Source organism: Exiguobacterium artemiae (assembly GCF_033342815.1).
Taxonomy (GTDB): domain Bacteria; phylum Bacillota; class Bacilli; order Exiguobacteriales; family Exiguobacteriaceae; genus Exiguobacterium_A; species Exiguobacterium_A artemiae_A.
This window is the reverse complement of the sequence record NZ_JAWPEN010000017.1, coordinates 1-54808: the sequence shown is the minus strand read 5'-3', so window position 1 is coordinate 54808 and position 54808 is coordinate 1. Positions and strand designations below refer to the sequence as shown.

The window sequence follows — 54808 nt, the reverse complement described above, 5'->3', positions numbered from 1 at the left end:
GTATCGATCGTTTTCGGTTTTCGTTTGCCGCGTTCGCGTGGATGTATCGTCTCGACTGTTGCGACATGAACATGGATGTTGTCCGTGTTGTAATGAATGGCAGCAGTCCATATCGCGTGCAGCATCTGTTCTTTTTCGATCATTAAAGTGATGGCATTGCGAGTTGCTTGCATCAAACGTTGCTCATCGATGTAACGATTTTCTTTGACACCGACTTCCTGTAACCACGCTTCATCGAATGAGATGACATCTTGCCAGAGGATGCTACCGTTTTCCTGTGCTCGTCGGAAGATCTCACGTAATTGTTCTCGTTCAGTCGCACTCAATCGGTCTTGTGTCGCCGTGAACAGACCGCTCGATTTCAGTTCATCCTCCATATAATCGTGATAGTTCTCAAATTGTTGCGACCGTGCTTTCGTCTCCGGTCGATCGATGTAACTGAGGTACGTCGTATAGCGACGCGCACGTCGGGTTGCTTGAGGCAACTTGAACTTCGACTTAATAATGACGCCTGGAATGTTACTCATCGTGCATCACCTCACGGAAGAGTTTAGTCAGTTGTTCAAGTTCTGCTGCGCTCCGCTTCAGGTGTAAGGTGTTCGCTTCGAGCTGTCGTTCGAGTCGCTCAATTTGTTTCGACTGGACGCCATCCGCGCACCAGGTAGTCAGCAATCCTTTCAACAATTCTTGACGGGAACACCTCTGCTTCTCCGCTTGTTCATCAAGTTGCTTGACGAGGATGGGATCGATGTCGCGAATCAAGAGATCCATCTGTCTTCCTCCTTCCATTAGGAAAGTAAGTCGCTTCGTTCTAAAGAAATGAAAAAATTTCCGAACAATTCATTCGTTCCTCCTGTCATTAGAAGTGAGAAAGGTGATACCACTCAGACAAGCAATGGAGGGATCAACATGCAGTCAATGATCGAACAAAGTTATGCACTTGGAGAAGCCGTGAGCGTCTCCTTGATCGTTGAACTTCTGAAACATATCTGGTCGAAGATACAGCATCATGAGATGAAAAGGTTCGAAAAAAGTGACGGAACTAAATCGAGTTAAGCGTTGATGAAGGCCGATAGAATTACTAAATGTACATCGCATTTTTTAGAACGGAAAAACCAAGGATGGTTCAAAACCGTGAAAAAGAGCATAAGGGGAAACTGCTATCACTCAGCGTGCTAGCCTAGGCGGAGCCTAGTGTTTCCCTGATATCATCAAAATCACGAAAAGGTCACACCCTGTGCCACTAAAAACGACATTCTGGCACGGTGTGTGCCACCTTACCATTTCAGTTCACGTGCCTTAATGCGCATCTGATCTTGTCGTTTTTCTTCTTGGCTGAGTTGTTTTTTCAGTTCGGTTTGTCGTAGAAGTGCCTCTTCTTTGTCCTGTTTCAGATTGAAGATTTCATCCTCGCGCTCGACTTGTTCATCGAGTGTCAGGTCGGGTAACGTAGCTTGTTTCGACTCGATGTCCTGTTCGATCTGTTGGATGAGAAAAGCTTGTTCTATCTGTTCACGTTTGATTTTTTCAATCTGTTTTTGACTTTGTGCGTGTTCGTCAGTGAGAAAAAGTTGTGCATAATCGTCCGCTTTTTGAAGAGGAAGTGACTTGATTGAGACACGACGCTGATCCATATAGAGTGATTCGACCAGCATATCTTCTCGCTTTACAGCATCTAGTTTCTCGAGCGACTGTTGTGGTTCAATCACATACAAACGGAGTGCTAGCTGATCAAAGTCGCGCGGTACATCTTCAATTTCGAAGACGTAGTGCTCGTCCTTGTGATAGACGACTCGGACGCGCTGCTCATCCGTCGGTCGTTCCTTGTAAGCGATGAGAGCGACAAGTTTCGTCGCGTAGTCTTGGGGTTGGTCGAACTGCAGGCGGACACGCATCTGTTTCCGTTGCGCATCATAAGACCAGTCGAGAAGCGTAACGGTCTGTCCATTCGTCAACCGTTTTTCTTCACCGATCGGCGTCGCATTGATCGGTTGCTCCTCGGCAAAGAAGAGGGAAGAGAAACCGAAAAACAGAAAGCCGGTCAAGAAGAATAGGCCCGTCCCGAGATACAACTGCGACCAGTCACGGGTCAACGTCTTTCGTTTTCCTGTCTGCATTTAAACACCTCCTGACGACTTGAGACTCTTCATCTGATCGACGATGAAGCGACCGTCTTGATGTGTAAACGTCAGTTCGACCAGCTCATCGGATGTCTCTTCATAGCCGTTTGAATCGATCGTCAACGTCCGTTTGAAGCGGACGAGGCAATGCTCTGGATCGTCACGGTTCGGAAAGACTTCGATGTCAGCGACGGAGGCAGTAAACTTGCTATTACTTCCGCTACTCGCGAATAACATCTGTTTGATGGACTCCGACATATATTGGGCGGCTTGTCGTTTGCGCGTAGGATAGGTCCCATCTTCCCATGTGAAAGCGAACGTGATGAAGCGTTCCGCGCTCTTAGAGATGGTCGGATCGTACTCTTTCTCCTGTCCGTCAGTGGAAACAGGAGAGTCCATCGTGGTCGTCTCTGGTTGCGAATCCTTTCTGTTTTTCTCTGTTGTCATGGGCGGTCTCTCTGATGCCGACGAACGGTATTGATAGACGTTGGCACTGACAGACAGTAACAGACAGAACAGCACGAGTCCTAAAAGATGACGACTCGTCAATGCCATGTTGCATCCCTCCTTATAGAGAAAAGAGTGGTGCCGGATCAATGTGTCCGGACCAATCACTCGTCTTGAATTCGATGTGCAGATGGCTCCCGGTCGAACGTCCAGTCGAACCGCACATCCCGATTGCTTGCCCGGCTTCGATCTTCTGACCCGTCTTAACCTGGCGTGCGGAAAGATGCGCATAGGCGGTAATCCATTCCCCTTGTTTGATTTGAATCAACTGCCCATACGGTCCACGTAAGCCGCTATACGTGACGGTACCGGAGCGGACGGCGTGGACGGTATCGGTATCGTTGCAACTGAAGTCGATGCCCGTGTGCGCATCCGTCTTTCCGAAAACGATTCGTGATCCGAACTCGGACGTCATCTGAAGCGGGATGTCGAGGGGGGCATGGAGTTTCCCTTTGATCGGTCCCGTCTTGTCTTCTGCCAATACCGTCGGCGTCAAATAACGGAGGACGGCATCAACATATTCGATGTCACCATAACAGGCTTGATGCTCGAGCGCGCTCGGACGATGGCACTGATAGATGCCACTCTTCTTTACGCGTTGGTACATCATCTGTGAAAAGGAGATCGCGAGTTGTTTCGTATAGCGTCCACCTTTTTCTTGGACGTAATCGATGAATCCACCACCGAAGTTGTAACTCTGGAGCGTCAACTTGACGTCTTGGTTCGCTTGTCGGAAGACCGACGCGAAGTGTTTCACCCCATAACGAATGCTCTCATCGGGAGAAGTGATACAACCAATCCGTCCGCATTTGGATTCACTCGCTTGCATCGGATCGTTCCCACGTCCGCCGCTCTCCTGCATCATCAACGCAAGGACGACGTTCGTCTGCCCCTCTAGTTGTTCCTTCTTTAATTCACGCGCAATCGCTTCCCGGTATTGCAGAACATCATCACTGACTTGCAAACTCGCGTCCGAGTAAGCAATCGGTGTCTCGGTCGCCTGATCGTTTTCTATTCCAGTCAACGTATCGAGAATACCTGCGACGATGATGATCAGAAGCAACAATAGTAGCGCGATACCAATGGCAATCAGACGATACTTTAAGGTCAGGAGTCGCCACTTCATCCGGACGGCGACACGTGCCGATTGCCGGACCGTACTCCACATCAGGCACCACCTCCGAACAAGGTCAGCTCCTCGGGTGAGACATCGACATCGAAAATCAACGTCTTCACACCGGAGACGCTGAGGACAATGCGACCAGTTTCGAGTGATGGAATCAACCGCGTCTCACTCTCCGTCAACTGACCATCGAAGACGGTCTGGACTGTCGGGATACTCTCGGCATCCTGCTCGCCAATGAACTTATACTGCGTCAGCTGGAACAGTGTCTTGACGTTCTCCGCGTTCTCGGACTTCGAACCGGTCGGAACAAAGTCCGTGATTAAGTGCGAGGCGAAGAAGATACCACCGAAGTATTTCCGCGCTTCGCGCATGAACTGTTGCAGGTATAGAATAGCCGGTTGTGCGATGTCACGCGTGTTGATCAGGTGGTGGGCCTCATCGATGACGATCAGATACTTGAAAGCATCTTCAATCAGTAGCTCACCTTGGTTGTAGCTGCGCAGTTGTCCGGCACCGTTGAGGATCATCCCATCCCAGAGCATGTTCATCAGGTTGAAGACCTGTGCCTGGAAGATTTCGTCCTTCAGGTTCGTCAGGTTGCGTAAGGGGAATGAGACGATCGCTTCCTCATCGAACCGCTCAATCGAAGAATGCCCATCGAAGATATTGGCGTAGTTGTAAACGAGATTCGTAATGGCGAGTTCGATGTTCTCGAGTCGACGGACACGATTCGTACTGATCGTCTCGCGGATCGTCGTCCGCGCGGCGTCCGCATATAATTCAGATCGGACGAGCGCCAAGAAGTCTGAGAAGACGGGATAGGCATTCGTTGGATGTGTCGTGATTGGCGCGTCGCCGTCCTCATTCCAGAGTCCCTTCTCGAGATAGAGCTGACGAAGCAAAATCTCGAACTCGTTCGCTTCTTCCTGTGAGGCGGCCGGATTGATGTAGTGATAGAAGACAGCGATCTTCGACAGGTGTTGCATGAACGAGAGTGCTTCGTCCGCAGAACCGTCCGCATGCGTGACCGTCTTATAGACATGGAGCGGATTGATCCGTCCGGCGGAACCGTCGAGTGCGATCTCTTTCCCACCAAGTTGCCGCACGAGGTCAGAGAATTCCCCCGTCACGTCCAAGATGCGGACATGATTGCCTTTGATGGCTTGATCGAGGACCGTTTTCTTGAGTAATGTCGACTTGCCCGATCCCATCTTGCCGATCATCAAGGCATTATAGAACTTCCGTTGTTTATCCTTATGGAATAGATCAAAGATGACGCTCCCGTTCGTGTCGGTCGTCCCGTAATAGGTACCGGTCGGATCCTGTAGCGATGTGAAGTGGAACGGATAACCACCTGCGATCGACAGTGATGGAATCTCTTTCCCGCGACGACGGTTCGGTAATTTTTGTTGTTGCTCGTAGCTCAGGAACAGGCTCTGCCATTCCCATTCCTGTTCGTTCAGGAAGACGGCAACGCGGAAATTCCGTGCTTCGAGTTCCTCCATCACGTCCTGAACTTGTCGTTCAAGTGCCTCAAGCGTCTTCGCTTTGACGTAGAGTCGGAGATGCAAGTACTTCATTGTCTCGCCTTGCGTGATCTGTTCGTAGAGTTCGTTCAGTTCCTTATACGTCTCGCGCGCATCAATCCGGTCGACATTATCTTTCGCATTCTCGAAGCGCGTATTCTGCTCGGCCATCGACTTATTGATCGTCCGGATCATCTCTCGCTTGTCCGCTGTCCCGATGTCGAGCGTCGTCAGGACACCGGGCAGGTTAAGGATTGGCTCGAGCCAGAAATCATAGACGGTCGACTGATACTTATAGACATGGAGGCAGGCGAGATAACCGTCACCGGTCCGGACATAGTTCGGTTCGAAGCGGAGTCCGCCTTGCGGCTGGATCGCTTGGACGAATGTCGGATTGTAGCCGTCCTGTTGTTTAATTGTCTCAGGATCTTGCTTTCGTAGAAAACGTGTACTCCACATGACGTCATCACTCCTTTCCGTCCTGGGTTGGTTTCGTATTCGGGTTGTGCAGTTGGAACAATACATGGATTTTCTGCTCGATCGTCAGTTCGACCATCGGGTTGCTACGTCGAAGGAGTTTCGTCAATTGATGCTTCCGTTCCCGGAGCATTGCCTCGTCCGGAGCATAAAAAAAGAGGAGATAATCGCGATTCGTGCGATGCTCCTCAAGGTAGATCAGTTCTTGTTTCTTCTTTTGAAGAAACGGATGATAGGCGGCAATCTGATTCTGTCGCAGCTGTCGTTCGATCCGTTGTTTCTGTTTTTCTAGATTAAGCGGTGTATTGAGCGGAATCACCTTCAATGGATGGACATACGCCTGTAAGAGATAGGCGAGGGAGAAGATATCATGGTCCTTCTCCGTCTCAGATAGTCCGTAAATATCCTTTGAGGTCAGTTGAATGATGTCGCAAAACGTCCCGTCCTGCATCTCGAAAACATCGAGCGCTGTCGCATCAACGATTGGTAAAAGGGAGGCAACTGACGGCGGGATGCGGACACGTTTTTCCTTGCGTGCTGTCGGTGTCGTCAACTCAACCTCGTCGAGCCAGGTGATATCGGTCATGGGACTTGTTTTCAATCGTGTATCTTCCGATAAACTCATCTGATCACGCTCCTTTCGAAGATTCATTCCGGTCGGCCAACGCGATATAGGTGTCTTTCTTCTTAATGAGTGCGTAATAGAGCACGTGGACCATCCGCTTTTCCGGATTCGTTGTCGGTCGGATGACGAGAAAGAGTCCGAAGCCAACGAGGAAGCACGTGAACGGGAGATGCAAGACGTCCGGGATGAACGTAAGGGCAATCAACCGGACGATGATTAAGGCGACGAGAAACAGTAAATCATAGAGGTAGAGCATCTTATTGATTTTCAGTTCGGTCGTGACTTCGTTCGGAATCCGGTATTGGCGCTGTTGCATATTCTCACTCCTTTTTCGGGTCTAGACGTGGAACATCGGTCGAGTACATCCGAGACGATTCCTGGGTCACGCGCGTCTGGGCTTGTTCGACATGCTTGAGTTCTTTTTGTGTCGTGGTCTCGAGTGTCTGATAGATTGATTTTCGCTGACGTTGCGTTCCGGATGATGTCTCCTGCGATGATTCACTGATGGATGGTGATCCACTGGAAGAGTTAGATGATATGACGCTCGGTAACACATTCTCTGTTGTTTCCACAGAATGAGCGGACGCACTAGTAGTCGTTTTGTCGAATGGTGTCGAATTCGCTGAAGAAGTAACAGGATTGCGATTTACTTCGGAAGTCTGTGGAGACTGTGTGACCTGATGAGATGTCGTAGGCGTTTCAGGCGCTTCGAACTCATTAGGTAAAGTAACCTGTTGTTCATTCGACGACATATTGGACATCTTCGGTTGCGTAGCAGGTATTGTCGATTGCGAAGTGGATGGCACAGGTTTTGTTTGTGCGACAGAGCCTGGACGATGTGGAACGGATTCTGGTGATGCTGCGGTCCCGCTCTTAAGCTCCGTATCGTACATTGCCTCGTCAGTCGACTCGACTCGCTGGTTTTCTTGCCCCACTGGGCGAGATGTCCGTTCTTGTGCTTGTGATGGAGTCGTAACACTTTCAGGCGAACGATCTGGACGACTCGCGGGTGTACCGCCATTCGGTGGTGGATTCGGTGGCAATTTCGTACTTGCTGCTTCCGAGACAGAAGGCGTGGCAGGGCGTGATGCCATCTTCATCGTCTGACCGGCGACACGAGCGCCCACTTTCGCTGTTCCTTTTCCGACAGCATACGCACCGAGTGCGACACCCCAACCGCGCTTCAGACCGGCATCAATTCCAAAGAGACGTTCGACCATGTTTGGTCCATCAATCAAAGCGGCAGAGAAGGCAATCAACGCAATCAAATAGACGAGTCCGTCCAGTGTATCAGCCAAATATGCCGTTCCAATCGTATAGAGTTTGATCGAAACGAAGATCAGAATGATGACGAGAAAGGTGTTCAAGATGCTTTGAATGACCTTCTTCGTCTTTTGTCCGCTGTGTAGATCAGCGGGTGCCACTAAAATCGCCAAGACATAATTAAAAGCCAACTCGAACGAGAGTCGAGCCAGCTTGTAGGCAATCGAGAAGAGGGTGAAGCCCATCACCCCGAGCGTGACGAGGATTGTCAGCCAGTTCGGGTGATACCGGTAGTAATATTGGTTGTTCCATTCAACGCCACTTTGATCTAATTCAATGTCAGTCATTTCTTTCCCATTCCAAGCTAGCTTATTTTGTGAAATGTCTTCACCTTCTTTACTCAATCGGTACTCATTGCTATCAAATACATCATTGATGTCTATATTCTTGATTTGACTTGCTGGAACGGAGTTCGGGGTTTTAATTTTCGTATCTTCGAAAGCGGTTTTATCGTACTCGACTAAATCATGTACATTTTTTTGAAGTACTGATTGCGATAAAGTATGATCCTGATTTTCATACATGCCATCTTGATTGAAGCTTGTAATGGCAGTGTCCGTAAATTCACTTGTTTTTATCATCGTAGGAGATAGTAACCCTAAAACTAACAGCGTGATGAACAGATTGATTAAAAAGCCTTCTCTATCAAATTTTTTCTGAAAAATCATCAAGTAACCGGTAAATAAAAAGCTACCAGCTAAAATAACATATAAAAATGGTTGAATCGTCTGAACGAATTCAACCACTTGAGGATTATTAAAGAATGTTTTTAAGAGAAGAATATCGTTCGTAATTTGTTCAAGACCATCGATGATGAAGGAGAGACCTCTAACGAAAAGCCAACCGACAGAACGAATTGCATCGCTTACCAAATCACTGATGCTCAATAGGTCTTGAAATTCTTCAAGTTTGGATGATACGTCTCCATTAGCCATGATGGTCCTCCCTTCTCTATCTACTTTCAATCAATGAAAGAGGTTACTTCATCTTCGAGCGTTTTGCCACTTAAAGTAGTGAGATCGAGAGAACTCACTACTTTACCATCCTGTAGTTTGTACAGACGACCACCCTTTAATTCTCCATGTTCATCTGTTGCACGATCTTCTAAGTCTTTCCCGTTAGGTTGAAAAGGATTAAACAATTTTACTTGTACTTCCTCCTTTTCGGCGACTTCTTTCACTTTATCTACATAAGACTCAAATTCTGCTTTGCTGTCGCTATCAACAAGTATGAACTCATTTTTATTACTGTCTTTCAACTGATCTATTTCTTTTACAGAGACTTGTTTGAAAGACTGCGCTTCACTCTGTTCACTACAACCGACTAAAAGTAACGCAGAGGAAATCAATAGTCCGGAGAGTACTCGTTTCGCTTGCATGCCTCCACCCCTTTTCCTATGATGACATCTGTTCCGGACCTGTCAGGTCATCATTGCTGACATGGACCCGGAAATCGAATGTGTCTATAAGCGTAACAGTTTTTCGGTCGCCTGAGTCTGGGTCTTCTTCCTCAAATACGACGAGGAAGCCGTCCTGTGTCTGGATGTTCAAGACTTCGCCGCGACGGAGACGCGTCTTGTTCTCCTTGATGATGGTCGCGATGACCCGGAGTTCGCGCTGGACGCGTTCGGTGCGTGTCAGTTCTTTCATATGATGCCCTCCTTAGACGCCATGACGAAGTTTCTCGAGTCGTTTGCTGATAATCGTCTTCAAAAAATGACGCTGGTTGTCGGTCACAGGAATCGTCTTATCCATGATGCCTTGCTCGAACGCCGTGATGGATAGGGTGTCGTATTCCGTCGTCTCAAAGATCGAGCGGAGAATTTTCGGCTGCAGGACATCACAGACACGCCATTCTGTTGCATCAGATGTCTCCTCATCCGTCTCAATGTTCTTCGACGCAACTGAGGGACCGAATTGGAACGGGATGCGGAGCGTATTCAGGTCGAGATACGCATGTGCGCATGGAATTACGAGATCGTTAATGGAACGTTCTGTATTAAAATCATCCGCTAAGTATTCATAGCGGTATTTCATCGCCGTCCGTCCGGTCAAGAAGAGCGGGTAGGACTGAATGCGTTTCTGTTGTTTATCTTGTCGTTTGATGACACGGATGATCAGCATCTCGCCTTCTTTCAATCCCATCACTTCTGTTGCCGTCAGCAAGCGCCGGCCATCGACACTCTCGGTCTTCGACTTCGAGAGTGAGAAGGTCTGTCCGGAACGCGACTTCGTGACGATTGTCTGTTCTCCGAGCTTCTTCGAGATCAATTCCGCCGTCGATTCGTCTGCTGTCAGTAGGTAATGCGTATTCCCACAGTTCCCGTCGATTGTTTTCCAATCCTCCCCGTAGAGGTTCTCGAGTTGGGCATAGGACTGGATGACTAGATTGAAGCGGATGTTCCGACCGAGACAGACGGTGATGATGTTAGCCATCCCCTCAATTGCCGGCATATTCCCGAACTCATCGAGGAGAAAAATGACCTGTCGTTCACACCGTCCACTCGTCGCTTGAGAGGCGACGCGAGCGAGAGAGGTATAAACTTGTTTGACGTACAGCGAGGCAATAACGTTTAGCGTCGGATCGTAATCCGGAACGATCAGGAAGACGGCAACCGGACGCGGGTGTTGGCGGATCTCACGGATGTCGATCGGAGCATCAGTCGTCCAGTCGAAGATCCCATCTGCCTCGTCCTTCCAACCCGAGAGCGTCACGGTGTACTTTTGTCCTTCACTTTCCACTGTGATGATAGATCCGACATCGAGTGTTTCTTCGTGATGCAGCACGAAACTCCCATCGTCGTCCGTCGTCAAGGCAAGCTGTTTCCCGCTCGGAAAGCAGAAGGTCAGTCGTGACAAGGGGAGGGCACGGCCACGAATCCAGCGGTTGAAGCCGATCAGCTTCATGTCGAGTGAGTTCTGTGCTGTCAATCGTGCCGTCGCATCGAGGGTGAAGATGCCGAGCTTGGCGTTCGTGTTCGCGAGTATGCTGGCACGCGTCTGACCACCTGAGAAGTGGAGCGTTGCGTACTGCATGCGCGCCGGATGATTTTCCGGGAATGCGGCGAAGAAGGCGTCAAGTGCCGATTGTTCTTGTCCCATGTCATCCGTAACTGTCCGAGATCCGAGATCGGACAGCATCAGGGCGACGTTATACATCGTGATTTTTTCCGGTTCGTGTTTCGCCTGTTCACAAAGTCCAAGAATCAAGGCGGTACAGAGGTCTGTCGAGGAGTTGCTCCAGAACGGATCCTTTGCTTTTGGATCATGGTAGAGCATGTAGGCGACCGACCGGGCATATTGTTGGGCGAGGGAGTAGTTCTCGTCCAGATAAGCGTCGATCGTCAGCTGCAACAGGTTATAGGACATCGATTGGGACGGGTTCATGAGGTTTAGCACCTCGACCTGATATCCGCGCGCTTCGAGCGTTTCTTTGGAGGCGGCGAATAGTTCTCCCTTCGGATCATTGATGATCAGGCTCGCTTGATGTTCGGCACGACTGTAGAGATCGATTGTCGAGAAGACGAACGTCTCGCCTTTCCCGGACCGGGTCGTCCCGATGACGAGATTGTTGACGGCACTGTCATCGATATACAGGCGATCGCGATAACGACCGACCGGGACGCCGCCGGATCCGGTGTACGTTTCTTTGCGGTCTGGAACGTCCCGATACTGTTGCTTCAGCTCTTGGAACGTTGTAAATCGGGCACTTCCTTTCTGTGCTTCCTTGAGATCACGGAAATTGAGCCAATACTTCAATAAGAGAAACCCTCCTAGGAGGAAGCAGACACCGAACAAAGCGAAAGCGAGGGAGGTCGACCAGGCAAGCGTCGTCCACCAACTAGATTCGTATTGAAGCGGGGAACCGGTCGTCAACTTCCCGTCTTGGAAGAGATTTTGGATCGTCTGCTGCAGGAACTGAAACGCAACATTGAGTACTAAGAACAATACAATTGGTAAAGCGATCAAAAAGGCAAGGCATCGCCACAGCCAAGCGGAGGTAGCGAGGGAACGAAGTGAGAAGTTTATCATTATTTCATTCACCACACTTTCATTAAAGAAGAGAGGAAGCTTGTCTTTGCTTCGCTTCGAGCGACGCATTGAGCTTCTCGAGCTCTTTTTTGTCCGTCTTCTCGGATAACTGTCGTTTTTCATCTTCGAGTGCTTGAATCTCTTCATCCAGTTGGACAAGTGTTACCACTTGCTGTTTCAGTTGTTCGTCTTGGACTAGCTTGACGCTTTCTTGTGCCTTCGTCACATCGTTCAAAGCGATGTAGGCACGCGTTTTCGCCTCCTTGCGCGCGGTCGTCATCTCAACGTCCGGGATGGAGACGGCATGTTTATAGTCTTTCTGCAGGATCGCGAGATCGAAGGCGCCTTCATCCGTCGGATGGACCGCTTGGAAGGCTTGCAGTGTCTCTTGACGGTCTGTTGCGAATGGCTTCGACTGCATGATGATCGTCTCGACATCGATCGGATCGTTCGTCACAGCAACTGCCTGATCGTAGTCTTGTCTTTCGACGTACTGGGTAATCAGGAACTGTTGTTGTTCGTTACTCCATGACTTTTGTTTTTCCAGACGCTGCATGAGCGGCTCCGTCTCTCCGGTCAACGCTGCTTCATAAAGCGGTTGCCAATCTGATGTTGCCACTTGGACACCACTTGGTGGATCCGGCTGTACAAGTTGGACAACAGATAGCGTACCGAGGAGCAACAGACTGACACCACTGACGCCATAGACGAGGCGCCGTTGTCCGCGACGTAAACGGGAGACGTGTGTTGCGTCCGGATGTTGCTGAATCGCTGACGTCGTCATCGTCTTATAGGATTCCGGCGTCAAACGTTCCAGATTCTCGAGTAATAAAATCTTTTTCGTCGCATCCTCTTTTCGGATCCGGATGCGTGGGATTCTTTCTTTCAGCTGCAAATAAAGATTCGGATAGGCCGGATCACCAAACTGGAACGTGCCTTTGTAGACGAGCTGGTCGGCATCATCAAAGATTCGGAACTCGCTCGCAAACCGTTCGTTCGCTTGTTGGGCTTCTTGATGGACTTGAGTCGATAATAAAAGCGCCTCCTCATACGGGAGACGCTCATAATTCGGAAATTCGTTTTTTGGTACATCCGTGAAACGGACAAAGAGCATGTATTCTCCTCCTTTGAAGCGAGACATGATAACGAAGTCAATAAAAAAAGCCATCCAGTTCGGAATGACGTTCTGTGCGATCACTATACGATACGATTAGAATTTGATGTTGTCGTTGACCATCTCAGCCAGCGTGAAGGCACCCATGACGATGATCAGGCCGACGGCACCGCCGACGAGCCAACCCACTGCTTTGGAACGTCCGCGATCCCCACCAAAGATAAAATAGAATCCACCGACCGCGAAAGCAATCGCTGCCGCGATGACGGCCAGTCCCTGGAAGAATTGGAGTAAACTAAGCCCTGTCTCATTCAAACCCATCTGTCTTCCTCCTCTCAATCCCGCGACGTAACTACAGGCGATGTGAAGTTTAGTTTCGAGTCGAGCGCTTCTAAAATCAGTTCCTGGTTCTCTTGGATGACGAGTTGATGTTGGACGTCGAGCCACTCCTCATAGTCTTTCCCTTGGATCCGGAGCAACTTCTCGGCAAAAGTCTTATTCTGCTTCTGTTCACGTGTCGGCATAGCGTACACTCCTTCCTTGAGGTCGATGCGCAGTAGCACATCCTTAAGGACAGTCGGAGTCAAGCAAGGCGGTGGGTTTCGAGCACGTTCCCCCACGAACTCTGACATCCGATATTGGACGTCTGTTTAGGGTTTTTCGATGACCCTCAACGAATACGTGACCTGTGGGCGAGTTTTAGGCGACTCTCGCCAAACCATTTCTGCGTATATCCCGCTCATCCGGTCACACATGAGGGACACGCCGATATGTGATTGGAGTGACTGTCCTTAGCGATATGCTGCTACGGTCATCAATTCCTCTTGTCATTGATTAATGTTATTTCATAAGCAAATGCCTATACATAGATGGCTTACTGATGAACTAGTCTTTTACGTGAGACGTGAATCAGTTCATCAGTCGGATGCTTTCGTTTCGCGATAACTTGATTCTCACCGACAACGGTCCGAATTCGGTAATAGAGTTGCGAGATTTCTTGTGTCTCCTGACTATCGCGCTCGATGGCAATCCTGCCATGGAGCTGATACGTCTTGCCGTCAAATGTGCGGACGGAATCTGCTAACGGTAGTTCCGCTAGATCAAAGCGTTCTTGCTTGAGGTTCGACCAGTTCCGTTTCTTCTCCGTCCGGAAGTCGAATTCATCCCAAGGAATGGATCCCAACGTCTGATCACAGGCTGTCGCCAGAATCTGGACATCTAGTATAGAAGGAAGTGAACGATTCCGCTCATAGGCGCTGATCGATGCCTGCGAAATCTCGCCATATGTCTTTTCTGCTAACTCTACCTGACTCCAACCATGTTCTAAACGTTCACGTCGTAACCACTCTCCGAATCGGTACATACATATGCTCCTTTCCTTCGAGAACTACTGTGTGACAATGTTTTCCTGTTGATAGTTAGAATATAGCAGATTGTTCTGTTAATTCAATTCTTATTTTAATATGTCAAATACTTTACAATTGTCGATTGATGTCGAAACAACTAATGACAGGGGAGCAAGAACTAATAAATTTAAAAATTGCTGAATGTGTAGCAGAATTGTAAAAAAACAAATCCAAAAATCCATATCGAATTTAAAAAGACAAATGAGGTAAATAAATTATAAAGATAGAAATATTTACTACTTTACTTTTATTCACGTAAATCTTTTTTTGAATTTCCTTCTCTTTATGAGTAAAAATATACATGCTTAAGTAAATAAACAGATATCTGAGTACTTAAGAACTATTTAGTTAATTTGAATATTATGTAAAATTAAGTTATTAATTTCTTTATAATTCAAATAACTTATTTGGGAGCAAATCCATGCGAAAAACTGTACTTGCACTATCAGTAGTAGCATCTACACTTATTCTTTCTTCAAATGTCGATGCTCATTTCTTAGGACATTCCTCTGTAGATGGGAAAGAAATCAGATGGGGCACCGCAAAAGGTACAACTGGATGGACTACAGCACGAAATCACTCAATTAGTGTATGGAATACGATGGGGACTATTAAAATCGCAGGAGACACTACTTCAACTGTTGAAGATTTATCTTTTAAAGATGTTGATCGGAGCGATGTGACTTGGAGTGGCAGTCATTCCCCTCAAACTGGAGCAGACGTCATCTCCTACAATGATTATTATTTTTATGACTTCACGAGTTCTCAAAGAAAGCACACAGCACTTCATGAAATGGGACATGCTCTTGGATTAGATCATCACGGACTTGCTGGAAACGTGTTGAGATCTGGCTTTTACAATTATGAAGTTTTAGGTTCGCACGATAAGTCAGATTATCGAACTCTTTGGGGCTATTAATCCAATATAAGGAGCGTTAACTATGAAAAATTCTTAATAGGTTCAGTAGCAGCAGTTATTGGCCTGACTGTTTATGGATTTGATCATTACCAATCAGAAAAGAAGCCAGTCAAAATTGTTGATGCATATTTAAATGAAGTGGCTGATTTTTCTGATGATCGAATTTTAGTTGGTGTTGCTCAAAATGTGTTTGTAGGAGAAGTCATTGTTAATCAGTTTGGTGGATATGATAAAGATTCGGAAGGAAATAGCGTCTTGATTTTATATAATGAAGATGAGATGTTAAAAAAAGGTCATCAATACATGTTCGCTACACGTTATTTAGAATCTGAGGACTGGCATACTGCAATTACTAACCAAGGCACGGTAGAACTTAAGAATACTGAAGAAGAAAGCACTTCAGTTGGAAAGATCGTGAGTGCTTTAAAATCACCTATTGTTCCGGAAGCCATGAAAAATAAAGAAAAGTACAATAATCGGAATAGAGACGATAAATCAAAATTAGATCAGGAATGATTAAAAAAGTAGAGACTTCTTAATTGAAAGAAGTCCCTCAGATTATAGACAAACCCTCATTTCAATTACGAAATGAGGGTTTGTTGTATGTATCGGTCATTAAAACGTTCAAGGTGCTTTTATTAAACTATCCAAACTCAATGGCTCAGTTTATATTAAGAATATCTTTCATGTTTTTTAGAACAGATTCATCATATGTTATACAGACACAAAAGTCGAAAATGATTGATGTATTGAACCACACAAGCCTGCATTCCTTTTTTGCATTACACAAGTGTCCGCACTATTCCGATCAATCAGTTTTATAAGATACCTTCATTCGATTTAATATATTTTGAAGTAGAATCAAGCTTAGGATCTATACATACATTTAAAGTAATCGATTGTACCCGTCATCTTTTTTTTTATTTTTTCAAGTATTTGGTATGATGAGTAAAAAACAGAGGTGTCTTATTTGGAAGTAAATAAAAATTTTAACACTCCTTCGAACGTTACCATCATCGTCTTCGGTATAATAATCATCCTTTCGACAGCTTCGTTACTGTATGTGTTCCCTGATAAATTTGAAATCATCTTCGGTATCGGAACGGTGTTGTTTGTTTCGCTTGGTATTTTCGTTAACTTGAAATCACTCGCGACAGCTCAATCAGCACGAGAGGATTCAAAAAGCTCCGCTGCCTCGGCAAAAGATTCTGTCAGGGTGGCGGAAAATGCTTTGGAGATTGCGAAAAGTGAAGCTGATGCAAATGCCATGCGATATCGTATTGAAAAAGGATCGTTCTTAGCTTTGAAGAAGAAAGAATTCTTTGTTCCGCTATTCGCTCCTCATTCATATAAAGCGAGGTTTCACACAACAGAAAGTTTGGACGCGTTACACAATCCGGGTGCGATGCTCTTAGAGAATAAAGGAATGGGGACAGCAACGAATATCAGTTATAGCTTCCATCTTTTAAATGCGGACGACTATCGAAATTTAAAATTCGAATCAGATAATGTTGCGGATGATAGTGCGATAAACGAAAGCTTTTATCATTCCTACCACAGAGGATTTCCTAAGTACACTCTATACTCCAAGTTGTACACGGACCGCAAAAATGAACGTACTGGATTACTATTGACGTGTACAGAGGATCAGGGCAATTTTTCAGAACAGACTAGTCCGAGAAACAAAAAAGCTTTTCAAAGGTATATTGAGTCACCTGAAGCAATCCAAATCGGATATTTGGATAACAAAGAAGGAAAATGGATTCACCTACCACTATCATTTCGTGTTTTGAGTCATCAATACTTTTTAGAACAAAGAATCTTGAAAGAAGAATTTCGAAAAACTGCGAGTCCTCAATTGCTACTACGGGTCTATTACACGGAAGAAATCTCGGAACATATGAATCAGTTTGAAGAGGCGAGACGTGTGAAAGAATTTTTGATTACTTCTTCGAATAACATAAAAGTCGTGCCCGAACCTGCCGACACCACACACGATCGGACCGGGAAAATGCTTTTATGCCAATATGTAATTAAAGCATTAGTAAACGAACCGCTTTCAAGTTATGAATCAGAACAAACGGAGGTGTCGACAGATGGAAGCACTGGACCGACTGAAGGATGATTTGGCGAACAGCGCCGACTGGAACGTGACGATCACGGTCAGCAAGAAAGATCTAGAGAAGCTCGTCGCAGCCTATGAAGCCTTGAAACAGGAACGAGACGAAAAAAAGAGATAAGATGAAACGCCCTCCAAGCCGGAGAGCGTTTTGTTTAGCGATGGGTGACGGCTTGGTAGAGCCGGTAGATCTCGTCCTTGCAATGCAACATATAAATCTCGTCGCCCTAGTTACGACTGACGAGCAACGAGACGTAGCAATCGCCACGTCCGAACGTCTTGAAGAAGGTACCACCCGTGAACACGCCGCTGAACGTGTCACTGTCGGTAAACACGATATCGTTTTTGAGTGCAGATAACTGTTCGACCGAGAAATGTTGGCTGTCGCGGAATCCGAGCGGTCTCAAGCGGTTGATGACGAACAAGTCACAGTTAAATCAGGCATAAAAAAAGAAGGGACGATACGTCCCTTCTTTCAGATTGTAGACAAACCCTCATTTCGTGATCGAAATGAGGGTTTGTTGTATGTATTGATCACTAAAATGTTAAAGAAACGTGGATTCCCAAAGGAATCCCAGGACCAATTCGCGAGCTTTTTGAGATTCAGGGCAATGAAAGTAAGCATCGCTTGAAGCTTCGTTTTTTTTCACTCCCCGGTAGCGGGTCCAACGCATGCCATGCTTCTCTTTCGCGTCTGCGAAGACACGTTCAATTGTTTCCTAACGTTTTCGATACAACGCTCGATTCACATCTGTATGTCTGAGATGCTCGACTTCGTCCATCGCTTCTTGCCAGAGATGACGGAGGATGACTTTTTTGTGATCACGACTCTTCGTACACTGTGAAAGGAGTGGACATGTCTCGCAAATACGAGGATCGGATACATACTCCCGATATCCATCCCGTGTAGTCGTCCGGTAACGGAGGATCTGATTGTTCTCACAAAGATAACAGTCATAGTATTCGTCATAAAAGAAGTCTTTCTTCTTTAACATCCCTTTCACCCCTCCGGGGCGTGTATAAGGGAAGACTGCTAAAATATCTTGTTCGCTAAGATGGTGGGCGATTGGAATCGTCTTATAGGCAGCGTCGGCAACGACGGCGAATGGTTTCCCGAAGTGTGCCGTGACGATTTGAAGAAGTGAAGGGAAGACGACACTATCGTGGACATTGCCGGGTGTTACAATCATTCCGAGGACAAAACCATGTCGATCACAGGCGGTATGACACGAATAAGCGAATTGCTTCTCACGTTCCCCCTTCACGTAATAGCCACTCTCGGGATCTGTCGTACTCTCCTTTATCTGACGTTCTTCAACACTCTTCGTCTTGGGGGTGAAGGGCTTTTTTCCGTGTAAGATCCGATCCTCGTTGACTTCTTGATCTAATTTATCCTTGTACTGTTGGGCAGCGCGTCGAACGAGCTTCTTCTTGAACTTCCGTTTGTTTGCGTTCGCCTTGATGTGGGTGGAGTCGATAAACAGGACCGAAGGGTCCACGAATACAGCTTCGACCCCTTGGTGAGGACACGATAGAAAATGCTCTCAAAGACGTCCGTACCCTGAAAGCGACGGACGTAGTTCTTCCCGAATGTAGAGAAATGGGGTACCTTTTCATCCAGCCCAAGACCTAAAAACCAACGGTACGCCACGTTAGTCTCGATCTCTTTGATGGTACGTCGCATGGAAGGAATACCGAATACATATTGAAGAAGCGCCATCTTGATTAACAGGACAGGATCGATGCTTGGTCTGCCGGTGTTTTCGCTATACAATTTCTCGACGGCACGATAGATGAAGTCGACATCGATAACCGCATCAATTTTACGTACCAGATGGTCCTGCGGGACCAGTTGTTCCAATGTGATGGTGAGATCGATGATGGTGATCTCTCTTGCCCATCATAGGAAGTCCTCCTCCTTCTTCGGTTTACTTTTTTATACCCGGAAGAAAGAGGAGAGAAGCGTTTTGTCTTCAGTCTGAATTAGCTGTTATCACAGCTAATATCTTCAAAATAATTAATAAACTCATTTCAAATTTTAATTTGTTTCTTCGTAATGAGTCGGTATCTTGAACACAAGGAAATGTAATTTATAATCACTGTAATTAATCTAGTGGATCTAAATATTTTTTCTACACTCGGATCTAAACTACCGATTGCTCTGGTACATACGTACAGAGTCCAAACCGCTTATACGCAACTCTCAGCGTATTGTTCGCGAGGGACTTCTTTTTTGTTGAAAATATTTATTATTTTTACTGTAACTCTTTGTTGACCATCTAATACAAGAGTGATATATTATAAAGTAGGTACTTATGTATTGACTTTTATGAATAATGGTGTAATATAGATATTGTAAGGTGACGGGCTAACGTCCATTTCATTGAATGATACATAACAGAACGCAATGACGGAGTACGGTGAGTACAGAATAGGTAAGTTCACTCGGGTCAAGCAATGCAAAGGGGATGCGTATAACTCTTTTCGACTAAATTTTCGGAATGTTGAAATTTAGAAGGAGGAGAATCGATGAAGTTTATTGATCGTATTAAGAAAGGGTACGGCGTGAAGAAAGAGGTAAAGGATTTGACGAATGCTCAAACGATTTATCGTTTGTTGTTTGGGTTGTTTAAACTTTTGATTGTGATGACAGGAATGAACTCTACGGTAAATTATGTGGAGGGAATCATCGGTCGCTTGATCATGCAGGTGGCTTTAGAAACCGGCAACATGTTTTATGTGTATGTCGTGATGGTTCCGAGTCTCATCGTTTTAACCGGTATTGGATTGTATTTCGTTCTGAGGGACGATGTAGGGGAAATCATTCACCACACCTACAAACAACGCTTTAATAAGTAATTAAGGAAGTGTAACGTGAACCGAATAAAGCAACGAAAAGATGATGACGAGCCCGTCGTCTTTTTTTGTTTTGTCCGCATGTTTGGTATGATTGGAAAAAAACAGAGGTGAAACATGTTCAGGTTTAATAAAGGATTTAATACCACAATCATTGTGCTGTCCATACTCATTGTCACAGCAACCGCCGTTTTAATCGCCGTGTTCCCGAACAAGTTTGAGCTCATTTTTGGTACCGGGACTTTTATATTCGTCTCACTAGGGATGTTCGTCAGTTTACAATCCCTTGATACCGCAACAGGCGCGAGAATGGATTCAGAAAAATCAGCAGATGCGACGGTCGCGTCCGCTGAATCGGCTCGTCAGGCGTTAAAACTAGCGATGGAAGAAGCAGCACGAACAAAAGAACGTTACCGTGTCGAAAACTCATCCATATTAAAACTACATAAAGGCAAAATGCAAATCCCGCTACTATTCCCCTTTATTCAGCCTAACCCTTTTTTTAATGATGATATCTACTCGAAGCAAAACTTCGACACAATTTTTTTGAGAAATGGTGGATTTGGAACAGCAACGACGATTGATGTTGATGTTGAATTCGTTAATGCTCATGAATTTGATGGATTCAAGTTCGATACGCATGTAGATAAGGATGGTAATGATAGGATTAAACTAGCTAAAAAATTACCCTGGAAGTACCCTCAATACAGGATAGAAACTCATCATGTCGTTACAGAAGACTCGAGGGGTAGAATTTTTGTGGAGTATGTATATTTTTCAGAAGAACACGAGAAAATGATGGGAAAGAAGCATACTTATACGTCAAATTGGATCAAGTCTAAACGTATTGGAACTCAAGAAAAGGGGGATGAATTCCCTATTCGTTTACCTATAATCTACCGCATGTTTGCACACCATTTCTTTATGGAACGAAATATGATACGTGATGATGAGGAATGGATTACTCCTAACCCTCGGTTACGCGTCCGCGTGATCTACACGGAAGATATATTGGAACATATGAATGACCATGAAGAAGCTAGACGCGTCAAAGAATTTGAAATCAGTTGCAATGACGACGTTCGGATAGCTGGTATGAAAGAGGAGACAGAATATGGACGCTTCTTTTTGTCGTGTGACTTCAATATCCAAACGATATTCGATCGACCACTGTCCGTAGTCTCGGCCGAGGAATCAACGGAGGAGGAGACGGTAGGTGGAAGCACTGGACCGACTGAAGGATGACTTGGCGAACAGCGCCGATTGGAACGTGACGATCACGGTCAGCAAGAAAGACCTGGAGAAGCTCGTCGCCGCCTATGAAGCCTTGAAAAAGGAACGCGACGAAAAAAAAAAATAAGAGAAACGCCCTCCAGTGTGAACTGCCCCATAAAAGTTGGACATGAAAATCCAACTTTTATGGGGTGTTTTTTAGCGATGCGTGACGGCTTGGTAGAGCCGGTAGATCTCATCCTTGCAATAGTTCATGTCGGTGATGACTTCGAGAATGTCGTGTGGCACGCCATTCTTGCCATGTCCGCTCTCATCGAGCCATGCATAGGCTTCGGTCGATGGATCGAACGCCTCGTACGCTACATAGATGGATGCAGCAAGGTCCGCGTCCGTATCACCACGCATGACGATCGAGAAGTCCTGACCAGCAGGTGAGAAATTACCAACACGTGGTACTCGTTTTCTTTTTCTTTTTCTTGTTCAATCGACCAGCCTTCTGATTCGATGACTTTCATAGCATGGGTCATATGCATGGGATCAACCGCCTTTCTGAGGGGAAGGTTCTCGACGATGTTGACGAGGTTGTGGGATTCATTGACGATGAATTGATCAGAAATCGGTAAGACGAGCTGAATCATGAAGATTTCGCCTTCCTCGTTGCGACTGACGAGCAAGGACGCGTGTCCGAACGTCTTGAAGAGGGTGCCGCCCGTGAACACGCCACTGAACGTACCGTTGTAAATGAAATTGATGTCGTTTTCGAGGGCATGCATCATCTCGAGCGAGAAATGATGGCTGTCGCGGAAACCGAGCGGTTGACTTTGATCGATGACGAACGAGTCGCTGTCTTTGACTTAGTAGGTCTCCTTGTCCTGCATGGCTCTCTCGAACGAGTACGCATCGTGGACAAGTGTGATGCAGTGGCAGAACCGTTCGTTCATCTCGGACTTGATGAAGGTGTAGGTCGTGTTCCATAGACCCGGCTTCGTGTCCTCGATTTCCGCGTAAGGGAGTCGATTGAGGGCAACGAGACGGATCAGGTTCGACCGCGCGAAGAATTAACAAGTCTTGATGTTCTCTAACGTGTACGGGGTGATTTGGTAGATTTGCATGAGTAGCCCTCCTATTGGGTGTGAAAGTTGGCTTCAATGTACGAAAACAATTTCCAGCTGGCACGTCGGGAAATATATTTTAAGGAGTGACGAAGCAAGAAAACCCGGCGCGTAACGACTGGGTTGTTTCAAGTGAGCGTCGTTTTACTTCTCATAAGATACGAGACATGCGCTGGTATTCAAAACGACTGCTCGGTGAATTGAAATCGAGCCTGTGTATGACGGCATGTTCCCGCAACGAGTATTCTCTGGATCCGTTGACGATAAAGTGGTCCAGTAACGGAATCCTCATCAAGTACCCGATGTCGATCATACGGCTCGTCACCTCGACGTCTTCCTTGCTGGGTTCGGCTTTGCCGGAAGGATAGTTATGCGCCAAAGCATAGGCTCCAGCATTGCACATGATGAGAATCTTGAAAATTTCACGGAGGTGCATCAGGGACGAATTGAGCTGTCCGACATGGGCGATGTGAGTACCGATGACCTCGTGTTTCGTGTTGAAGGCGATAACGAGGAAGTGTTCCCGATCCTTGTCGCCAATCAATTTCTCAGCGATCGTCGCGAGCGTCTCCGGGTTTCGGACGGGATCATAGGACAGTTTTTCGTCAAGGACCTGTTCGACATCGTAAATACGGACGGAACGATACGATTTTTTCAGGGATACGGATTGTTCGATGATTTTTGGTTTTTTCATGATTATTCTCCTTTCGAGGCAAAAGAAAAAGACGCCGATAGGGGCGCCTTACAATGAGCGGAAATAGGATTCGATTTCGTTTCGCGGGATGTTCGTGTTCATGAAGTTCAAGAGCGCGAAGCGGAGTTTGTCGAGTATCAGGTAGGCCGGCACGGCGACGGTCAATTGGACGATTTCTTGTAAGTCGGACGTTGACTTGTTGGCGTTTCTCTTCTTCGAGTTCGAATGGTTACATGGGAGTGCTCCTCTCATTGGCGTCTCTCTCAATTATAAGACATCCGGAATGAAGGACCGTCTCCACATTCACAGCAAGACGTCACGAATCCCTTCCTCGATCGAATTATAGAGGTCCGATTTGTCGAAGTGTCTTAGGCTACCTGCGATCGTTTCGAGGTCATCTTTCGAGTAATTGATCGTGATCCCTTTTTCTTGCTCGAGGTCGCTGATGATGTCTTCGATTTGGATTTCGATGATTGACTGGGCATTTTCTTCGGCGAACATTCCTTTGAGGCGGAGATCTTGTGCTTTGGCATCGAGTGACGGGATGTTTTCGAGGTGACCGATGATGATTTGTAGGAAATTCATTTGATTGTCGTCCAGATAGAATAAAGCCATATTCTTATTCCCCTTTCGTGTTCACGGACCTAACCAGCGATTGACAATGACAGTGATACAGAGCCGGCACAGACATCCGGCTAATACGATTTCGATCACCTCCATCATAATACTCTCCTCCTTCGAAAAAAATGTAGGCAGGTCGGATTCGAACCGACTTATTTCGCATAGATGCGAGTGCTCTAAACGAGTAAGCTACTGTCCTTCACCCTACTAATCACAGTTATAAGTGAACAAAAAAATAGTAATGCCAACGTTTCAATAGTGTACAACCATACATCAGTACATGAGTACAATCATACATGTACAGATATACAAGTGTGCAGATGTGTATATCTGTACAGCAGGTTCAGGCTTCTTGATCGAGCTTGAAACAAGCGCTCTGGTGGACGAACAGGTTGTAGAACCGCTCGTGCAGGACGTGGACCATCGCTTGTGTGAACTCTGGTTCAAGACCATGCACTTCGACATCGTTGTGTGCTTCGGAGATCAGCAACGTCTCGATCTCTGTCAGGGCGTATGAGAGATAGTTCGCATAGATCAATCGCTGTTCGAGGTGTGACTTCGGGCAGTTGACGAGACTGCCGTACTTGCTGAAGGTATGGATGATGGTATCATCGAAGATTCGCGGAAGTTCGAGTGTGACGAGACCTGAGATGAAAGATTGGTAGTATTCTTCAAGTTGCATGATGGGTTCCTCCTATCGGATGACTAGGCAGCAAGACGATGTCAACATTCTAGGTTGTGATTGAAGGTTGCGATTTCGTTGACGAGACTGCCATATTTGCTGATCGTCCGGACGATGGCGTTGTCGATGATGACGGGAAGCTCGGCGACGATGAAACCTCGAAGAAAAGCAGGATAATGAAATGCGTCATACATGATGTTCCCTCCTATTCGTTGGCATGAGATTTTTCATGGCGTGTACAACCATACATCAGTACATGTACTCACGATTTTGGACAAAGAAAAAAGCGCTCAAGGCGCTAGTGTGATGTTCTCTCGTCGCTCGATGGATTCGAGATTCTGTAGAATCTTCCGGAGATGCGGGAGACGATGCTGATACCTGTTGATCGTGTTCTCCGACTTCTCGATTGATTTCTCCAGTTCCGCGATCTGCTTGTCGATCGCCTTCATGCGACGTGCCCGCTCCAAGTCGTCGACCGGTACGAGCGGATGTATTCCTTGTTGGCTAGCAACTGGTCGAGCGCTCGTTTCTTGGCCGGTAAGGTAAGGATGGTATGGGGACCGTTTGTCTCAAGAAGTTGGATGGAAATACGGATGACGTCGATTTGCTTCATGATGTGTGTCCCCTTTCGAAAAAAGTAAGGCGTAGGCCTTACTTTTTTAAGATTAATACTGTGCTTTTATTTGAGCGAGCATCTGGTTGAATTCGTAATCAAATTCTTACTGATAGACGTTGAAGTTCGTGATGACGACGATCATTTGATCAGTCGATTTGACGTGTTTCAATGCGACTTCTTTCATGTCAGCGATGTAATCAGATAGTTCTGTATAGACGGCTGTTTCGAAGATGATATGAGCTTCGAGAGTGAGTTGTCCGTTTTCGTCGATTGCTGCGAGATAGGCAATGTTCTTTATGAGCGGTTGTACGGCAATGAATGATTCTGAGATGGATTTCAATAATGCGAAATCTTTTTCGATGCGCGGGTTGGTGAGTGATGTTGTGTCGCTCTACTAATAACACCCTAAGTGCTTTATAATAACCTAAATATTTACAATTAAATCCCCGGTTATAACGGTCATTCCCCTCCTTTACCACGTTGAATCATCAAAACTTTTTCATCATCGAAAACGTATCGATTGCCTTGATTTCGTTCGTATTCTCTTATGCATCGAATCATAGGATGTCTTCCAGGAATAGCTACTGCATCTGATCGTCGAATGTGGCAATTCTTTTTATTTCAGTTACTATATTCACAATAAATAACATATGTAACCCCTATAACTAGGTGAAAATACGTTCACCTCTGGGGAACTACACGATGAAAAAACGAAATGGCTCAACACCAACAATAAAATGACGTGAAATTATCATTTCACGCAAAGATGTGAAAAAAGTCTAAAAACTAAAAGTCAAAGAAGAATCTATCTGTCATCGATATTTACAATGAAAACAGGAAAAAAGTCGGATTCCCGTTCATTTGCACTGAGTCGGGTGGTTAGTCGTTAGAAAGGATCTCGATGCAACTGAGAGCGAACTCACAAAATGAGTTCGGAAAGGGGCTTGTTTTCTACATAAACGAAGCCGATGGGTCTGAAGCATGGTGCAAACGCCATGATGTTCGCATCATATATGGCACAAAAAGCGGAACATTTCCCGCAATACATCAAAATTATCCTGAACGGTTTGCAAGCGGAGTAGGGGTGATCGTTTATGCCGGAAAAACTCATCTGTCGCCGATAAAAATGCGTGAGGCACTCTTGTGGGCTAGCGCTCTCGTTGTTTTACATGGGCTTGAGTACGCTGTGCGTAAATTCTAATTTTTCCACTGCAACAAGAACGGCATCAAGATCGTTCACCATAATCCACGCAGAGATTCAAGTACGGACAATGTGGCTGCGATTCGGAAAGAGATACACCTGGTTACCATTGTCTTTATTAAAAAATACTAACGGTATATGAAATAAAAATATTCCTCGATTTCAATGGACTTCACGGGAGGGGGGCAAGTCCTCGGAAAGATTTTCCCACGTCGAACCGAGATAGACCCACAACCGGTCGGCCGGACTTTCTTCTCCGAATGCCACCTGCGCATTTTCGAATCGTTTGAAGCATTCAACTTGGAGATGTTTTCATCATCTATTTCCTAAACTTCGAATTGTGGTTTCCCTATCGAGACGTCCTTCGTATGATAGAGTATTTCCTCTTCGATTACGAGTGTTGCGATCGCCTTTTCGAGACTTGCATCGTGATTCCTCCCGCTCTTCTTCATGTGTATATGTACTCACGTATGATCGTACTCATGTGCACAAGTATATTTGTATGGTATCACACATGTACTCACGTATATATGTATGGTTGTACTCGTCCTAAATGTTTAATTGAAGCGGATATACTTTGGTTTCTCTTCAATCATGGCGATAAAGATGTCGTCCATACATGCGTCCGTCAGGGAAACCGGTCACCGGATCGAAAAATCTTGGCCGTCAATTCCTCGCTCACCGTCCAAAAGAATTGGTTACGGAACTTTACCCGCGCACCTGCTCGACGGGCAATGTGTTTACGGTTATGCGTTTCCCTCGCGTGTTCTCATCTCTTCCTTGTTTCTCGAATTAATTATCAGGTAGTAAGCAAAAGCATAAGATACATTGTTATCCACGTCAGGCTCATGATAGTCAATCCCATTGAAAGTTCGATATGATACGCCGACGCCTCATAGTAGATGATGAAGAACGTTTTTCCAGTTTGATTCGCCGGAATTCCATGTTCTTTTTCGATGGCATTTGTTTTGTAGAGTAGTAGCTTGCTTCGTTTATAATATTTCAATCGACGAAATTATTTCATGAAGACGCCTCATTAATATCATGATCATGGAGTTCCGAATTGTCGTGAATGTTGCCGATCCGTTTAAAGCCGTAAAGAATAGAGCGTGTTCGATGAACGACTGGACGTATCCGCCAGCTTCCTCTCGTTTGAATTTCATGAATCCGAAATACATACGATTCGCGTTATAGGTGAGGAACACGTCAAAATGATATTTCTGACGCGACTCGTTTTTGATGCGGAAAATGTCACCGGTGTAATATGGCGTATAGATCTCAAAAATCATTTCGTATCGTCCTTCTAGTGGTGTATCTCTGACGATGCTCGCTCTTGTGGACAATTGAGATCGGGATGTTGTAATTGATGGCGCGGAGTTTTGTAACTTTCCGGTGGACACCAGCCGAATGGATGAATACCTTGTTCGAATCGAATCGGATTTCCTCCTTGTCCTCTTCATGTATAACGTAGCCAAAGCTACCTTCTTGTTCTTTGTAGGCTTCACGCCTTGCGTCGGTACCATCGTCGCAAGGTAGATGATCCGCTTTTCAAAGATCAACTTATATCTTCACTCACAGTGGCGATACTTCAATTTACTTTTTTAAGAGTTGTAAATGTGTGAATTGTTTGCCGGTCATGTCTTTTCTTTTACATGGATTCGAGTTGTTTGCTTTCCTTGCGGGTAATGAGATTTCTGAGTGTAATGGCTCCCAAACGTTTTAGTTCTTGTTTTGTTGAATGTTTCATGATGATTTCCTCCTTTAGTGTGGTTGGTTTTGTTCACCATACTAATCACAGTTAACCGCCATAAAAAAAGAAAGAGACCGCAGTCCCTTCCTGTTCAATCTGCCTGCTCTCGGTCATCGATGAAACCATGGAGCTGAATCTCATATTCTATTCCATCCTCATGATAACTCCGCATGGCCAACTCAAATCCATTCCGGGTCAGCCGTTGAAGAAACGACAACGGAACGGATCCGCGGTAAGCGACGAAACCACAGGTCGTCAGGACTTGCGTCAATGCGCCGCGTTCATCCGTGTGTAAAAATGCATTTCGTTTCTTGACCACACTGTACGGTGTGTCATAGATGAACGTCCGATACGTCGGTTGCGGCATTCGGATTTCGCGTCCCCCTCGTGTCCCGTCCGGCAACAATACCCGATCGTCGATGAAATGCGGCAAACTGATTTCGATTTCCGGATTCGGATGCCCATCATCAAACCCGAACGATTTCAGTTGATACTCGATGCCATTCGCTTCAAGCGCCTTGAGCAAAACAAACTGAGGCGCGGATATCTTCCCTTCCACGTAGATGAATCCTCGCTGTTGCAACAAGCGGAGCACATCGTCTCCTGGATGCAGCTTTTCGACGAGACCTTTTCGTTCCAACTCAGTGTAGCGGATGATTGGTTCTTTGACTGCTTGTCTTTTCACTACGATCCCTCCCACCACCTAGTTATTCTCCCTTTTTTCCCGTTCTCCCGCTATCTACACATGAAAAAGACGCGGAAGTCGATCCCGCGTCGATGATTTATTTATCCCGGTCGTCGATGAAGTGAGGCAGGCTGAACTCATAGTCTTCCCCACCACCAAATGGCGTATGGAAGACCCGGAGATTGTATTCCGTTCCAACTTCTCGCAAAGACTTCACCATTTTCGTGATTGCATTGATATTCTTGCTCGACAGCTTCGCAAATCCGTACGTCAAAAGCGTCTTCATTCCGTCTTCTGCTGTTTGGGAGTTATGGACGCCGCTTCCACCGTTCACCAGTGCTTTGATCTCCGTCAATGTAATCGGTCGCGCGGTCTGTTTTTGTTGCCGTGTCTTATGCTGCATCGTCATTCCCATCCGCTCCATTTCCAATGATGATCACCGCGTTCGTTGGTGTCTCCTCTATTATACGAGGCAAGCGAGCGGAAATTGGACGCGTTTTGATAAATGGCTTGACCGCGGGACATGAAGTGTTTATCCTGGCTTATAGCTTTTTTTCCACGTCACCGTTTTTCGTGTCAGATCGAGCGGAACGGGCTATTTCAAATCCTGTTAATCGGAAACAACAGAGTTTCTTTCGCAAAATTTTATCGTCTCGACGCGACGGAAATCGGATCCGGTTTCCCGACTGCCTGCTCGTATTAAAAGAATATTAGCAATTTTCGGCAAAAGGGTTGACTTCTGAATTTCAAATGGTTGAGATGTAGGGGCATCAAGGAGACAAGCAGGTTTGATCACGCGGTGGCCTTTACGTTCTGGAGCCTCAGCCCAGCCTTCGCCTTCGTACCAGAACACGAATGGCAACAGGTTGCATGATGAATGAGCAATGGACACCCTCTCAGGGTCCGTTAATGTCGCGGATCACTCCTGCCACGATCGGGATTCATCGATCACGTCCCAACCATGCAACATTACCTGCTGTGATATCGGTTTCGATCTGATTGGTGTCACAGCGATGAGATATACTCTAAATACTTTCGGAGAAGCACCGGTTCAGCTCTGGCCGGTCGCGGATCCACTAGACGTCCCGTCATCCCTGATGGATCAGAGCGGATGACGCGGTGTCCACCGCAAAATACTTATCCAAAGTAGCGGACGTTTTACTTTTATACCCTACAATGAAACGGAAGAGCACGATGGAATCGGCGGTCTACCGTGTCAACTCATAAATTGTCAACGTCGTGTCTCCCTTTTCGCCTTCTTCCTGCTATTAATAGTAGGGGGGCAAAAGGCGATATATCGGTTTCACACTCAAAAAGGCGCATTGTTTCGCACATATTTTAACCCTTGTGGTTCCGTAGTACAATGGGGAACACGTTCCGAGCGGAGTAACTTTTTAAAATGCCAAAATGGCTTGATATCGCCATCGTATCAGCAAATTAAAGTTTTGCTTCTGAAAGAGGCAACCGTTCGGAAATTTCTGTAGTAGAATACGATATCGGGCAAATCCTTTCTGTGTCTGAAACGGAGTTTTCATACTTTATATCGGTGCAAAGCCGGGATCGGCCGTCCGGCGCGGAGCCACCCTATATTTTACCGTCGAATGACCTTCTATTTTCGAAGTTCAAGAAATCAGAATGGACCACGTTTTTGCACACAAAAAAACTTTTAGCGGAAGGAGCGCTTCCCTCCCCGCTTTTCGATTTTTTTTCGTGGCTTATGGAAACCACCGTCGTATCGCTAAATGTTCTTTACTCTGAAAACCCAAGTGATACGCTATACCTACGTTAACGAAGCCTTTTATTCAAGCTATCCGATTGACTAAATGGTCGGAAGCCATACAAAAAACGCAGTATTCACGCAGAAAAGCGCAAAAATCGACATAAACAATGCACCTACGTTGCAAAAACAGGGGCAGACGCCGGCTGACGGCCTCTCACCGTCTCTGACCGAAATGGTTTTCATAATGTTGGTCGATCATAATAAAGGTACAAGGAAACGCGGCGGCGACGCGGCTATTCAGGCTGTTTCTCAACCGGTACCGTTGAGGAAGAGCGGGATTGCGGATCATGATTCCGGGGTATGCAATAAGAACGTATATTCTCTATTTTTCGAAACCCAGAGGAGTGATTCACAATGGCACGATACGTCGATCGCGGAAACTTGAAATGGATACCGTTCTTAATGCCGGAACACAAGGCCATGCTGCAAAAGTATTATCGGGAAGTACATCAACTGGATGTCCCGAATTACGATCAACGCCTTGATCCACTTATTGAAAATGTACTGAATGATGCCATCTTTGACGGAGGACTCCTCCGTATCGTCGCGCATCGCAACGGAATCGAATATAAGTTCGACGCATACGTTGAGAAACTCAACTATGAAAAGGACACTGTTTTACTACGAAAAAGTAATTTCCAAGAAGAAATCGTACGCTTCGATCAGCTGATTGGTGCCTCGAAAATCTTCTAAGTATGTGCCTGGTACGCGACCATTTCCCTCGAAACGAGCGGAGTCGTCCGATGCCAATACGCCACGAAAATGTCCGATTTCGACATAAATCTGTCGAAAATGGACAATAAATGAGCGAATTCGCTTGTTTTAGTTGTCGTATTAAGGGTAATATACTTATGAAGGATACGTGGTACTATCCGGACCCGCCTGGGGGCACACTTGTCTTTGGACAAGCTGAGAAATAATACACAGGAGCATCTCACTGGAGAATGTCCAGTCGTACCGTACGATTAATTTTCGGGAGTGACCCTTTTTCAAGGGTCACTCTTTTTTGTAGATTTCACTCTAAGGAGATTAATCGTGATGAACCAACATAAAAATCGTCCTGACTTCTTTGATCAGGTTACTTTGTTTGGTCTACTCGAAATGTACGAACAGCATTTCGCAAACAAGACCTATATTTACGAGACTGACAACAAAGTCTCACCGCTTCAGATCCATTTCAAGTATGCACAGTTCCCTCACTTGATCGGATTGCATTATTTCAAATTGGGAACAAACCTTGAGATCAACGCCATGATCAAGTCAGGTGAGTTGACGATCTCTACGCTTAAAGAGAAGAACCCGCAAACTTATGAAGAAATGGAATACCGCATCATGTTCTTCAGTTTGATGGTGGAATTGATGGCCAAGCCAAAAATCGGTGAAAAAACAAGAGGACCGGCCAAGGTCATGTTCTATTGTTACGACATCCGGTACAACTGGGTGTATTATCTTGGCGTCAGCAATAAAGATTCCAAGGACCCCGCTATTTTCTACCCGATGACGTTCATCGAGGACAAGGGGCCGAAAGCGAATAAAGCGGATCGTATTCAAGCACCTTACAAATCGATGCGGATTCTTGATGCGAACGGACAAGAAATTCACAGCGTATCGTTTAAAAAATAAAACGAGACAGGACGATCTTTGGATCGTCCTTTTTTTGTTCTCTTTCACTCGACCACGGTACGAATTGCGAAACAAGGAGTATCCTCATGAGCCGACCCAAAGCATATGATCCTGTCGAGGGATACCGTTATCAGCTGTTCTATAAACATTCTGAAGTACGAGAACTGGATCATCTCGATTATGCGAAAGATCAAACCGAACTGTTTTACCTGTTGGAAGAATATCATCTATGTATGACACCGGGCACACTGCGTTACTTGCAGCTGCCCAAGCAGTATTGGCCAAAGGAAGGAGAACCCACATGAAACGCATCATCCGCATGATCAACCTGTTTGAATACGATGAATTACCGTCTCACGTCCGTCCTGTCGCCCTCCAGCATCTTTACGAACAAAATGCGTCCAGTTCGACAGCGACGACATGAAAAAGAGCGTAGAGGCCTTCCTCGATCGTTACCTTATGAAAGCCCCGCTCCCCGTGATCGATGTCGAGAAAGAAACCTTCGAGGTACGGTTCGATGATGCCGGATTCTCGTTTCTATCCGAAGAAGAACGGTAAGAACGCGCGAATCGACTCAACGCATCGTACGCCGATGAATCAGCGGGTCAGTGTTCCTTGACCGGCGTCTACACCGATTGTTATTTCTTTGACTATTTCGAAGAAAAAGGGGACACGTCGGCCGCATCGCTCGAGCAAGATATCACACGAGCGGTCTGCTTCGGCTTGAAGAAGTTCATTCATGACATGAGTACCGACCTGAGTACGGAAGGGATGCTCGTCGAGTATGGCCGGGATCATCACCTGCTTTATTTCACGAAGGATGGATTCCCGTATCAGAAAGTCCAACAAACCTGGAAGGTGATATCATGATGCTCGAAGGAAAGATTGATCGGCTAATCAAAAAACACGTCGTGACCTATCAGGAGGACTGGTACGATACGGACCTTCATTTCTATCGGCAATATCCTTATGGTCTCTTGTTACTCCGTCGTCACGGCGTCGAATATTTCTGTGGCGCGAAGTCCGAGATCTATGAACGGGAGACATTCCACTATTACTTCAATCAGCAAGTGACCGAGCAAAGTGATCGTAATCACTTCTTCCGGATCGACGAAAAGGGGATCCGGGAAGTCCCGCCACTCCGCGCCAGGTTACACTTTGAAAATATCCAAAGCAAATGAATGACCGCACGTAGACATTCATAAGCCATACAACCATACATGTACATATGTACTCAAGTATGATTGTACATTTCTGTAACTATACAGATGTACACATGTGTATAGCGCGTGATAGTTCCTGTATACAATGAATGAAAGACCATATCCGGTGTATACAAATCTACAAATCAACACCTGTCACAACTCGCCAAGATTGATTTTTTTGGATACGATGAACGAGTCAAAACTGTAAAGGGGAGATTAGCATGCCTGAGACGAACAATCAAAAAGGTCGTGAACAATATCAAAACGAATACATACAATCAAGGGTCGTCATGGATCTAACAAACAAGGAAATCCGTCGCCTGGAGAAAAAGATCAAGAAGATGCAAGACAAGATCAAAGTGTATGAAAAAACACAGTCGAACATCAAAATGTTGCCCGTCGCGGAACTCTTGATCGAACCAATTGAAAGACATGTCGGGCAACGATTATTTCCAAAGAGTGAATGGCGGTATTTCCGGTATTTAGTACCCGGTGATATTCAATACATCGAGAACTTCTGGGTCGGTGACAATAGCGTACATTGTCTCATCGTCTATCAGGATGATACGTCTTCACCCGACCTGTCGTATCTCGGTCATCCGACCGGTAAGAAAATTGAAGAAGGTAGCGTCGCAATCGGATATCGAGAAGACCGCCATCACCATGATTTACCGGAAGAATACGATGAAATCGTCGAGATTATCCTCGATCTGTATTCGAAGGAAAACTATGAGTTGTTCCTGGAACGATTCCCTGCCGAAGTAAAACTATTCACGTGATGTTATGTGTACATGTACTCATGTATGGTTTCATGGTTGTATACATCGAGAAGACTGTCAGTAAGCGATTTTTACTTTGGGAAAAGGGGGACAATCGATGCGCTACCAATCCAAACCATGACCGATCGAAGCGTTTTGCTTTGGTGTCGACAATTGGCCAAAATGGTTTTCACGAGCGAAGGACGCCGGAGGGATCGACATCATCTATGCGGAGGACACGTTCACACGTGACGTCTGTTTCGTCCGGACGACGCCACCCGTCTATTGTCCGGAAGGGGATTTCCTGATTTATTCTGAAAGACATATTTCGCATCAATCGAAGCAGGACTTCGAGAAGTTTCATGATGCGGTACCGGACGAAGAAGTCCTGCCAGCGGACTAGGTACGGATCGAAGTCCCGCTGATCCTTCAAACCATGTATGGGGAAGAAGTCGTCGCTGAGAAGTTTACTGTCGATGGTGATTTTGAGATTGTCATCAGTCAAGGGATGCGGAAAAATCAACAGGCCGTCGTCGAGGAAGTCGTTCGACAAGGACTCGACGTTCGAGATATAAAAAAAGAGCTACCACATCGGTAACTCTTTTTTTGTTATTTTCCAGCTTTGTTGAGAGCATCTTCGATGACTTTTGCCATCGTGATTTCATTCTCGAAAGCAAGTTTACGAAGGCGCGTGTGTAATTCTTTTGGCACCTGTACTGTATGACGTTGCGTCGTCTGTGGCAAGAGTGGGCTACGTTTGCCAGGACGTGACGTGTTTTTTAATAAGTCCTCGTTCATGCGTTTTGTTTCGCTCATGAGGTAACCTCCTCTTCAGAGTTGAATTGATTGATACGTCCGATTAGTTCAAGAGCGAACTCTCGGTATTGATTGAGGGCATCCTTGTCCCATCGATCGCCTTCTTCATCGAGGAGACCATGTTCTCCCCATGATTTGATTCGTTCGCGGTATAAAATCGTTGATTCGAACATCGCGTCACCAAATTGTTGTGCCGCTTGTTTCATGACACGTGCATCACTGCTCGCACCTTTCGTAAAGATGACCGAGAGGATACCAGCGATTTGAAGGTCTTCATTGAAGTACGTGATCGTCTCAGCGAGGTACGGCAAGAACTTCTGTGCTGCTCGGAGCGACGTCCCGTGCGTCTGGAGACTGATGACCAGATAGTCGCTCGCGACGAATGCATTGTTCGCGTTATCCGACAGCGTCGGTGGGATGTCGATAAAGATAAAATCATACTCATCGCGAAGCGGTTCGATCAACGCATGAAGGACACTGGCACGTGCCTTGAGTCCACGAAATTTGTTCAAATAGAGTTGTAGTCCGACAAGGTCGAAGTCGGATGCGACGAGATCAAGATTCTCACGGACGTTGTACAAGGCGAGCTTCAGGTCTCCTGCCTGGAACGCTTCGAACACGGTCATGTTCTCGTCCAGATTCAATTCAGGCATCAAGAACGCGGTGGCATCGGCTTGGGGATCAAAGTCGACGACGAGTGTTTTATACCCCATCTTCGAAACTTCGTGGGCGACGCCGACTGTGGTCGTAGACTTTCCGGATCCGCCTTTGAAGTTCGAGATGTTGATGACGATGGCTTGTTTCGACATGAAAAGGAACCTCCCTATAAAAGTTTTTCTCGTCTTGAACACGACGAGTCGTACAATGAAATTAAGTATTCAACCTTGTATGGTTGTACACGCTACTCATTAAGAATACCAGTTCGAGGGAAACGTCAGCAAGGCGCAAAAAATAGTATAGGGTATTTATTATAGAAGAAACTCGTCAAATACCGTTCTAGTAGGTGGTCATGGGCAAGGTGATTGGAGTAGTCCGAGCGAAGGTCCGTATATCCATTTAAATCATTTTGTGACGAATTTCTTCTATTAAATGGGGACGCAATAAAATGCAGGATTCTCGTTCGATTCCGTATGGTTGTATGAATGTACTCACATATGATTGTATGGTTGTACTCTTGTATGGTTGTATGATTGTATGATTGTACTCGTTTTTTTATTCTCAAGGTCATACGAACTTTATCTGTGTACATGTACTCACGTATGGTTATATGTTTGTATAGTTGTACTCATATACAGATGTGTAGATATACACTTCTACATATCTGTATATCTACACATCACCTTTCTTTAGGAAGACATCTTCGATGAAACAGTATTTAGATTTTTGCGAACATCATGCGGGACGGCGTCTCGAAGGACGACCGGACTGGCATTGGAACACGATCGATATCTGACCATCAGATGCGATTTAACTTGGCGGACTGATTCCCGCTCGTGACGGCGAAGAAGTTGCACATGAAATCGATCATTCATAAGTTGATCTGGTTCGACAAACATCGGATACTTGAAAGAGAATGGAGTGAAAATTTGGGACGAGTGGGCAGACGCAGATGGAAACCTCGGTCCGGTCTACGGTGCGCAATTATGAGGTTGGGTGATCGCGGAAGGTCACCTCGATCGACGACATTCAGATCATCGGGTATGGCCCGGATCCACATATCAAGGGAGAGATGGCTATCTGACATGAAAAAATGGTGGCGCATCATCAAAAAGTGACGATCTGTCACCAGTATCACGTCACGATTTATGCCCGATCGAGAGAGGATGCCGAATTACAAGCACTCGACATCAAAGGCATGTAGATCATCTTTTCATTTTGCGAATCAATTTGGTAGACTATTGATAGTTATCGCGTGGATCGGCTAACTGAGCCGGTCCACGTTTTTTTCGATAACGAAAACGTTTTGGTTTTGCGCACGCGCTATCGCAGCGTGTGATTAGTATGGGGAGGACCGGAGACGGTCTATCAATTTTATTTGGGAGGACTCCATTATGACCACCATCAAGCCGACACCAGAACGGACGTACACGAAGATTCGTGGGAAAAGCTTTGCAGTAGACGAGGACATCTTACGTCAAGTTGTATATGATACAGGAATATCCAAAAACATTTTACGCTATAAATTCGAAAAACCGAATTTCAAAAAAAATTCACTCGATTACGGAAAAGAACTATACGACAAAATGTTCAAAATTGTACTTCGAGATATTAAGAAAAATTTTCCGGATGGACCCGATGATCCCGATTTTGATTTGCAATCTCGTATCCAACTCTTAACCTCTATTGGCGAGCAAGGTGATTTCACTTTATTGAATCGCTCAGATATTCGCCATGATACGTTAGCAAACATTTTAGAAGAATCCGTGGTCCCGAAATATCAATTCCACTCTAACGATTATGATCGAGCAGGACGCGTCTTAATCAAATCTTTTCCGTATACCAACAAAAATACTCCAAACGCGCATTTCTACGTAGTAGTTTTACTAGATGAAAGCATTAAAAAAATGCATGGCGAAGTCAAGGAAATTTATTGGGAAGGCGTCGCGGAAAAATATTTTATCTTGGATTTCCATCGTACGGTTGCCAAGCTATACTTGCGAAAAATGATAATTGACTTCACACTCAATCGTCCTGACCTTGCAAAATACGCCATCCTGGATTTGTACACTGAAAGTCGTAAAACCTATGTTAAGAGTATCGATGATGACTCCGATGCTAACTTCAAACGAATCTTATCAGATTTTGCGGTTTCACAAGGCTACGAAGTCGTTGATTCCCATATTGGCGAAACATTTCATTCTTTAGGCTACATGGAGCGAATTTTTAAAGGTCTACCACTCCAATTGACAGATAAAGATTACTTGAATAACAGTTTTCGAGACGAACTATTTATCATCTTAACGAAAGAATTCATTCGATATGTTAACGCTCTACAAGAAAAAATCAAAAACTTGTCTATCAACCGCTCAGAGTATGCACGTGCTTACGAAATGAAAAAAGGACAAAAATCTATGCATATCGAGAGAGCGAGCAACTCAAGACTCTTAAAATACTTTGACGAAATTGAATTTGATGGTGACGTAAAAATTGATCGCTTCAAAGATTTCGAAGAAGACTTGATCGAGATGTTGAACGGAGCAAAATTCCCGAAAATTGAGGGTAGCAGTCTTCGCCTGCGAAAACTTGGCCGTCATCATGCTACAGGTATGTATTTCATCGAACCGAAAGCGGTCGTCATAGATTTCCGAAAAAACGGGTTGAAAAGTTGTCTTCACGAACTTCTTCATCACCTCGATTACACGTATAGAAAAACTCGACAAGAGGGTCTTGAGACATTGCACGATAGTCTTGCCTTCCGAGAGTTGTACGACATGTACCATCGACGGATTGAAAAAACGATGGTATCGATTAATACTCGGATCGAAAACGGGGATGCTGGCGAAGAAGAAAAAGATTTTCACTCGGAATGGAACGGAAACACGAAATATAATAATGCATATTACTTGCGAGAAGAGGAAGTCTTTGCACGACTCGGTGAGATAGCCCTATTGGATGAGTTAAAAAATCGTGGTTTGGAACCAACGCTATACAAAACGGAAAAAGATATGCACAAAGGCGTATCGCAAATCGTCGTCTATCCAATTGACGATGCTCTTGTTGATAGAGCAACTGAATACTTCAAGCAAACGTTACCTTTCCTTTTCTCGCAAACGAAAGGCTGATGTGTTATGCACCCTTAGAGACATGCAAGAGAACAAGCTAGTCTATGACTTCACAGCAAAAAAGTTACCGAAGCATATGAAACCGTAACGGTATCGCTACAACAGTCTTACGCTCTAGCGTTTCGACTATCGTGATGACACGTGGTCGAGCGAAGTGGTTCCCTTACCGATCAGCAAAGGATATTGCCTACTGGAAACGCAATATGCTTGTGCTCGCCTATGCGGTTCGGGTAAATCAGCTTGAGCAGGCGGATGGATTTAAAAAATCGAACGGATGGTATGAACATCCTGGAGAATGGTTCGAGGGGTGGCGTCGGATCATCAGGCCGGGGGACGTTAACGTTCCACGTGCCGGACGATTTCGACCTCGGCACTTTGCCAAAGATTCAACCGAACTGTGATGGTCATTCGACGTTTGAGAAGTAGAATCGTTTGATGAACCGATGCGGCGTGAAGAAGAAGACGTCCTGAAGCATATCCGCATTGGATTACTCTGTTACCGGTGCAATCGGCTCGTCGACGGTTAAAAAAATTCACGTCCGCAAAAGTGACAATCGTGCTGGCTTGACGATCGCAACAAAAAACGGTTTAACACCAACGAAAAAAGAGGCTAGCCCGCCTCTTTTTTGACCAACGAAACACCTGTTCTGTGGATAACTTTTTCCAATGCAAAAAAACTTATCCACAGATTTTTCTAGTTTTCAGTTGTCAACCGAATTGTTTTCGGGCTATACTCATCTCAGAAAACAAAATAATGCACGAAAAAAAGAACTGTTAGCCTGGGGAGGCAACAGTTCGGTTACTGCCAGCACACGACGCTGGACTTTCACTTACCACCCTGCAAGGTGCGTAAGCTACGACCTCATTTGCTACTCTCAATAGCAAATAGGTATTCAAGATGTACTTAGTATATCGGTCATCTTGACTCTTTAGCAAGTCTTTAGACTATTTTTTTGCTGAATTTTGTCTAAGATTTGCGTGGAAACGCTTTTATTTGGCGTACACCGAAAAAAAGAGATGTAGTTGAAGGTCCAAGACTGGTCACTTACCGAGTCCTTGCCCTTTCTCTACATCTCTTTTTTTCGTTCACAACACAGGAGGAACACATCATGAAACAGGAAGAAATCGAAGTCCAAAGAACATACGAAGGGTTCACGCCCGTCAACCATACACCAGTCCGCAACATGAAAGATTTGAACGCCATCGGCATGCTCGTCTACCTGGTCAGCCACACAAAAGACTTTAAGATCACGAAGAGCGGGCTATACACACGATTCGGTCGTTGCATCGCGACGAAAAGTCTCAAACGCTTGGAGAACGAAGGATTCTTCCTGTCGTTCAAACTACGTAACGGGTCACGCGTCGCCTATCGCTATTTCGCTTCGGACGTGCCTTTCACGGAAGAACGGGTTCTCGCAATCGCCGCTCGTTTGATCGTCGAGGAAGGTTACCTGCGGATCGACAAATTGCCGGGCCGGTTCAGCTACCTGTTCGAGGACAAAGGACAATCATTCAGCGAGGCGGCATTCACGGCAGCGAAGGAACGTCACATGCAACAGATCGAAAAAGCAAAGATTCAAAAATCGTCCAGTGTCGAAAATGAACAGCGGACGGACCACAGTGCAAACTCCGCTGTGGAAAAAAATCAGCATAAGTATACTAAAGATCTTAAGAAAACTAATTCTAAGAAAAATAAGTTAAGTAAAACTACTACTAGCAGTTCCGTCACAAAGAATCGTGAAGCGATGAAACAAGCGCTCGGTGACGAGTTCGGTCATGAACTTGTCGCGACACTCGAGAAAGACCTGCTTGTAGATAAGTCGGTCTCGATCAAGACCGACAAGCAATACAACGCCCTCATGCGCTATCGTCTAGATCTTGCGAAAAATGCACAGCGAAACACAGTTTCAAACGGCGGAGCTCTGCCGAAGTGGTACGAAAACGAGAAGACACAGCAACGCATCTACGAAGAAAATCAAAAACAAGAAGGCCTAAAAGCAGCGGAAGGCATCACGCAAGCGGACATCGATGCGATGTTGCAAAGCTTAGGCGTGCCCGTTCATGTCGGTGCGTAAGTAGTAACGCTACCGGTCTGCACGTTTTCAACACCCAAAAAATGTTAAATTGACTCTTCTGATGTTGTATCGTCAAGGATGGGTGGTATTAGTGTCCTCACCAAATACCAGGAGGGGAAGGCTCTATGATTCAAGACCGAATCGAGGAAAGGCACGTTCTTTTTGGCTAAGATGAACAGCTCCCCTTCGATGATCAACAATGAATATCGTCCGTTCATCGAAGGGGAGCCCCTGTATTTTTTGGAACGCGAAAGTTCTGAAAGTAGATTGTGGGGTGTACCGGTCATCCGTTATGAGACAATGCATTTACCGTATCAAACGTCTCGGACAATCACAGCACACGTCGTCTATTTGACGCGTCACGTCGATCTTTCGCCTCGTTTGCAGGACATCGCTGATTTACTGAAAGTGCAGAAATACCAGGCTTTTTCACTGCTCAATCGCTATAACATAAACATTATACGGTACCGTCAACGGTTGTCGAACACGCTCCCCGAGCATTTCGACACGATTTTAAGGGGGAAGCCATCTCGGTTCGGGAACTCGAGAGAAAATATGCTTTCTCTTTGTATATCGACCTCAAAAACATGATCAAACGTCATACCCGGTATCTGGATTTTGACAAATTCCGACCGAAAGGCATTCCACGTCCTCACGTCGATGAAAAGCTTTTAAGTGAGATCTACCTTGCCATATCGGAAAAATGCATAACTAAGAAGGCGTTGCGTCAGGAGCTTGAAGTGTTTTTACAACATCTTTTACGAATCGTTCAGTCGCCTTGAATCCGAATGAGAAAAACATGCGTCCTAAGAAAGACGTCACACGTCTCGTGACAGATACATTTTTGGTCTTCGAGTCCTTACTTAAACCTATATCGGGAGGCTGACATCTTGATTCTAACCAGCGTAAAAATCCGGTTGAAAACAGACAGAGTGGGATCACAGTTCCCTTCTTTGAGCAAGGTTTGAAGAAAAAAATTCATTCATAAAATCAAAACACTAGATGGTAATGCGAATGACTCGCAGTTTCAACCAGACGGAGTCAAAAAGTATGCTAATTTCCTCAAAAAAATCGAAGAAAGCGATCAAGCTATCCGACATTTGCAAAAAAATAACGAAAATATTTCCCGTATTCCGGACTTCCATTGGTCATGAGCAATGCATAGTGGCTCTCAAGGAGCTCTTTCTCATATCGTCAGCGTGTTCGTTTTTACCTCCTTACTCGACATGGTATATGAAAAAAATACCATGAATTAGCGATATTTTCTTGCGTAAAAGTATCAAATAACATATCTCCAAAGCTTTTTAGGTATTTTAGATAGAGTAGTAGCAAAAAGGCAATCGGACACACCATCAACGAGAATGTATTAGTGATAATTATTTTAAAGGTGTTTAGTAAATTATATACTTACTGTATTGTTCAATTGGTTATAATTTAAATATAAACGATGAGGAGTGATTCACTTGGGAGCAAATGTAGAGTATTTCAAAAAGAGGTTAACAGAGGAAATAGGAGAAGTAGCAAGTGATCAAGTATTAAATACAGCTTTAGAAATTTTTACGTACGCTCCTAAAAAAGATAATCCTGAGAGAGTTTTAGGATTACTATATGGATTAGTACAAAGTGGAAAAACTAATATAATAAATATGACAACAGCTATTGCAATAGACAATTCATTTAGATTGTCCATCATTTTAACTGATAGAAATAATACACTACAAACTCAAACTGTTGGAAGGTCGGAAGATGCTTTATGTACGCCGTATATAAAGAAAATTTCAGAATTAGAAAAAGACGATATGGGTTTATTAGATATCTATGTTAAAACTGATGGATTAGTCATAATATCTAAGAAAGATCCGAATGATTTGGAAAAATTGAATATTGTTTTATCAAACCTTAGCAATATAGCAGATATTCCAACATTAATCATTGATGATGAAGCAGATGCGATTGGATTAAATACGAAACAACGAAATGAAGATTCAGAACATAATGTAAGTACTATTAATGCTGCATTAGTTAATTTACGAGATACTTTTTCAACTCACCTTATGTTACAAGTAACAGCTACACCTCAAGCTATTATTCTTCAAAATGATGTTGATGGTGGCTTTCATCCTGAATTTGTAGTTTTGTCTAAAGCAGGAGAGGGATATGTGGGTATTGATGAATTTTTTTCCGACACAAATTCATTAAACTATATTCGAAACGTGAATCTAGAAGAAGTTCAAGAATTGAAAGCAATATTTGATGAAAATGTTTCAGTTTTGCCTCAAGGGCTACTATTTTCACTAAATACTTTTATTGTAGCTGGGGCTATTAAAATTCTTGAAGAACCAAATTCTCCAGATAATCAATTCACTTATTTAAGCCATATAAGTCATTCTCAACAAGTTCATGAAACACTGCGAGTAATGATAAAAATTTATATAAGAGATTTAACTCATGCTTTAAAAATACCGACAGAGCACAAAATTAGAACTGATATACTAAATGGTTTAAATAGTGCATACGAAGATGTGGTACAAACATGTTCTAGTGTTCCTATTTTTTCAGAAGTGTTAGAAGCTATAGAAAAGAATATTGCTTCACATGATGTTTTGGTTGTAAACTCTAGTCCAAATGGTATTCGTGAATTAAATTTCAATAAAAGGTTTAATTTTGTTATTGGAGGCAACCGCTTGAACCGAGGTATTACATTACCTCGATTATTAGTAACTTACTATGGCAGATCTTCTAATCGACCACAAATCGACACTCTATTTCAGCATGCTCGTATGTGCGGATATAGATCTAAAGATTTAAGTGTTACACGAATTTTTATTCCTGAAGAGTTGGCTTCTATTTTTGCAACAATTAGTGACCATGATAGCAGACAACGAGAACTTATTGAATCAGGTGAGTTTAAAAGCATATTATATTTAGATCATGATGTAGTAAAACCAACTAGACCAAGCGTTATTCCTACAACTGTTGGGATATATAAACCTGGAAAATCGACCTTTCCTAAAATTCCAGAGTTCAATAAAAGTAAAATAGAACTTATTACAACTTATATTGACACTGAATTAAGCGGATTGCCTCGTAAAGAAGTAATATCAGTAGATGTATCCTTAGCATCTAATATCTTATCTAGAATACCATTAGTTTCCGCAGGAAGTTGGAACGAAAAAGTTATTTGTTCGTATTTAAATACCTATTATGTTCAAAAATACTCTAATGAAAAAATTAATTTAATTATTACTGAGGCGAATGTTGGATTGGCAACTAGTAGGGGGAGTCAAGCGTTGGGATCGATACTAAGTCCAACTACTCAAGATTTAGCTAATTCATCTGATCCGTCAATTCCATTAGTCATTTTAACTAGAAACCCTGGGGTAAAGCCAGAATGGAATGACGCACCATTTTGGATTCCTTGGTTCCGTTTTCCTGATAACGAATCCCATGTCCTATTTAATGTCGAAAACTTTTAATTATGATTTTTAAATTTGCGAAAAGGAGCCACCTTATTTTATAAGATGACTCCTTTTCACTCTTAATTTGTTAGTAAAACATCTTTAATAACTACTTCTTTCTTCCCTTTTAAATTGTTAAGTTGAAGTTTAGGAGTAGGTTCAACTGATTCATATTCTATATTAGCAAAAGTTTTTAAGATCGCTTCAAAAACAATTTGAGCACCCGCTGGAGGAACTGCCATTCCAATTTGCTTCCGGACTTTTTCTTTTGTACCAACAAAGAAGAAATCATCTGGGAATGTTTGAAGTCTAGCACGTTCACGATTTGTTAAAGCTCTTGTTTCTTCCCAGTGGTACATATGAGTACCACCACCACCGCTACCAGTCACAGTATAAGCTGGCCGATTTGGATCAAGACGTTTGTAGATAGAACTGAGGCGGGCTCCTTTAACATTTAACCGAAGGTGCTCTGGAATTCCCAAATACCAAGCATTTTCACCTGGAGGAATGAAACTCAGCATATCTTGAACTTTTTGTGTATGTTTTGGAAAGTCGTGGTTAAAAGCATCTTCTGGAATAGGCGGATTCAAAATGGCCTCACGAGATGTTTTAACATGATCCATGGTATTTAGTGGAGCAGGTACTTTAAAAGTGATACCTTCTTGTGCTATATCATTTCGAATTCCAACAATAATGATACGATGACGCGCTTGTGGAACACCATAAAGTTCGAATTTATACAAATGAGGTGTCAATACATAGCCGCACTCTTCTAACTCTGTCAAAATTTGAATAAACGCTTTTCCTTCATTTGCACTTTGTAATCCACCAACATTCTCAGCTACAAAAAACTTCGGTTGGTATTCTTTTAAGACCTTTACACCATAAGAATATAGAGGACCAAACGTACCGTTTAAACCTTGCTTCTCGCCGACTTGGCTGTAGTCATTACAAGGAAAACCGAATGCAAAACAATCAATATCTCCAAGAATGGACTTATCACCAATCGGAAGTTGTTCTACTGGTCCGTGATGAACAGACGGATCTTCAATGTCTTCGCATATATTGTATCGATAGGTTTTACAAGCTTGTTCGTCATAGTCATTTGACCATTCGTGAACAATACGAAATTCCTCTTCTGTTTCTGGGTGAATCACTCTAGCATTCTTAGCCCCTAAAGATAATCCACCAGGACCGTTAAATAATTCGCCTTTTTTAAATATCATATGAAAACTCCTAACTATAAAATCGAAAGTGTGTTCTGGCATACTCCTATGCTAAGTATTGTACACGTAATGATAAAAAAAAGCAGCAACTAACACTTAAAAAAAACAAAGAAGCATGAACAATAAATCATTCAAGGTTGAATGATTTATTGTTCATAACTTGCTGTAAATTGTATGTAAGAAGTCAGAGGGAGGAAATTAATGGATGAAGAAAATCTAAAAAACTTAAAAGGTTTAATGGAGATGTACGTGAGTTCTATGATATTAAATAAAGAATTCATTGATCCTTTACGACGATATCTCCCCGACAAAACGATTCGGAAGCGCCTGTCTGAAGAAACGGGTAAGGATATTAATTCGATCTATCGTGATGAACGGACCGGGACGATTTATAACGGCATTATGTTTTTGCGATATTGGAGAGCATTTTTAGTTATTCATAATGAAGTGGCTCTGGATGCGTCCGATCCAAAGCGAATAGAATCGATTCTTCAGAAATATGAAATTCACATTAAAATGATTTCTGAAATTGAAGGAGAAGTTGATTTTCAAAGTGCGATTGGACGACACCTTTCATGTATTTTAGACGTCATTCAACATTTTGAAAGATATCCTCTTCCTCAAAATCGAAAAGCAAAAATCAATGTTTTAAAGAAACTTCAATTAAACGAACAAGTGATGACGGGCTTGAAGCAACGTAGACGAGAGAGGATGACAAGCATTGACTGAACGAAAAATTTGGTTTATCACACGTCCGGAACGAGATCCGCGTTATCATGCGGAAGCGATGAGCGCTTTGCAAGAAGCAACGAACAACTTCACATTGAAATGGGAAGGAAACCGAGAGCTGCATAAACATTACGAGGCAGTTCTTGCTTCGCACAAATTGAAGCGAAACAATATTAGTAACGATGGTTCAGGAGGACGGACATGGTGCGCCTTACTTAAGACATTTGCGTACTGTTACATTGATAAAAATGGCGTTGTTAAACCAACTAAAGTAGGACAAGCATTAGTAGATGGGATCAAAGAATACGAGAATGTGAAAAAGCAAATTCTTACGTTACAAATTCCAAATGCTTATTTTTTAGAACGTGGTTTTCGACCTAAATTTGAAAGTAGTTTTCGTATTCGACCAGCTCGCTTCTTAATAAAACTTGTGCAACGTGAAGATCTTCAGTACTCGATTAGTAAAGAAGAAATTACGTACTTTGTTTTGACTGCTCAAAACGATCGTGAAACAGATCAGGTCGCGAAAAAAATTCTCACGTATCGCCAGGCTTCGTTAGACGAGAAAGAGCAAATGAAACAAGAAATTGCTGTACTGTATGATCATCGTGCCCGGAATGATAAGGCAGCACGGGACTACTATCAGGCCCATTCAGATGTAGCGCATACCTTCATGATGCTGTGTGAATATACAGGATTAGTGGAATACACACGAGGAGAAAGTGTGTTAACGACACAACCTGATTTAGTAAAGGAAGCCTTACAAGTGTTAGATGAATATGATCAAAGGTATCCATTCAACTCGCGTTATCGTATTTCAATTGAACGAATGGCCCAAAACAATGGACTTGATGTTGAAAGCTATAAGGCCAGTGATTACGGTGATGTTAAGCCAGCGCATAATTTAGGAAAGCGTCAAGCCAAAATAGAATCAATTTTAGCGAAAATGCCAAATTGGACGACTCAAACAGATGAAGAGTTGATACAAGTACTAACCAATTCTCTTGGCCCAAAAGAAGCTTTAAAAATCGTTCCTATTTTACGTAAAGAACAACCGACTCTTCTCAGTGTATCAGAAGAATTCGTTGACTCTTATTTAGGGAAAATGACACCTTTAGAATTTGAACAAATCACGGCGACGATTTTTAAGGAGCTTGGTTTTGAAGTGATCTATCAGCCAAAAGTCCACGGAACAAGAACAGAGATTGAATTGCTTGTGAAATATGGGAATGAGTTTGGAATCATTGATACGAAGTACTACGAGAGCGGTTTTCCTTTATCGCAAAATCTCGCCAACTATATGGCTTCAGAGTATATTCCTAACTATTTAAACTACGATGGTTCGCGTCTCTCCTTTTTTGGCTATATTACTTCATCCGGCTATTCAGGAGAAAAGAAACTCCAATCCATTACTACATTGAGCGAAAAGTTAGTAGGAGACAGCATCGAAGGAATTATGCTTACACGTGAAGTTTTATTAGGTTTCTTGGATTACTGTATCGAAAATTCCATTCCGAAAGAACAACGGATTCAACTTTTTGTGGATCGTATTCAAAACAAGGCATTCAATGATTTGAAACTTTTCCTATGAGATGGATTGAAGGAGGATATTTCTATATATGATTGAAAAAATGTTAAAAGAGTTTCGACAAATCTCAAGAGACTATTCTAAAAGACATTTTCGCCCTATTCAAAGAACTCGAGCGTTCAACGTTTATTTTTTCTCAACAGTAGCTTTTTTGATTATGTTTTTAATTACACTTATGTTATTTTCTAAAAAATACGATGTTGTATTGACTCTAAGCTGTTTGTTTAGTAGCTTTGCTTTACTAGTTGTGTCGCTAGTGTCAGAACGATTTTCAATGAAGCACTTTATGATGTATTACTCTAAAAAGGATGACTATGTAAAAGCACTCTTTAAAAACTATCTGCAAAGAGAATTTCATATCAATCAACCCGATCAATTAAAACATGTGTCTATGATGATTTCTAAAAGCATCCAATACCAGAGAAAAAACTATAAATTTAATCCCGGTTACTTTTCCATCGTGTTAACGACGATTATTGGATTTTCAAAGTTCTACGATGAAGGGGACATGGTATTTACACTTAGCTTATTTATTCTATTTGTAGGGATTTTTGGAATCACTCATATTGTGTTTACAGTCTATACAAATTATCAAAATCTTATCGTCGAAACGTTAGAGAAAATGGAAACAGTCGTTAATGAAATCACGCTCGACATGCTAATTGCTCAAAAAAGTAAGAAGATCAGTTAATTGATTCAAACTAAAGAAGTAGTTTTGAATTTTATGATGGCCAATACATCATATAAAAAGAAGTCGGGAGTGATTGTTGGTGACAGTTCCTTTTATCCAAAACAAGGTATACAAACGAAGTGAAATCCATGATGAGTTCGGAGGAAGTCGAGAACGTGGCATCAGTATGTCTGCTAAGTCTCCAATGGTCTTTATCTTTTCAAGCGAAACAGGAAAAGAATTTGGATATACAAATGGCTGGAATGAAGATCGTGATATTTTTTACTATACGGGTGAGGGACGTAATGGCGATCAAGTATTTAAAATGGGCAATAAGGCACTACGTGATCATGTTTCAAATGGAAAAGATATCTACCTATTCAAAAACGTTTCAAAGGGAATGTTTCGGTTTGAGCAACAACTGACTTTGGTCGATTATACGATTTCCTCTGTATCGGATGGATCAGGGGGATTGCGTGATGTTATTACTTTTGCTTTTACCATTTTTGAAAGTATCTCGGCAGATCCAGTTATCGACTTTGATAAGAAAGCAACACTTCAAGAACTGCGAGAGCTTGCGCTTAACGATACTTCGAACGGGAATGAGACGATCCAGCAGAAAAAAGTACACGTTCGGAAGCGTTCTGATGCAATAAAAGCTTATGCGCACAAAAGAGCAGCTGGAGTATGCGAGTCATGTGAAATGCCTGAGCCGTTTCAAGCGAAGTCAGGTAATGCGTTAGATGTTCATCATTTGTTGCGGTTATCAGATGGGGGACCCGATCATCCTGAGCATGTTGCTGCTATTTGTCCTAATTGTCATGCTCGGATTCATAGAGGGATAGATGGTAACGAGTTAAATCAACAATTAATTGCTAAGATAAGAGTAAAAGAAGAAGCATATGTAAAAAGTAAACGTAATTTTTAAAAACTCAAAAAGATCTATCACAGATAAGAATGATAGATCTTTTTTTGTATTTAAGTCGATTTGTATTCATTCTGCATTTAGAAGAAAAAACATAATATTCACCACTTTTCAGCGATGTTAAGCTTATCTGTTTTTATAAATTTTCCAGACGTAATCAATGTAATTTGTTAGCTTTCCAAAACCACTGTATCTTAGCTTCTCGCGATATTCTGGATGCTTCTTAAGTAACTCATCTAGATACATGGATCTTAGAGAGTGATTGGTACACTCGTGGAATTGCTTATCTTCAAGAATTGATTTAGTGACTAAGTCAATTTCTGCCTTTCTCTCATCGTCCTCTTCTTTTTCCATTTTATTTAGTTCATCTTCGCTATACCTATCGGATACTTCGTCTTTAATAAGTTCTAAAGCTGTCTCAGCATCGTCGATTCCGTAAAAGTGATCGTTCCATCCCGAGTAATACATTAAAACGCCATTATGAACGAAGTAAATATGAATTCCTGTAGGATCACGCCAGTTGAGACGTGCCACCTCGTCATTATGTTTCTGGATCTCCTTATTAATCTCTTCATGGATTCGTTTCGGATATCTTGAATTATTTATTTTTGGAATAAGATGCCCCTCTAAATCAAAATAGGTATGCATTTGCATAACTAAAATTTCTCCGCTACTTTTGAGAGCCTTTTGAAACGATTTAAACGTCATGAACTTTATCCCTTTAACGAGTACACTAAAATCAATAATTGCATTTATGAATAAGTTGTTCTCGTCATTTATCCAATTTTCTAAATCTAAATAGCTAATATCATCATCTTCACGATATTCAATCATTGCTCATTCTCCTTGATGATGTCTCCCGGAAATACAAGTAATCCATAATCGTTCCAGAAGTCAAATTGATTAATTAAATAATCGACATGCATTAGATTTTTTATTTGATTAAATCGTTTTTGAAATTATTTTACCATATACTTCTAAAATGGGTGCGATAAAGTAGCTCAGATTCTTTCCTATTTACAATCCTAATAGGAAAGAAACGCAAGCATACGATTAAGATATTAAACATACTCAATTAGTCTTATTTGAACATAATTGTAGTAAGGGCATGCGAGGAACGTTCTTTTGGTTGATATGATTTTCAAGAGTCTAGTCCACTCATCCATCCATCATGTTAGTTAAGGAACTGCGTGTCACCTCTAAAAGCATGGATCAGAGCGATACCGCTCTGTCTGATAGAAAAGGACCGTAAGCCGTCCTGTTTCCGTACTCTAGCTCGCTCCTCGTCGGGGCAAGAGCCATCAAAAAAAGCCGCTGCCGTTCCTCGTCTTCCTCCGCGTTTTGCTCAAAGCAAGCTTTTCGCTCGCAGGCTCCGGAAGCCTTCGTTTCGGTGCGCTGTCCGCTTTTTTTGATCTTTCCCTGCGGTCACCCTTGCCCCGTCTCGCGACGCTCGCTACGTTCCCGTCAACAGGACGGCACCGTGTCGGACTGAATCCTACTCGCGAAAGGAGCTTTTTCATGAAACTGACCAAACTCGTTGAAATCACACGTATTCGCCAAGAGGTCCGGGAACCGGATGTCGCCCTTGAGACGACGCATATCACGTCACCAGAGGATGCTTTCCTTGTTGCTAGACGCTTCATCCAGGACGATGACCGTGAGGTGTTCCTCGTGATCCTGCTGAACACGAAGAACCGAGTCATCGCCGTCCACCGGGCGCACGTCGGGAGTATCAATTCGAGCATCATCCATCCCCGTGAAATCTTCAAGTCCGCTATCCTCAATAATGCAACTTCGCTCATCGTTAGCCATCAGCATCCGAGTGGCGACCCTAAGCCATCCCTCGAGGACATCGAGGTGACGGAACGCTTGCAGGAAGTCGGGCGAATCATCGGTATCAAATTGCTTGACCATATCGTCGTCGGGGCAGGAGACGATTACGTCAGCTTAAAAGCCCAAGGATTGCTTTAAATTTATCATTCAGCGTAGACAGATGGGACACTCCCGTCCTGTCCGCGCGTAAAGCATGGACGAAAAACGGATCCGTTTTTCTTTGAAGGATGTACAAGCATCTACGGAATGGATTTGTTCCAAATCCAAGGGATGAAAGAGGCCCCCAGTGGAAAGTTCCACTGGGGGCAAAACGGAGAGAGGTGATGATTGAATCGTTCAGCACTCCTTTCATTAGTTTAGTAATTGATGGAGAAGCTGATGATGGAATGGATAGGTAGTATCCGACGATGAAAGTTCATTTATACTTTCGATTAGTGGTGTCTTCCTAGGCTCTATTGACAGAAATCTAAAAATAATTAGAGGAATACTCTTTTGGGCTCATGCGTGATGCTGTAAGCTGCATCGCAGCAACACCCTCATCGCACCGCTACCTTCCTGCCGGATCGATAACGAGAGTTGCCAATCACTGGTGTGAGGCATCTCTACGTTCCTGATCCTTGCGACGAAAGGCACGGAGCGTTTAGAATAACAACAAAAATTAAATCATAGAATTAAAACCATAATTATTAAAAACTCATGTGGTATAAAAGGTTATCTATCTTTGTGATTGTTACGTAAGTTTTACCGTAGTTTTGTAGATGCTCAAGGGTAATAGAGGTTCCTTCTGGTAATCCGAGTTGCTCACGGAAATATATTCCGAGTAAGGCATTACTTTCAGTTGTGTGAATGGCTTTTCTATTACTCTGAGCCATTACGCAAGTGAACTCTACTCCATCATCAGTTTGAATTGTAAAAAGTTCTTCTACATCAGGGAAGAAATCGGGATAATCCCTATGAGTTTTTACCGGAACGGGAATGTAAGCTTGATTATGATTTCTGCCGTCGCGTTGTCCCCAATTTAATCCTGATTTTGCGCCCACTTCACCAGTACGTGTTAAAAGACTTAATGTGATTTGATTTTTTGAACGTGATAAAGGAAATCTATTTTGATGCTTTAATGATCGAAGTGTGGAATTTAGATTAACGTCTACCGAAGAAAATCCTCCTCCTCGAGGTAAGTTATGAACTTGACTTGTGTTAGCGTGCATTCCGGCCATATAAACGACATCAGAATAGTCTCCTAAAATATTTAAGTCTGCTTCTGAATAAAATAGATCAGCATTTTTAGATTCTACGGAAAGGGCGAGGTATTCTTTCATATTAGGGATCTCTGATTCTAGCGGAAGATCATCTTTTACGAAACTAATTGCTTCTTCGCTTGTGCAGAGGGTAGTTAATAGGTTAGTCGACAAATCTTCATCTGTTAATTCATTCGATTGAAGCATCGTTTCTTGATTAATTAAGAAACCATTAATCGAAAAATTTGCAGAACCAACAAAAGTTTTTGTTTCGTCAGTTTGTGAATTTAGCCAGTGATAAATTTTTGAATGATTTGGCTGAGAAGAAGTTACATAGCTAACAGTTAGTTGGGGATACCTGGACATTAAATCAACAAAGGCAGAATGATTTGATTCAAAAATCTTGTCTTTCGGAATCATTCCGATGGTGAGGTCAATCGATAAGTCGGGAAACCTATTTAAAATAAATACTAAAAACTCAGGGGATGCATATCCACTTAAAATCTGAACAGTATCGAAATCATTTTCATAAGGCGTAGAAAAAACATGATCTAGTAAATTAGAGTTGTGTAGCATAGTATGCCCCTCTCTCAATTCAATATTTTTACATATGACAAATTATGGGACACATCCATTACTGGTACAAGCGTTTTGTTGCAATCACTGAAATTATTAGAGGTTTTTTAAAATGAGGTTTACTCCTTTTTTAAAACTTCTAATAGAAGAAAGATTAGATAAACTAAAAAATCACACTGATTGACGTTCAATTTCGATTCGTTCGAGAATTAAACAATTCTATTCTTTTATCTCTCCCTAGATCTGCAGACGTTCTACATAAGACAGGTAGTTTTTACAAAGGGTCAACTGATTTTTTGCTTTATATTCGTTGTTTTTTTACTCGGTCCTTTATAATTGTCATAGACTCAGCTCTGTATACACCGTCTCGTTTTCCCTTTGAAATGATCTTAGCATGTCCTCATAGATCATTATTTGTTCTTCACGGTTCCTCATTATTTTTTTCCGCAAACCAATGCTTTGTCTTTACGAAGTAAACCCATTCTAAAGGAGCCTACCATGAAAACTGAAAAATCCAAGTTCTACAAGTCTTTGAACTACTTCTCTATCATTCTCATAACCATCGCGCTTGTCCTGTTCGGTGTCACATACTGGCTCAACCACAAAGATGATGAGCCGACTGTCGCTGAGAAAGAAGAAACAACAGTCGATGAAGAGGTAGATGAGAACGATAGCTCAACGACAGACGATGACGAATTGACTGAAGAAGAAGTTGCGGATGCACAAGCTGCGATCGACGCCGTAGAAAATGACGAGGAATCGACGCCGTATGAAGATCCTGATACATATGTGACAGATGAGCAGAAGCAAGTCTACGCGGAATTCTACCCTCAACTCAAAGCTTTTTCAAATAAGTATGATTCTGCCTGGGATGAGCTTTGGGGACCTGCGATCGAGATGGCAGAGACTGATCCTGATGGTGCAATTAGCTTACTAACGTCGCTTGCAGCTGCTTACGATGTGTATGGACAAGATCTGCGTGATCTTCCTTTCCCTAGTGAACTTGACGAAGGGGATGCAAGCGACTTTGATCTTGCAACTGACTGGTTCGCGGATGCGATGGGTGAACGTCAGAAGGCCGTTATCTTCGCAGCTGCTGCCATTAAGCAAGAGGTATTGACGAGTGATGCTACAATAGTTTTCCTGAAAGATGCATCCACGCGTGCTGACTCTAAGATGATTGACGCAGCCGCTATATTCACTGATCTCAGCACAAAGTATGGCTATATTCAATAAAGAGATTTGTTTATGCAACTTGTTGAAAAAAATACCTACTTCTAAGTTATTAAATAAAGGTGGAGTGGATAATACTTGATTTTAAATGGTAAAATATGAAATGTTTAATTTATGTCTAAAAATGAATGAGGTGAAAAAATGCAACATCAACATACTTTTTTATGTCCTAAATGCGGTGAAAAGTTTACAGAAAGTTTTGAGCTTCAAGACTTGGAGCCTGTTTCATGGGATGAACGTGGAATGGGTACAGAAACACAATATGATTTTTCTGGAGAAGTTACTTGTCCTGAATGTAAACATGAAATAGTAATTTCAGGTGAAGCTTGGGAATATCCAGAAGGAGCCGGACTTAATCCAATAGAAGTTACATCATATGAGTAAAATACGAATATGATCAATATTCATCCTAGAATTAATTTTTTATAATTGACGGTTTGTCAAATTAAGTGCAACACTTCTTCCGAGAAGACCTCGTATGCAGTTTTCCAGTTCAGACATTTCCGTGGTCTCCCATTGATCCAGGCGAGCGCTTGGGCGAGTTCAGAAC

Annotated in this window: 68 protein-coding genes, 1 tRNA gene and 3 pseudogenes (1 of these 72 cut by a window edge); 33 read left to right on the top strand and 39 right to left on the bottom strand. The window is 43.6% G+C overall.

The genetic code is table 11. From position 1 onward, the window contains the following. Nucleotides 1-527: the beginning of a MobP2 family relaxase gene (gene mobP2, locus R7V76_RS14100; RefSeq protein ID WP_318093345.1), read on the bottom strand. It extends 637 nt beyond the left edge of the window; only the first 527 of its 1164 coding nucleotides appear in the window; the start codon lies at nt 525-527; its stop codon lies beyond the left edge, outside the window. After that, entirely contained in the window at nt 520-771 is a 252-nt protein-coding gene (locus tag R7V76_RS14095; RefSeq protein ID WP_318093343.1) for a hypothetical protein, read from the bottom strand. Before R7V76_RS14095 ends, mobP2 begins: the two co-directional genes overlap by 8 nt. Before the next feature lie 138 nt (nt 772-909). Here R7V76_RS14095 and R7V76_RS14090 point away from each other — a divergent pair, with 138 nt between their 5' ends. Continuing rightward, the gene (locus R7V76_RS14090) at nt 910-1056 is read left to right on the top strand and encodes a hypothetical protein (RefSeq protein ID WP_318093341.1); all 147 of its coding nucleotides are present in this window, start codon (nt 910-912) and stop codon (nt 1054-1056) included. Nucleotides 1057-1277: 221 nt separating this feature from the next. On the opposite strand, the gene R7V76_RS14085 is transcribed toward R7V76_RS14090, so the two are convergent. From R7V76_RS14085 to R7V76_RS14020, 14 genes are all read right to left on the bottom strand, one after another. Continuing rightward, nucleotides 1278-2117, bottom strand: coding sequence for a hypothetical protein (locus R7V76_RS14085; RefSeq protein WP_318093339.1), 840 nt, complete (start codon nt 2115-2117; stop codon nt 1278-1280). Further along, the gene (locus tag R7V76_RS14080) at nt 2118-2675 is read right to left on the bottom strand and encodes a hypothetical protein (protein ID WP_318093337.1); all 558 of its coding nucleotides are present in this window, start codon (nt 2673-2675) and stop codon (nt 2118-2120) included. It lies immediately after the preceding gene. Between the two features lie 13 nt (nt 2676-2688). After that, nucleotides 2689-3795: a lysozyme family protein gene (locus R7V76_RS14075; RefSeq protein ID WP_318093335.1), complete on the bottom strand. Its 1107-nt coding sequence runs from the start codon at nt 3793-3795 to the stop codon at nt 2689-2691. Continuing rightward, nucleotides 3795-5738: a VirB4 family type IV secretion system protein gene (locus R7V76_RS14070; protein WP_318093332.1), complete on the bottom strand. Its 1944-nt coding sequence runs from the start codon at nt 5736-5738 to the stop codon at nt 3795-3797. The genes R7V76_RS14075 and R7V76_RS14070 overlap by 1 nt, the downstream gene beginning before the upstream one ends. A gap of 7 nt (nt 5739-5745) precedes the next feature. Further along, complete coding sequence (locus tag R7V76_RS14065) at nt 5746-6381, bottom strand: hypothetical protein (RefSeq protein WP_318093330.1); 636 nt, start codon at nt 6379-6381, stop codon at nt 5746-5748. A 4-nt stretch (nt 6382-6385) separates the two neighbouring features. Beyond that, the gene (locus R7V76_RS14060) at nt 6386-6697 is read right to left on the bottom strand and encodes a DUF5592 family protein (RefSeq protein WP_318093328.1); all 312 of its coding nucleotides are present in this window, start codon (nt 6695-6697) and stop codon (nt 6386-6388) included. A gap of 4 nt (nt 6698-6701) precedes the next feature. Then, nucleotides 6702-8639, bottom strand: coding sequence for a pLS20_p028 family conjugation system transmembrane protein (locus R7V76_RS14055; protein WP_318093327.1), 1938 nt, complete (start codon nt 8637-8639; stop codon nt 6702-6704). 26 nt (nt 8640-8665) lie between these two features. After that, a complete protein-coding gene (locus tag R7V76_RS14050) occupies nt 8666-9082 on the bottom strand; it encodes a hypothetical protein (protein WP_318093326.1) in 417 nt (138 codons plus the stop codon). Between the two features lie 16 nt (nt 9083-9098). Beyond that, entirely contained in the window at nt 9099-9353 is a 255-nt protein-coding gene (locus tag R7V76_RS14045; RefSeq protein WP_318093324.1) for a hypothetical protein, read from the bottom strand. 12 nt (nt 9354-9365) lie between these two features. Beyond that, nucleotides 9366-11735 (bottom strand): VirD4-like conjugal transfer protein, CD1115 family, encoded by a 2370-nt coding sequence (locus R7V76_RS14040; protein WP_318093322.1) that lies wholly within the window; start codon nt 11733-11735, stop codon nt 9366-9368. Between the two features lie 22 nt (nt 11736-11757). Then, entirely contained in the window at nt 11758-12849 is a 1092-nt protein-coding gene (locus R7V76_RS14035) for a hypothetical protein (protein ID WP_318093320.1), read from the bottom strand. Nucleotides 12850-12945: 96 nt separating this feature from the next. Beyond that, complete coding sequence (locus tag R7V76_RS14030; RefSeq protein ID WP_050678812.1) at nt 12946-13170, bottom strand: hypothetical protein; 225 nt, start codon at nt 13168-13170, stop codon at nt 12946-12948. A gap of 14 nt (nt 13171-13184) precedes the next feature. Beyond that, a complete protein-coding gene (locus tag R7V76_RS14025) occupies nt 13185-13373 on the bottom strand; it encodes a hypothetical protein (protein WP_318093314.1) in 189 nt (62 codons plus the stop codon). Nucleotides 13374-13723: 350 nt separating this feature from the next. Next, complete coding sequence (locus R7V76_RS14020; protein WP_318093312.1) at nt 13724-14212, bottom strand: helix-turn-helix domain-containing protein; 489 nt, start codon at nt 14210-14212, stop codon at nt 13724-13726. A gap of 464 nt (nt 14213-14676) precedes the next feature. Between R7V76_RS14020 and R7V76_RS14015 the strand changes: the two genes are divergently transcribed. From R7V76_RS14015 to R7V76_RS14000, 4 genes are all read left to right on the top strand, one after another. Beyond that, entirely contained in the window at nt 14677-15174 is a 498-nt protein-coding gene (locus R7V76_RS14015; protein WP_318093310.1) for a hypothetical protein, read from the top strand. 138 nt (nt 15175-15312) lie between these two features. Then, nucleotides 15313-15690, top strand: coding sequence for a hypothetical protein (locus R7V76_RS14010; RefSeq protein ID WP_318093308.1), 378 nt, complete (start codon nt 15313-15315; stop codon nt 15688-15690). Nucleotides 15691-16144: 454 nt separating this feature from the next. Next, nucleotides 16145-17299, top strand: a complete 1155-nt coding sequence (locus R7V76_RS14005) for a hypothetical protein (protein WP_318093307.1) — start codon at nt 16145-16147, stop codon at nt 17297-17299. Next, complete coding sequence (locus R7V76_RS14000) at nt 17271-17414, top strand: hypothetical protein (protein WP_318093305.1); 144 nt, start codon at nt 17271-17273, stop codon at nt 17412-17414. Before R7V76_RS14005 ends, R7V76_RS14000 begins: the two co-directional genes overlap by 29 nt. 106 nt (nt 17415-17520) lie before the next feature. Here R7V76_RS14000 and R7V76_RS13995 read toward each other — a convergent pair whose 3' ends face one another. Continuing rightward, complete coding sequence (locus tag R7V76_RS13995; RefSeq protein WP_318093303.1) at nt 17521-17718, bottom strand: hypothetical protein; 198 nt, start codon at nt 17716-17718, stop codon at nt 17521-17523. A 50-nt stretch (nt 17719-17768) separates the two neighbouring features. Further along, nucleotides 17769-19181: pseudogene (locus R7V76_RS13990) on the bottom strand (IS1182 family transposase). A gap of 641 nt (nt 19182-19822) precedes the next feature. Between R7V76_RS13990 and R7V76_RS13985 the strand changes: the two are divergent. The 3 genes from R7V76_RS13985 (at nt 19823) to R7V76_RS13975 (ending at nt 21509) form a co-directional block, all read left to right on the top strand. After that, nucleotides 19823-20152 (top strand): hypothetical protein, encoded by a 330-nt coding sequence (locus R7V76_RS13985; RefSeq protein ID WP_318093301.1) that lies wholly within the window; start codon nt 19823-19825, stop codon nt 20150-20152. A gap of 114 nt (nt 20153-20266) precedes the next feature. Then, a complete protein-coding gene (locus tag R7V76_RS13980; protein ID WP_318093299.1) occupies nt 20267-21394 on the top strand; it encodes a hypothetical protein in 1128 nt (375 codons plus the stop codon). After that, on the top strand, nt 21366-21509 hold the full coding sequence (locus R7V76_RS13975; protein WP_318093297.1) for a hypothetical protein: 144 nt from the start codon (nt 21366-21368) through the stop codon (nt 21507-21509). Before R7V76_RS13980 ends, R7V76_RS13975 begins: the two co-directional genes overlap by 29 nt. Before the next feature lie 232 nt (nt 21510-21741). Here the strand turns inward: R7V76_RS13975 and R7V76_RS13970 are convergent, their stop codons facing one another. Continuing rightward, nucleotides 21742-22158: a hypothetical protein gene (locus R7V76_RS13970; protein WP_318093296.1), complete on the bottom strand. Its 417-nt coding sequence runs from the start codon at nt 22156-22158 to the stop codon at nt 21742-21744. On the opposite strand from R7V76_RS13970, the gene R7V76_RS13965 reads away from it, so the two are divergent. Further along, nucleotides 22150-22359 (top strand): hypothetical protein, encoded by a 210-nt coding sequence (locus R7V76_RS13965; RefSeq protein ID WP_318093295.1) that lies wholly within the window; start codon nt 22150-22152, stop codon nt 22357-22359. The two genes, R7V76_RS13970 and R7V76_RS13965, sit on opposite strands and share 9 nt — an antisense overlap. Nucleotides 22360-22645: 286 nt before the next feature. Here the strand turns inward: R7V76_RS13965 and R7V76_RS13960 are convergent, their stop codons facing one another. From R7V76_RS13960 to R7V76_RS13920, 9 genes are all read right to left on the bottom strand, one after another. After that, entirely contained in the window at nt 22646-23188 is a 543-nt protein-coding gene (locus R7V76_RS13960) for a JAB domain-containing protein (RefSeq protein WP_318093293.1), read from the bottom strand. 48 nt (nt 23189-23236) lie between these two features. After that, on the bottom strand, nt 23237-23440 hold the full coding sequence (locus R7V76_RS13955; RefSeq protein WP_318093291.1) for a hypothetical protein: 204 nt from the start codon (nt 23438-23440) through the stop codon (nt 23237-23239). Nucleotides 23441-23491: 51 nt separating this feature from the next. Next, nucleotides 23492-23803, bottom strand: coding sequence for a hypothetical protein (locus tag R7V76_RS13950; protein ID WP_318093289.1), 312 nt, complete (start codon nt 23801-23803; stop codon nt 23492-23494). A gap of 134 nt (nt 23804-23937) precedes the next feature. Continuing rightward, nucleotides 23938-24008: transfer RNA gene (locus R7V76_RS13945), tRNA-OTHER, on the bottom strand. Between the two features lie 144 nt (nt 24009-24152). Next, nucleotides 24153-24491: a hypothetical protein gene (locus R7V76_RS13940; RefSeq protein ID WP_318093287.1), complete on the bottom strand. Its 339-nt coding sequence runs from the start codon at nt 24489-24491 to the stop codon at nt 24153-24155. A gap of 41 nt (nt 24492-24532) precedes the next feature. Then, nucleotides 24533-24685, bottom strand: a complete 153-nt coding sequence (locus R7V76_RS13935) for a hypothetical protein (protein ID WP_318093285.1) — start codon at nt 24683-24685, stop codon at nt 24533-24535. Between the two features lie 96 nt (nt 24686-24781). Next, nucleotides 24782-24940: a hypothetical protein gene (locus R7V76_RS13930; RefSeq protein WP_318093282.1), complete on the bottom strand. Its 159-nt coding sequence runs from the start codon at nt 24938-24940 to the stop codon at nt 24782-24784. Then, nucleotides 24937-25104 carry a hypothetical protein gene (locus R7V76_RS13925; protein ID WP_318093280.1) on the bottom strand — a complete coding sequence of 56 codons (168 nt, stop codon included), beginning with the start codon at nt 25102-25104 and terminating at the stop codon, nt 24937-24939. Before R7V76_RS13925 ends, R7V76_RS13930 begins: the two co-directional genes overlap by 4 nt. A gap of 106 nt (nt 25105-25210) precedes the next feature. Beyond that, nucleotides 25211-25447, bottom strand: a complete 237-nt coding sequence (locus R7V76_RS13920; protein WP_318093278.1) for a hypothetical protein — start codon at nt 25445-25447, stop codon at nt 25211-25213. A 561-nt stretch (nt 25448-26008) separates the two neighbouring features. On the opposite strand from R7V76_RS13920, the gene R7V76_RS13915 reads away from it, so the two are divergent. Next, nucleotides 26009-26308, top strand: coding sequence for a hypothetical protein (locus R7V76_RS13915; protein WP_318093276.1), 300 nt, complete (start codon nt 26009-26011; stop codon nt 26306-26308). A 992-nt stretch (nt 26309-27300) separates the two neighbouring features. On the opposite strand, the gene R7V76_RS13910 is transcribed toward R7V76_RS13915, so the two are convergent. The 4 genes from R7V76_RS13910 to R7V76_RS13895 form a co-directional block, all read right to left on the bottom strand. Next, nucleotides 27301-27597 (bottom strand): hypothetical protein, encoded by a 297-nt coding sequence (locus tag R7V76_RS13910; protein WP_318093275.1) that lies wholly within the window; start codon nt 27595-27597, stop codon nt 27301-27303. Nucleotides 27598-28149: 552 nt separating this feature from the next. Beyond that, nucleotides 28150-28743, bottom strand: a complete 594-nt coding sequence (locus tag R7V76_RS13905) for a hypothetical protein (protein ID WP_318093273.1) — start codon at nt 28741-28743, stop codon at nt 28150-28152. A 97-nt stretch (nt 28744-28840) separates the two neighbouring features. Continuing rightward, on the bottom strand, nt 28841-29152 hold the full coding sequence (locus R7V76_RS13900; protein WP_318093271.1) for a hypothetical protein: 312 nt from the start codon (nt 29150-29152) through the stop codon (nt 28841-28843). A 201-nt stretch (nt 29153-29353) separates the two neighbouring features. After that, entirely contained in the window at nt 29354-29635 is a 282-nt protein-coding gene (locus tag R7V76_RS13895; RefSeq protein ID WP_318093269.1) for a hypothetical protein, read from the bottom strand. On the opposite strand from R7V76_RS13895, the gene R7V76_RS13890 reads away from it, so the two are divergent. From R7V76_RS13890 to R7V76_RS13850, 9 genes are all read left to right on the top strand, one after another. After that, the gene (locus tag R7V76_RS13890; protein WP_318093267.1) at nt 29628-29858 is read left to right on the top strand and encodes a hypothetical protein; all 231 of its coding nucleotides are present in this window, start codon (nt 29628-29630) and stop codon (nt 29856-29858) included. The genes R7V76_RS13895 and R7V76_RS13890 overlap by 8 nt on opposite strands. 1019 nt (nt 29859-30877) lie before the next feature. After that, nucleotides 30878-31216 (top strand): YolD-like family protein, encoded by a 339-nt coding sequence (locus R7V76_RS13885; protein WP_318093265.1) that lies wholly within the window; start codon nt 30878-30880, stop codon nt 31214-31216. Between the two features lie 345 nt (nt 31217-31561). Further along, nucleotides 31562-32146, top strand: a complete 585-nt coding sequence (locus R7V76_RS13880) for a PBECR4 domain-containing protein (protein WP_318093263.1) — start codon at nt 31562-31564, stop codon at nt 32144-32146. A gap of 86 nt (nt 32147-32232) precedes the next feature. Continuing rightward, the gene (locus tag R7V76_RS13875) at nt 32233-32451 is read left to right on the top strand and encodes a hypothetical protein (RefSeq protein WP_318093261.1); all 219 of its coding nucleotides are present in this window, start codon (nt 32233-32235) and stop codon (nt 32449-32451) included. Further along, nucleotides 32448-32570: a hypothetical protein gene (locus R7V76_RS13870; RefSeq protein WP_318093259.1), complete on the top strand. Its 123-nt coding sequence runs from the start codon at nt 32448-32450 to the stop codon at nt 32568-32570. The genes R7V76_RS13875 and R7V76_RS13870 overlap by 4 nt, the downstream gene beginning before the upstream one ends. Further along, the gene (locus R7V76_RS13865; protein WP_318093257.1) at nt 32567-32704 is read left to right on the top strand and encodes a hypothetical protein; all 138 of its coding nucleotides are present in this window, start codon (nt 32567-32569) and stop codon (nt 32702-32704) included. The genes R7V76_RS13870 and R7V76_RS13865 overlap by 4 nt, the downstream gene beginning before the upstream one ends. A gap of 57 nt (nt 32705-32761) precedes the next feature. Next, a complete protein-coding gene (locus R7V76_RS13860; protein WP_318093255.1) occupies nt 32762-33016 on the top strand; it encodes a hypothetical protein in 255 nt (84 codons plus the stop codon). Continuing rightward, the gene (locus R7V76_RS13855) at nt 33013-33327 is read left to right on the top strand and encodes a hypothetical protein (protein WP_318093254.1); all 315 of its coding nucleotides are present in this window, start codon (nt 33013-33015) and stop codon (nt 33325-33327) included. Before R7V76_RS13860 ends, R7V76_RS13855 begins: the two co-directional genes overlap by 4 nt. A gap of 245 nt (nt 33328-33572) precedes the next feature. Next, complete coding sequence (locus R7V76_RS13850) at nt 33573-34130, top strand: hypothetical protein (RefSeq protein ID WP_318093252.1); 558 nt, start codon at nt 33573-33575, stop codon at nt 34128-34130. A gap of 169 nt (nt 34131-34299) precedes the next feature. On the opposite strand, the gene R7V76_RS13845 is transcribed toward R7V76_RS13850, so the two are convergent. Next, complete coding sequence (locus tag R7V76_RS13845; RefSeq protein WP_318093251.1) at nt 34300-34542, bottom strand: hypothetical protein; 243 nt, start codon at nt 34540-34542, stop codon at nt 34300-34302. Nucleotides 34543-34545: 3 nt separating this feature from the next. On the opposite strand from R7V76_RS13845, the gene R7V76_RS13840 reads away from it, so the two are divergent. Then, nucleotides 34546-34707 (top strand): hypothetical protein, encoded by a 162-nt coding sequence (locus tag R7V76_RS13840; protein WP_318093249.1) that lies wholly within the window; start codon nt 34546-34548, stop codon nt 34705-34707. Nucleotides 34708-34718: 11 nt separating this feature from the next. Here the strand turns inward: R7V76_RS13840 and R7V76_RS13835 are convergent, their stop codons facing one another. Both R7V76_RS13835 and R7V76_RS13830 read right to left on the bottom strand, forming a co-directional pair. After that, nucleotides 34719-34925 (bottom strand): hypothetical protein, encoded by a 207-nt coding sequence (locus R7V76_RS13835; protein ID WP_318093247.1) that lies wholly within the window; start codon nt 34923-34925, stop codon nt 34719-34721. Next, entirely contained in the window at nt 34922-35734 is an 813-nt protein-coding gene (locus tag R7V76_RS13830) for a ParA family protein (RefSeq protein WP_318093246.1), read from the bottom strand. The genes R7V76_RS13835 and R7V76_RS13830 overlap by 4 nt, the downstream gene beginning before the upstream one ends. 554 nt (nt 35735-36288) lie before the next feature. On the opposite strand from R7V76_RS13830, the pseudogene R7V76_RS13820 reads away from it, so the two are divergent. The 6 genes and pseudogenes from R7V76_RS13820 to R7V76_RS13795 all read left to right on the top strand — a co-directional run. Next, nucleotides 36289-36566 (top strand): annotated as a pseudogene (locus R7V76_RS13820) (thymidylate synthase); the annotation flags it as partial. 410 nt (nt 36567-36976) lie between these two features. Then, nucleotides 36977-38707, top strand: coding sequence for a hypothetical protein (locus R7V76_RS13815; protein WP_318093243.1), 1731 nt, complete (start codon nt 36977-36979; stop codon nt 38705-38707). A gap of 134 nt (nt 38708-38841) precedes the next feature. Next, a complete protein-coding gene (locus R7V76_RS13810; protein ID WP_318093241.1) occupies nt 38842-39108 on the top strand; it encodes a hypothetical protein in 267 nt (88 codons plus the stop codon). 82 nt (nt 39109-39190) lie between these two features. Then, on the top strand, nt 39191-39337 hold the full coding sequence (locus tag R7V76_RS13805) for a hypothetical protein (RefSeq protein ID WP_318093239.1): 147 nt from the start codon (nt 39191-39193) through the stop codon (nt 39335-39337). A gap of 479 nt (nt 39338-39816) precedes the next feature. Further along, the gene (locus R7V76_RS13800; RefSeq protein ID WP_318093237.1) at nt 39817-40782 is read left to right on the top strand and encodes a hypothetical protein; all 966 of its coding nucleotides are present in this window, start codon (nt 39817-39819) and stop codon (nt 40780-40782) included. 1463 nt (nt 40783-42245) lie between these two features. Further along, nucleotides 42246-44258, top strand: coding sequence for a Z1 domain-containing protein (locus tag R7V76_RS13795; protein WP_318093235.1), 2013 nt, complete (start codon nt 42246-42248; stop codon nt 44256-44258). A 62-nt stretch (nt 44259-44320) separates the two neighbouring features. Here the strand turns inward: R7V76_RS13795 and R7V76_RS13790 are convergent, their stop codons facing one another. Continuing rightward, nucleotides 44321-45466, bottom strand: a complete 1146-nt coding sequence (locus R7V76_RS13790) for a DNA cytosine methyltransferase (RefSeq protein WP_318093233.1) — start codon at nt 45464-45466, stop codon at nt 44321-44323. Nucleotides 45467-45667: 201 nt separating this feature from the next. On the opposite strand from R7V76_RS13790, the gene R7V76_RS13785 reads away from it, so the two are divergent. From R7V76_RS13785 to R7V76_RS13770, 4 genes are all read left to right on the top strand, one after another. Further along, entirely contained in the window at nt 45668-46195 is a 528-nt protein-coding gene (locus tag R7V76_RS13785; protein ID WP_318093231.1) for a hypothetical protein, read from the top strand. Next, nucleotides 46188-47786, top strand: a complete 1599-nt coding sequence (locus tag R7V76_RS13780) for an AlwI family type II restriction endonuclease (RefSeq protein ID WP_318093230.1) — start codon at nt 46188-46190, stop codon at nt 47784-47786. Before R7V76_RS13785 ends, R7V76_RS13780 begins: the two co-directional genes overlap by 8 nt. 28 nt (nt 47787-47814) lie before the next feature. Continuing rightward, the gene (locus R7V76_RS13775) at nt 47815-48474 is read left to right on the top strand and encodes a hypothetical protein (RefSeq protein WP_318093229.1); all 660 of its coding nucleotides are present in this window, start codon (nt 47815-47817) and stop codon (nt 48472-48474) included. 79 nt (nt 48475-48553) lie between these two features. Next, nucleotides 48554-49381 (top strand): HNH endonuclease, encoded by an 828-nt coding sequence (locus R7V76_RS13770; protein ID WP_318093227.1) that lies wholly within the window; start codon nt 48554-48556, stop codon nt 49379-49381. 123 nt (nt 49382-49504) lie between these two features. Here the strand turns inward: R7V76_RS13770 and R7V76_RS13765 are convergent, their stop codons facing one another. Further along, nucleotides 49505-50212, bottom strand: coding sequence for a hypothetical protein (locus R7V76_RS13765; protein ID WP_318093225.1), 708 nt, complete (start codon nt 50210-50212; stop codon nt 49505-49507). A 684-nt stretch (nt 50213-50896) separates the two neighbouring features. Here R7V76_RS13765 and R7V76_RS13760 point away from each other — a divergent pair. After that, the gene (locus R7V76_RS13760; protein ID WP_214803082.1) at nt 50897-51349 is read left to right on the top strand and encodes a JAB domain-containing protein; all 453 of its coding nucleotides are present in this window, start codon (nt 50897-50899) and stop codon (nt 51347-51349) included. 548 nt (nt 51350-51897) lie between these two features. Here R7V76_RS13760 and R7V76_RS13755 read toward each other — a convergent pair. Further along, complete coding sequence (locus R7V76_RS13755; protein WP_318093222.1) at nt 51898-53025, bottom strand: restriction endonuclease PLD domain-containing protein; 1128 nt, start codon at nt 53023-53025, stop codon at nt 51898-51900. 498 nt (nt 53026-53523) lie between these two features. Here R7V76_RS13755 and R7V76_RS13750 point away from each other — a divergent pair, with 498 nt between their 5' ends. Continuing rightward, the gene (locus tag R7V76_RS13750; protein ID WP_318093221.1) at nt 53524-54261 is read left to right on the top strand and encodes a hypothetical protein; all 738 of its coding nucleotides are present in this window, start codon (nt 53524-53526) and stop codon (nt 54259-54261) included. Nucleotides 54262-54399: 138 nt separating this feature from the next. After that, nucleotides 54400-54642: a hypothetical protein gene (locus R7V76_RS13745; RefSeq protein ID WP_318093220.1), complete on the top strand. Its 243-nt coding sequence runs from the start codon at nt 54400-54402 to the stop codon at nt 54640-54642. 56 nt (nt 54643-54698) lie between these two features. Here R7V76_RS13745 and R7V76_RS13740 read toward each other — a convergent pair. Next, nucleotides 54699-54808: pseudogene (locus R7V76_RS13740) on the bottom strand (IS30 family transposase); the annotation flags it as partial.

Excerpts from the sequence above, each read along its gene's own strand:
- R7V76_RS13885 (WP_318093265.1), top strand. The coding sequence starts at position 30,878 with ATGGCACGATACGTCGATCGCGGAAACTTGAAATGGATACCGTTCTTA.
- R7V76_RS13980 (WP_318093299.1), top strand. The coding sequence starts at position 20,267 with ATGTTCAGGTTTAATAAAGGATTTAATACCACAATCATTGTGCTGTCC.
- R7V76_RS13765 (WP_318093225.1), bottom strand. The coding sequence starts at position 50,212 with ATGATTGAATATCGTGAAGATGATGATATTAGCTATTTAGATTTAGAA.
- R7V76_RS13875 (WP_318093261.1), top strand. The coding sequence starts at position 32,233 with ATGAGCCGACCCAAAGCATATGATCCTGTCGAGGGATACCGTTATCAG.
- R7V76_RS13760 (WP_214803082.1), top strand. The coding sequence starts at position 50,897 with ATGAAACTGACCAAACTCGTTGAAATCACACGTATTCGCCAAGAGGTC.
- R7V76_RS13830 (WP_318093246.1), bottom strand. The coding sequence starts at position 35,734 with ATGTCGAAACAAGCCATCGTCATCAACATCTCGAACTTCAAAGGCGGA.
- R7V76_RS14025 (WP_318093314.1), bottom strand. The coding sequence starts at position 13,373 with ATGCCGACACGTGAACAGAAGCAGAATAAGACTTTTGCCGAGAAGTTG.
- R7V76_RS13750 (WP_318093221.1), top strand. The coding sequence starts at position 53,524 with ATGAAAACTGAAAAATCCAAGTTCTACAAGTCTTTGAACTACTTCTCT.
- R7V76_RS14055 (WP_318093327.1), bottom strand. The coding sequence starts at position 8,639 with ATGGCTAATGGAGACGTATCATCCAAACTTGAAGAATTTCAAGACCTA.
- R7V76_RS13850 (WP_318093252.1), top strand. The coding sequence starts at position 33,573 with ATGCCTGAGACGAACAATCAAAAAGGTCGTGAACAATATCAAAACGAA.
- R7V76_RS14065 (WP_318093330.1), bottom strand. The coding sequence starts at position 6,381 with ATGAGTTTATCGGAAGATACACGATTGAAAACAAGTCCCATGACCGAT.
- R7V76_RS14080 (WP_318093337.1), bottom strand. The coding sequence starts at position 2,675 with ATGGCATTGACGAGTCGTCATCTTTTAGGACTCGTGCTGTTCTGTCTG.
- R7V76_RS13855 (WP_318093254.1), top strand. The coding sequence starts at position 33,013 with ATGATGCTCGAAGGAAAGATTGATCGGCTAATCAAAAAACACGTCGTG.
- R7V76_RS14060 (WP_318093328.1), bottom strand. The coding sequence starts at position 6,697 with ATGCAACAGCGCCAATACCGGATTCCGAACGAAGTCACGACCGAACTG.
- R7V76_RS13755 (WP_318093222.1), bottom strand. The coding sequence starts at position 53,025 with ATGCTACACAACTCTAATTTACTAGATCATGTTTTTTCTACGCCTTAT.
- R7V76_RS14045 (WP_318093324.1), bottom strand. The coding sequence starts at position 9,353 with ATGAAAGAACTGACACGCACCGAACGCGTCCAGCGCGAACTCCGGGTC.
- R7V76_RS13790 (WP_318093233.1), bottom strand. The coding sequence starts at position 45,466 with ATGATATTTAAAAAAGGCGAATTATTTAACGGTCCTGGTGGATTATCT.
- R7V76_RS14090 (WP_318093341.1), top strand. The coding sequence starts at position 910 with ATGCAGTCAATGATCGAACAAAGTTATGCACTTGGAGAAGCCGTGAGC.
- R7V76_RS13890 (WP_318093267.1), top strand. The coding sequence starts at position 29,628 with ATGGACACCCTCTCAGGGTCCGTTAATGTCGCGGATCACTCCTGCCAC.
- R7V76_RS14015 (WP_318093310.1), top strand. The coding sequence starts at position 14,677 with ATGCGAAAAACTGTACTTGCACTATCAGTAGTAGCATCTACACTTATT.
- R7V76_RS13865 (WP_318093257.1), top strand. The coding sequence starts at position 32,567 with ATGAAAAAGAGCGTAGAGGCCTTCCTCGATCGTTACCTTATGAAAGCC.
- R7V76_RS13940 (WP_318093287.1), bottom strand. The coding sequence starts at position 24,491 with ATGCAACTTGAAGAATACTACCAATCTTTCATCTCAGGTCTCGTCACA.
- R7V76_RS13925 (WP_318093280.1), bottom strand. The coding sequence starts at position 25,104 with ATGAAGCAAATCGACGTCATCCGTATTTCCATCCAACTTCTTGAGACA.
- R7V76_RS13800 (WP_318093237.1), top strand. The coding sequence starts at position 39,817 with ATGAAACAGGAAGAAATCGAAGTCCAAAGAACATACGAAGGGTTCACG.
- R7V76_RS13880 (WP_318093263.1), top strand. The coding sequence starts at position 31,562 with ATGAACCAACATAAAAATCGTCCTGACTTCTTTGATCAGGTTACTTTG.
- R7V76_RS13900 (WP_318093271.1), bottom strand. The coding sequence starts at position 29,152 with ATGACGATGCAGCATAAGACACGGCAACAAAAACAGACCGCGCGACCG.
- R7V76_RS13950 (WP_318093289.1), bottom strand. The coding sequence starts at position 23,803 with ATGGCTTTATTCTATCTGGACGACAATCAAATGAATTTCCTACAAATC.
- R7V76_RS14095 (WP_318093343.1), bottom strand. The coding sequence starts at position 771 with ATGGATCTCTTGATTCGCGACATCGATCCCATCCTCGTCAAGCAACTT.
- R7V76_RS13930 (WP_318093282.1), bottom strand. The coding sequence starts at position 24,940 with ATGAAGGCGATCGACAAGCAGATCGCGGAACTGGAGAAATCAATCGAG.
- R7V76_RS13815 (WP_318093243.1), top strand. The coding sequence starts at position 36,977 with ATGACCACCATCAAGCCGACACCAGAACGGACGTACACGAAGATTCGT.
- R7V76_RS14085 (WP_318093339.1), bottom strand. The coding sequence starts at position 2,117 with ATGCAGACAGGAAAACGAAAGACGTTGACCCGTGACTGGTCGCAGTTG.
- R7V76_RS13910 (WP_318093275.1), bottom strand. The coding sequence starts at position 27,597 with ATGATTTTTGAGATCTATACGCCATATTACACCGGTGACATTTTCCGC.
- R7V76_RS14030 (WP_050678812.1), bottom strand. The coding sequence starts at position 13,170 with ATGGGTTTGAATGAGACAGGGCTTAGTTTACTCCAATTCTTCCAGGGA.
- R7V76_RS13915 (WP_318093276.1), top strand. The coding sequence starts at position 26,009 with ATGCAACTGAGAGCGAACTCACAAAATGAGTTCGGAAAGGGGCTTGTT.
- R7V76_RS13745 (WP_318093220.1), top strand. The coding sequence starts at position 54,400 with ATGCAACATCAACATACTTTTTTATGTCCTAAATGCGGTGAAAAGTTT.
- R7V76_RS13935 (WP_318093285.1), bottom strand. The coding sequence starts at position 24,685 with ATGTATGACGCATTTCATTATCCTGCTTTTCTTCGAGGTTTCATCGTC.
- R7V76_RS13840 (WP_318093249.1), top strand. The coding sequence starts at position 34,546 with ATGTATGGGGAAGAAGTCGTCGCTGAGAAGTTTACTGTCGATGGTGAT.
- R7V76_RS13870 (WP_318093259.1), top strand. The coding sequence starts at position 32,448 with ATGAAACGCATCATCCGCATGATCAACCTGTTTGAATACGATGAATTA.
- R7V76_RS14020 (WP_318093312.1), bottom strand. The coding sequence starts at position 14,212 with ATGTACCGATTCGGAGAGTGGTTACGACGTGAACGTTTAGAACATGGT.
- R7V76_RS13965 (WP_318093295.1), top strand. The coding sequence starts at position 22,150 with ATGCATCATCTCGAGCGAGAAATGATGGCTGTCGCGGAAACCGAGCGG.
- R7V76_RS13775 (WP_318093229.1), top strand. The coding sequence starts at position 47,815 with ATGATTGAAAAAATGTTAAAAGAGTTTCGACAAATCTCAAGAGACTAT.
- R7V76_RS13970 (WP_318093296.1), bottom strand. The coding sequence starts at position 22,158 with ATGATGCATGCCCTCGAAAACGACATCAATTTCATTTACAACGGTACG.
- R7V76_RS13835 (WP_318093247.1), bottom strand. The coding sequence starts at position 34,925 with ATGAGCGAAACAAAACGCATGAACGAGGACTTATTAAAAAACACGTCA.
- R7V76_RS13960 (WP_318093293.1), bottom strand. The coding sequence starts at position 23,188 with ATGAAAAAACCAAAAATCATCGAACAATCCGTATCCCTGAAAAAATCG.
- R7V76_RS14035 (WP_318093320.1), bottom strand. The coding sequence starts at position 12,849 with ATGCTCTTTGTCCGTTTCACGGATGTACCAAAAAACGAATTTCCGAAT.
- R7V76_RS14050 (WP_318093326.1), bottom strand. The coding sequence starts at position 9,082 with ATGCAAGCGAAACGAGTACTCTCCGGACTATTGATTTCCTCTGCGTTA.
- R7V76_RS13985 (WP_318093301.1), top strand. The coding sequence starts at position 19,823 with ATGAAGTTTATTGATCGTATTAAGAAAGGGTACGGCGTGAAGAAAGAG.
- R7V76_RS14000 (WP_318093305.1), top strand. The coding sequence starts at position 17,271 with ATGGAAGCACTGGACCGACTGAAGGATGATTTGGCGAACAGCGCCGAC.
- R7V76_RS13810 (WP_318093241.1), top strand. The coding sequence starts at position 38,842 with ATGACACGTGGTCGAGCGAAGTGGTTCCCTTACCGATCAGCAAAGGAT.
- R7V76_RS14040 (WP_318093322.1), bottom strand. The coding sequence starts at position 11,735 with ATGATAAACTTCTCACTTCGTTCCCTCGCTACCTCCGCTTGGCTGTGG.
- R7V76_RS14075 (WP_318093335.1), bottom strand. The coding sequence starts at position 3,795 with ATGTGGAGTACGGTCCGGCAATCGGCACGTGTCGCCGTCCGGATGAAG.
- R7V76_RS13785 (WP_318093231.1), top strand. The coding sequence starts at position 45,668 with ATGGATGAAGAAAATCTAAAAAACTTAAAAGGTTTAATGGAGATGTAC.
- R7V76_RS13955 (WP_318093291.1), bottom strand. The coding sequence starts at position 23,440 with ATGAGAGGAGCACTCCCATGTAACCATTCGAACTCGAAGAAGAGAAAC.
- R7V76_RS14070 (WP_318093332.1), bottom strand. The coding sequence starts at position 5,738 with ATGTGGAGTACACGTTTTCTACGAAAGCAAGATCCTGAGACAATTAAA.